At 41.5% G+C, this 51254-nt stretch carries 40 protein-coding genes, 2 tRNA genes and 3 pseudogenes; 15 read left to right on the top strand and 30 right to left on the bottom strand.

Going from position 1 to position 51254, the window contains the following annotated elements; translation table 11 throughout:
* Window positions 1-58 precede the first annotated feature (58 nt).
* The 3 genes from AB4180_RS05860 to orn all read right to left on the bottom strand — a co-directional run bounded on the left by AB4180_RS05860 (window position 59) and on the right by orn (window position 1015).
* Window positions 59-135: transfer RNA gene (locus AB4180_RS05860), tRNA-Met, on the bottom strand.
* A gap of 78 nt (window positions 136-213) precedes the next feature.
* Window positions 214-289: transfer RNA gene (locus tag AB4180_RS05865), tRNA-Gly, on the bottom strand.
* A 180-nt stretch (window positions 290-469) separates the two neighbouring features.
* Entirely contained in the window at window positions 470-1015 is a 546-nt protein-coding gene (gene orn / locus AB4180_RS05870; RefSeq protein WP_012603103.1) for an oligoribonuclease, read from the bottom strand.
* Window positions 1016-1165: 150 nt separating this feature from the next.
* Here orn and rsgA point away from each other — a divergent pair, with 150 nt between their 5' ends.
* The 5 genes and pseudogenes from rsgA (at window position 1166) to AB4180_RS05895 (ending at window position 8203) form a co-directional block, all read left to right on the top strand.
* Window positions 1166-2221, top strand: a complete 1056-nt coding sequence (rsgA, locus tag AB4180_RS05875; RefSeq protein ID WP_012603102.1) for a small ribosomal subunit biogenesis GTPase RsgA — start codon at window positions 1166-1168, stop codon at window positions 2219-2221.
* 125 nt (window positions 2222-2346) lie between these two features.
* Window positions 2347-3258 carry an archaetidylserine decarboxylase gene (asd, locus tag AB4180_RS05880; protein WP_017103362.1) on the top strand — a complete coding sequence of 304 codons (912 nt, stop codon included), beginning with the start codon at window positions 2347-2349 and terminating at the stop codon, window positions 3256-3258.
* A gap of 319 nt (window positions 3259-3577) precedes the next feature.
* Window positions 3578-4983, top strand: a pseudogene (locus AB4180_RS05885) (SLC13 family permease).
* A gap of 291 nt (window positions 4984-5274) precedes the next feature.
* Window positions 5275-7155: a methyl-accepting chemotaxis protein gene (locus AB4180_RS05890; RefSeq protein WP_102248957.1), complete on the top strand. Its 1881-nt coding sequence runs from the start codon at window positions 5275-5277 to the stop codon at window positions 7153-7155.
* A 160-nt stretch (window positions 7156-7315) separates the two neighbouring features.
* Entirely contained in the window at window positions 7316-8203 is an 888-nt protein-coding gene (locus tag AB4180_RS05895; protein WP_102248958.1) for a DMT family transporter, read from the top strand.
* Window positions 8204-8236: 33 nt separating this feature from the next.
* On the opposite strand, the gene epmA is transcribed toward AB4180_RS05895, so the two are convergent.
* Window positions 8237-9208 carry an elongation factor P--(R)-beta-lysine ligase gene (gene epmA / locus AB4180_RS05900; protein WP_102248959.1) on the bottom strand — a complete coding sequence of 324 codons (972 nt, stop codon included), beginning with the start codon at window positions 9206-9208 and terminating at the stop codon, window positions 8237-8239.
* Window positions 9209-9659: 451 nt separating this feature from the next.
* Between epmA and frdA the strand changes: the two genes are divergently transcribed.
* The 4 genes from frdA to frdD are packed head-to-tail and all read left to right on the top strand — an operon-like array spanning window position 9660 to window position 13021.
* Entirely contained in the window at window positions 9660-11483 is a 1824-nt protein-coding gene (gene frdA / locus AB4180_RS05905; RefSeq protein WP_009847916.1) for a fumarate reductase (quinol) flavoprotein subunit, read from the top strand.
* Window positions 11483-12247, top strand: coding sequence for a succinate dehydrogenase/fumarate reductase iron-sulfur subunit (locus AB4180_RS05910; RefSeq protein ID WP_009847917.1), 765 nt, complete (start codon window positions 11483-11485; stop codon window positions 12245-12247). Before frdA ends, AB4180_RS05910 begins: the two co-directional genes overlap by 1 nt.
* Window position 12248: 1 nt before the next feature.
* Complete coding sequence (gene frdC, locus AB4180_RS05915) at window positions 12249-12632, top strand: fumarate reductase subunit FrdC (protein WP_017108667.1); 384 nt, start codon at window positions 12249-12251, stop codon at window positions 12630-12632.
* Between the two features lie 11 nt (window positions 12633-12643).
* Window positions 12644-13021, top strand: coding sequence for a fumarate reductase subunit FrdD (gene frdD, locus AB4180_RS05920; RefSeq protein WP_102248960.1), 378 nt, complete (start codon window positions 12644-12646; stop codon window positions 13019-13021).
* A gap of 222 nt (window positions 13022-13243) precedes the next feature.
* On the opposite strand, the gene efp is transcribed toward frdD, so the two are convergent.
* Window positions 13244-13810: an elongation factor P gene (efp, locus tag AB4180_RS05925; RefSeq protein WP_009847919.1), complete on the bottom strand. Its 567-nt coding sequence runs from the start codon at window positions 13808-13810 to the stop codon at window positions 13244-13246.
* A 33-nt stretch (window positions 13811-13843) separates the two neighbouring features.
* Between efp and epmB the strand changes: the two genes are divergently transcribed.
* On the top strand, window positions 13844-14866 hold the full coding sequence (gene epmB, locus AB4180_RS05930; protein WP_102248961.1) for an EF-P beta-lysylation protein EpmB: 1023 nt from the start codon (window positions 13844-13846) through the stop codon (window positions 14864-14866).
* Window positions 14867-15009: 143 nt separating this feature from the next.
* On the top strand, window positions 15010-15498 hold the full coding sequence (locus AB4180_RS05935; RefSeq protein ID WP_009847921.1) for an MgtC/SapB family protein: 489 nt from the start codon (window positions 15010-15012) through the stop codon (window positions 15496-15498).
* A gap of 127 nt (window positions 15499-15625) precedes the next feature.
* On the opposite strand, the gene AB4180_RS05940 is transcribed toward AB4180_RS05935, so the two are convergent.
* The 9 genes from AB4180_RS05940 to AB4180_RS05980 form a co-directional block, all read right to left on the bottom strand.
* Window positions 15626-17059, bottom strand: coding sequence for a sensor domain-containing diguanylate cyclase (locus AB4180_RS05940; protein ID WP_102249042.1), 1434 nt, complete (start codon window positions 17057-17059; stop codon window positions 15626-15628).
* 244 nt (window positions 17060-17303) lie between these two features.
* Entirely contained in the window at window positions 17304-18713 is a 1410-nt protein-coding gene (gene cysN / locus AB4180_RS05945; protein WP_102248962.1) for a sulfate adenylyltransferase subunit CysN, read from the bottom strand.
* Between the two features lie 55 nt (window positions 18714-18768).
* Window positions 18769-19731: a DHH family phosphoesterase gene (locus AB4180_RS05950; protein ID WP_102248963.1), complete on the bottom strand. Its 963-nt coding sequence runs from the start codon at window positions 19729-19731 to the stop codon at window positions 18769-18771.
* Between the two features lie 2 nt (window positions 19732-19733).
* Entirely contained in the window at window positions 19734-20363 is a 630-nt protein-coding gene (cysC, locus tag AB4180_RS05955; protein WP_102248964.1) for an adenylyl-sulfate kinase, read from the bottom strand.
* A 19-nt stretch (window positions 20364-20382) separates the two neighbouring features.
* The gene (locus tag AB4180_RS05960) at window positions 20383-22113 is read right to left on the bottom strand and encodes an SLC13 family permease (protein WP_241909243.1); all 1731 of its coding nucleotides are present in this window, start codon (window positions 22111-22113) and stop codon (window positions 20383-20385) included.
* Between the two features lie 39 nt (window positions 22114-22152).
* Window positions 22153-23073 (bottom strand): sulfate adenylyltransferase subunit CysD, encoded by a 921-nt coding sequence (cysD, locus tag AB4180_RS05965; protein ID WP_102248966.1) that lies wholly within the window; start codon window positions 23071-23073, stop codon window positions 22153-22155.
* Window positions 23074-23457: 384 nt separating this feature from the next.
* On the bottom strand, window positions 23458-24015 hold the full coding sequence (locus AB4180_RS05970) for a VC2662 family protein (RefSeq protein WP_102248967.1): 558 nt from the start codon (window positions 24013-24015) through the stop codon (window positions 23458-23460).
* Window positions 24016-24355: 340 nt separating this feature from the next.
* Entirely contained in the window at window positions 24356-26002 is a 1647-nt protein-coding gene (gene groL, locus AB4180_RS05975) for a chaperonin GroEL (protein ID WP_065113252.1), read from the bottom strand.
* Window positions 26003-26054: 52 nt separating this feature from the next.
* Window positions 26055-26345: a co-chaperone GroES gene (locus AB4180_RS05980; protein WP_017097235.1), complete on the bottom strand. Its 291-nt coding sequence runs from the start codon at window positions 26343-26345 to the stop codon at window positions 26055-26057.
* A gap of 215 nt (window positions 26346-26560) precedes the next feature.
* Between AB4180_RS05980 and AB4180_RS05985 the strand changes: the two genes are divergently transcribed.
* Together AB4180_RS05985 and AB4180_RS05990 are read left to right on the top strand one after the other, a co-directional pair.
* On the top strand, window positions 26561-27904 hold the full coding sequence (locus tag AB4180_RS05985; protein WP_102248968.1) for an MATE family efflux transporter: 1344 nt from the start codon (window positions 26561-26563) through the stop codon (window positions 27902-27904).
* Window positions 27905-27999: 95 nt separating this feature from the next.
* Window positions 28000-28467: pseudogene (locus AB4180_RS05990) on the top strand (methylated-DNA--[protein]-cysteine S-methyltransferase); the annotation flags it as partial.
* 385 nt (window positions 28468-28852) lie between these two features.
* On the opposite strand, the gene gpmM reads toward AB4180_RS05990, so the two are convergent.
* The gene (gene gpmM / locus AB4180_RS05995; protein ID WP_102248970.1) at window positions 28853-30385 is read right to left on the bottom strand and encodes a 2,3-bisphosphoglycerate-independent phosphoglycerate mutase; all 1533 of its coding nucleotides are present in this window, start codon (window positions 30383-30385) and stop codon (window positions 28853-28855) included.
* A gap of 298 nt (window positions 30386-30683) precedes the next feature.
* Between gpmM and wecA the strand changes: the two genes are divergently transcribed.
* A complete protein-coding gene (wecA, locus tag AB4180_RS06000) occupies window positions 30684-31724 on the top strand; it encodes a UDP-N-acetylglucosamine--undecaprenyl-phosphate N-acetylglucosaminephosphotransferase (protein WP_017097098.1) in 1041 nt (346 codons plus the stop codon).
* 163 nt (window positions 31725-31887) lie between these two features.
* Window positions 31888-33009 carry a glycosyltransferase gene (locus AB4180_RS06005; RefSeq protein WP_102248971.1) on the top strand — a complete coding sequence of 374 codons (1122 nt, stop codon included), beginning with the start codon at window positions 31888-31890 and terminating at the stop codon, window positions 33007-33009.
* A gap of 1 nt (window position 33010) precedes the next feature.
* Here AB4180_RS06005 and AB4180_RS06010 read toward each other — a convergent pair whose 3' ends face one another.
* The 15 genes and pseudogenes from AB4180_RS06010 to AB4180_RS06080 all read right to left on the bottom strand — a co-directional run.
* The gene (locus tag AB4180_RS06010; protein ID WP_102248972.1) at window positions 33011-34201 is read right to left on the bottom strand and encodes a glycosyltransferase family 1 protein; all 1191 of its coding nucleotides are present in this window, start codon (window positions 34199-34201) and stop codon (window positions 33011-33013) included.
* Window positions 34191-35075, bottom strand: a complete 885-nt coding sequence (locus AB4180_RS06015) for a GDP-mannose 4,6-dehydratase (RefSeq protein WP_017097101.1) — start codon at window positions 35073-35075, stop codon at window positions 34191-34193. The genes AB4180_RS06010 and AB4180_RS06015 overlap by 11 nt, the downstream gene beginning before the upstream one ends.
* 62 nt (window positions 35076-35137) lie before the next feature.
* Complete coding sequence (gmd, locus tag AB4180_RS06020) at window positions 35138-36172, bottom strand: GDP-mannose 4,6-dehydratase (protein WP_017097102.1); 1035 nt, start codon at window positions 36170-36172, stop codon at window positions 35138-35140.
* A gap of 495 nt (window positions 36173-36667) precedes the next feature.
* The gene (locus AB4180_RS06025; protein ID WP_017097103.1) at window positions 36668-37060 is read right to left on the bottom strand and encodes a GtrA family protein; all 393 of its coding nucleotides are present in this window, start codon (window positions 37058-37060) and stop codon (window positions 36668-36670) included.
* A gap of 1 nt (window position 37061) precedes the next feature.
* Window positions 37062-37997, bottom strand: coding sequence for a glycosyltransferase family 2 protein (locus AB4180_RS06030; RefSeq protein WP_241820730.1), 936 nt, complete (start codon window positions 37995-37997; stop codon window positions 37062-37064).
* 79 nt (window positions 37998-38076) lie between these two features.
* The gene (locus AB4180_RS06035; protein ID WP_133151475.1) at window positions 38077-39750 is read right to left on the bottom strand and encodes a DUF6311 domain-containing protein; all 1674 of its coding nucleotides are present in this window, start codon (window positions 39748-39750) and stop codon (window positions 38077-38079) included.
* A gap of 151 nt (window positions 39751-39901) precedes the next feature.
* Window positions 39902-41035: a dTDP-4-amino-4,6-dideoxygalactose transaminase gene (gene rffA / locus AB4180_RS06040; RefSeq protein ID WP_102248974.1), complete on the bottom strand. Its 1134-nt coding sequence runs from the start codon at window positions 41033-41035 to the stop codon at window positions 39902-39904.
* A 616-nt stretch (window positions 41036-41651) separates the two neighbouring features.
* Window positions 41652-41834: pseudogene (locus tag AB4180_RS06045) on the bottom strand (DapH/DapD/GlmU-related protein); the annotation flags it as partial.
* 366 nt (window positions 41835-42200) lie between these two features.
* Window positions 42201-42512, bottom strand: a complete 312-nt coding sequence (locus tag AB4180_RS06050) for an EamA family transporter (protein ID WP_017097586.1) — start codon at window positions 42510-42512, stop codon at window positions 42201-42203.
* On the bottom strand, window positions 42506-42844 hold the full coding sequence (locus AB4180_RS06055; RefSeq protein WP_102248976.1) for a hypothetical protein: 339 nt from the start codon (window positions 42842-42844) through the stop codon (window positions 42506-42508). Before AB4180_RS06055 ends, AB4180_RS06050 begins: the two co-directional genes overlap by 7 nt.
* A 9-nt stretch (window positions 42845-42853) precedes the next feature.
* On the bottom strand, window positions 42854-43576 hold the full coding sequence (locus AB4180_RS06060; RefSeq protein ID WP_017097584.1) for a sulfotransferase: 723 nt from the start codon (window positions 43574-43576) through the stop codon (window positions 42854-42856).
* A complete protein-coding gene (locus tag AB4180_RS06065) occupies window positions 43573-44490 on the bottom strand; it encodes a glycosyltransferase family 2 protein (protein ID WP_157936314.1) in 918 nt (305 codons plus the stop codon). Before AB4180_RS06065 ends, AB4180_RS06060 begins: the two co-directional genes overlap by 4 nt.
* 39 nt (window positions 44491-44529) lie before the next feature.
* Complete coding sequence (locus tag AB4180_RS06070; protein WP_102248978.1) at window positions 44530-46791, bottom strand: hypothetical protein; 2262 nt, start codon at window positions 46789-46791, stop codon at window positions 44530-44532.
* Between the two features lie 301 nt (window positions 46792-47092).
* Window positions 47093-50833 (bottom strand): glycosyltransferase family 1 protein, encoded by a 3741-nt coding sequence (locus tag AB4180_RS06075; RefSeq protein ID WP_102248979.1) that lies wholly within the window; start codon window positions 50831-50833, stop codon window positions 47093-47095.
* The coding region (locus tag AB4180_RS06080; protein WP_198595929.1) for a hypothetical protein at window positions 50830-51254 on the bottom strand (425 nt) is incomplete at its 5' end. The genes AB4180_RS06075 and AB4180_RS06080, both read right to left, overlap by 4 nt.

Below are 51254 nucleotides of genomic sequence, written 5' to 3' on the forward strand. Positions count from 1 at the left end.
TAAGCTAACCGTTCATCTTTTCTGCTACAAAGCATCAAATCAACGTTCAACTGTAATGTGGTTGCGGGAGCCGGATTTGAACCGACGACCTTCGGGTTATGAGCCCGACGAGCTACCAAACTGCTCCATCCCGCGTCCGGATGCATTGTTTAAGTCAATGAGTCTTTGTCTCTAAGAGACCCTCTAGGAATTTATTTCCTAAAAGTATAAAGCTGGAGCGATACATCGGGTTCGAACCGATGACCTCAACCTTGGCAAGGTTGCGCTCTACCAACTGAGCTAGTATCGCAAACTGAAAACGTCTTTCGCCGTTCAGGGCTGCGAATTATAAGAGCATTTTTTTGTGATGCAAGTCCTTAATGCAAAAATCAGCAAGTTTTTACTCAACTGCTGTAAAAGCACACATATTTGCAAAAAAAATAGCTCTTATGTCCCTGAAAAGTTAGATAAACGTGAACATTTGATCTGATTAGATGTTAATAATCGTTTTTCGATAGTACTGCAGCTCAGCAATAGACTCTCGAATATCGTCTAATGCAAGGTGGCTTCCCGACTTAGAAAAACCATCTAACACTTCAGGCTTCCAACGGCGAGTCAGCTCTTTCAGGGTGCTAACATCAACATAGCGGTAGTGGAAGTACTCTTCCAGCTCTGGCATGTGCTTGTATAAGAATCGGCGATCTTGACCAATGCTGTTGCCACAAATTGGTGACTTACCTTTTGGTACCCATTTTTCCAGAAACTCAATCGTTTGTTGAATGGCATCTTGCTCTGAAACTGTACTGTCTTGAATTCGTTTCACTAGGCCACTGCCGGTGTGAGTCGTTGTGCACCACTCGTCCATCTTGTCCAATTCACTCTGAGGTTGGTGAATAGCCAAAACAGGTCCTTCAGCCAGGATATTAAGCTCACTATCAGTAACGATAGTAGCAATTTCAATGATTTTATGAGTTTCAGGATCAAGTCCTGTCATCTCGAGATCAACCCAAATAAGGTTCTGATCGCTAAAGGACATAAGGCGTCGCCTATTTGTTTATGTATAAAAGAGGTACTATACCCAAATAACTATACTCAAACTAGCTTTAGAGCCATCGAAATCATATGGCAGTAGCAACATCCTGTTTGAGTTCCCAATCATCAAGTTAGATGTGTTAAGTGAAAAATTGTGGCTAAAAAAAAGAAGTTAACCAAAGGTCAGGTACGTCGCGTACGTAGCAACCAGAACAAGCGACTCAAGAAAGAAGATTCTATCCAATGGGACGAGAACATGCTTGGCGGAACAAAAAGCGGACTCGTGATTACGCGCTTTGGTCAACATGCCGATATCGAAGATCTTGAAACCAACGAAGTTCACCGTTGTAACTTACGCCGTAGTATTGAGACTTTAGTTTCTGGTGACCGAGTAACTTGGCGCGCAGGGCTTGAGTCAATGGCTGGCATCTCAGGTGTTGTCGAAGCCGTTGAGCCAAGAACATCAATGCTAACTCGCCCTGACTACTATGACGGCCTCAAACCGGTTGCCGCAAACGTAGACCAAATGGTTATCGTTTCAGCTGTACTACCAGAGCTATCACTTAATATCATCGACCGCTACTTGATCGCCTCTGAAACGGTGAATATCGCCCCTTTAGTTGTACTCAATAAAGTCGACTTGCTGACAGAACAACAAATTAGCGAATACCGCGAAACACTGAAGATATACGAGAAAATCGGCTATAAAGTCATGTTCGTGAGTAAAGAGTCGGGTTACGGCATCAAAGAGTTGGAAGCTGAACTGAAAGATCGTATCAACATTTTCGTTGGTCAATCTGGCGTAGGTAAATCCAGCGTAGTGAATGCACTGATGCCAACATTGGACATTGAAGAAGGTGCAGTTTCTGAAAACTCAGGACTGGGTCAACACACCACCACAGCAGCGCGTTTGTATCACTTCCCTTCTGGTGGTGATCTTATCGATTCCCCTGGGGTACGTGAATTCGGCCTATGGCATTTAGAACCTGATGAAGTCACAGATGCTTTCATTGAATTCAAGCCATACCTAGGTGGCTGTAAGTTTCGCGACTGTAAACACAATGACGACCCAGGATGTCTTCTGCGTGAAGCCGTTGAAGACGGAAAAATTAGCCGCTTACGCTTTGCTAGCTACCACCGCATTATTGAAACAATGGCTGACAACAAAGATAACCGTCAGTACTCACGAAGCAAGAAAGCCGATCTCTAATCGCGTTTTTGTGAACAAATGTGTGCATTTACTGACAATTGGCGCGAACTTAAGTAACATCTCGCGCCCTAAACCGTCATCGACAGATTTAATTGAAAAACAATTAGCATTGGAAAATTAATACAATGGATAAGATTAAAGTTGGATTGCAGTACTGGATCCCACAACATGGCCTGACTCGTTTAGTTGGTAAACTGGCGTCTGCTAAAGCGGGTGGTTTAACGACAGCGATCATTAACTGGTTCATCAAGCAATACAAAGTGAACATGGATGAAGCTCTGCATAGCGATCCAAAACACTTTAAGACATTCAATGAATTCTTCGTACGTGAATTGAAAGAAGGCATGCGCCCTATCGCAGAAGGCGAGTCTGTGATTGTTCACCCTGCTGATGCACGTGTAAGTCAGTTTGGCCCAATTACTGATGGTCAACTGATTCAAGCTAAAAACCATAACTACTCAGCACGTGAGTTGCTTGGTGGTGATGCAGACCTAGCCGATGAGTTTAAAGACGGTGAATTCGCAACGCTTTACTTGTCGCCAAGTGATTATCACCGTGTGCACATGCCATGCGACGGCACACTGCGTCAGATGATCTACGTTCCCGGTGATCTTTTCTCAGTAAACCCGCTAACGGCAGAGAACGTTCCAAACCTATTCGCACGTAACGAACGTGTGGTTTGTATCTTTGATACTGAGTTTGGCCCAATGGCACAAGTGCTGGTTGGTGCAACTATCGTAGGTAGCATCGAGCAAGTATGGGCTGGCACCATCACGCCACCTCGCGGTAACTCGGTTTACAAGTGGGATTACCCAGCACAAGGTGATAAATCTATTATCTTGAAGAAAGGCGAAGAGATGGGTCGCTTCAAGCTTGGTTCAACGGTTATCAACCTGTTTGCTAAAGATGCAATCAAGTTTGACGACACTATGCAGAATGGTGAGAAAACCGTTCTAGGCACTCCTTTCGCGCACATTGCGGGTAAAGACGTTGAGACTGAAGCTGTTGATTCAGCAGAGAACACTGACCAAGCTTAACGATCTGAGTTAACTCATTTAGTTTAAAGGCGCGTTACTTTTTCTATATCAGAGAAGAACGCGCCTTTTTCTGAACTCTACCAATTCGTTTCCTACTCAAGCTCTAACAACCCAAGCTTTCAAACCTCAATCCTCCCCCCTGCCCAGCCACCTGCTGCTTCTCACTCTTGCCTCTAATTGCCCAGATGAAATATTGACCAAAAGCAAAACAACTGTCGAAACCTTAAACAACTTTTCGATTTTACAACCCGTCTCCAAGTACCAAAAATCCAGATAACTTACTCTATTTGAAGATATTTTATTCATGGGGTCTTTGTACATGCCTAAACTCAATATTGGCGTTCTGGTCAAGCTGTTGATTTGTTTTGCGATTCCCTTAGGCGTGTTATTCATGCCAATAGATTCCATACCTATCGATGACCTCACGCTGATTCAACACCGCTTGTTGGCGATATTCTTACTAGCAGCTCTACTGTGGGTGCTTGAACCCGTTCCAGTATTCGCCACGTCAATTCTGATCATTGCGCTTGAACTGGTGATGATTTCCGACAAGGGTTTACATCTATTTAGAAACCCACCAGCAGGACACGATCTCGGTGAATTAATCAAATATACCGACATCTTCGGTGCATTTTCGTCACCAATCATCATCCTTTTCATGGGTGGCTTTGCTCTTGCGATATCCGCATCCAAATACGAACTCGACAACAATTTAGCTCGCGTGCTGCTCAAACCATTTGGCACAGAACCGCGCTTTATTATGCTGGGTTTAATGCTTATCACCGCCGTGTTCTCAATGTTCATGTCAAATACCGCAACAACGGTAATGATGCTCGCATTGCTAGGTCCTATCGTAGCCTCTGCACCAAAAGGCGACATGGGGATTAAAGCGCTCGTGTTGTGTATTCCAATCGCCGCCAATACCGGTGGTATCGCGACACCCATAGGTACACCACCCAATGCGATCGCACTGCAATACCTAACTGGCGAGAACAGTATCGACTTTCTTAGCTGGATGATGATGGGCTTACCCTTTGTGATCATCCAACTCACCATCGCTTGGTTTCTCCTACAAAAACTCTTCCCTTCTAAAGAAAGAAATATGGTTCTCAAGCTTGATGGACAATTTAGAAAGAGCTGGCGAGCGATTGTGGTTTACGTCACCTTCGCTGCGACAATCTTATTGTGGATGACCACCAAACTGCATGGCATGAACACTTATGTGGTCTCTATCATTCCACTGGCTGTTTTTACTCTCACTGGCATCATGGGTAAAGAAGAACTCAAGCTGATTAACTGGGATGTGTTGCGGGTGGTATTGCGATTGGGATTGGCTTGGATAAAACAGGCTTAGCCGCTGCACTCGCACACGCGATTGATTATGAATCGCTCTCGCCGACTGCTGTGGTACTAACGCTGTCTATCGTGTGTTGGCTAATGGCTAATTTCATGTCGAACACAGCTACCGCAAACTTGCTGATGCCGATAGCAGCTGCGATTGGCGCTTCTATGGAAAGCCTAGTAGCAATTGGAGGCTTACAAGGCTTGCTGGTTGTGGTCGCCTTCTCGGCATCGCTCGGGATGATTCTTCCAGTATCGACGCCACCAAACTCGCTGGCTTACTCAACTGGGCTTATCGAAAGCAAAGATATGGCGAAGATGGGTATCATCTTAGGGATTGTCGGCTTACTGATGGTCTACCTCGCGCTGTTTATTATCACTTAGCACGTCAATGCCTCCCTTCCGTCCAGCTAGTAATCGTGATCTCGCTAGCTGGCGGGCTACCAGATTTTAACCAATACGATAAATCCTGATAACAATTAACACCTTAGCAGTAACCAATTGTGATTCCACTTCACTGTTTATTAAAAATAATCATATATATATTTAAATTATGATTTTCAACACGTTTCGAACTTTAAATATAACGACACTAGACACCTAGCAGAGACACATCCGTTCGCAATCCAACGCGTCGCTGTCATTAGCCTTTTATCCAAGAAGGAGGGATAAACCTTGAGACATACTATTAAGTTCAAAATTCAGATCGCTATCGCGGTTATTATTGCCGTCGTAAGTGGCGCTCAAGCTTGGATATCTGTTAATCAGCTTACTCAAGAAACTGAAGTCGCGATCAACCAACAGGTGAAAAACGTGAGTGTTGGTACGACGAACTACATTGCCGATTGGTTATCAACCCGCAGTGATATGATGCTTGCCAATGAATCGACCATTTCAAGCAATAGCAACTCTGATCGCGAGTTATTGATCACCAAGCAAGCGGGGCAATTCTTGTCTGTTTATGCAGGATTCAGCGATGGCAGTATAGCTTATGGCGACAAGGCTGAGGATTGGCCAGCAGACTACGACCCACGCTCTCGCCCTTGGTATAAAGATGCAAACGCGACATCCGAACTCATCATTACCGAACCTTATCAAGATTTTGACGGCAGCATTGTCATCAGTTTCGCTAAAGCATTTAATGGTGAAAGACAGGGTGTTATCGCGGCAGACTTAACCGTAACCAGCATTATTGATACCGTACTCAATGTAAAACTCGATAATGACGGTTTTGCTTTTTTAGTCGACGGTAATAACAACATTGTGGCCTACAGTGATGAAGAACTGAGTCAAAAACCACTGACCAGTTTGAATCCAGAACTCACGACCAACAAGGTGTCACAACTGCTCCAAGACCAAATGATCACCACTCTCACTTGGCCTGGTCAAGGCGATAAGCTGGTCTATATTGCCAATGTCCCGAACACCGATTGGTCGCTAGGTATCGTTATCGATAAAGAAATGGCGTTTTCTGCAGTATCCGATGCCATTCAATTCATCACGCTGACCTCTTTGGTGTTGTACATCATCATTTCAATTGCGAGTACCGTGGTCATCAACCGCCTACTTTCTCCATTACAAACCTTGTCTGAAGCCTTAACTCAGCTCGCTCAAGGCAGAGGCGATCTCACTCAGCGCATTGATATCACACGTATGGATGAGATTGGCAAACTTGCCGAGCTCGTGAACCAGTTCTTAAGCCAGATGCAAAGCATGTTGAAGGGCGTAATAGAGCACAGCCACGATTTAAACAACCATGCAGAGAAAGCCAATCAACTGGCGACCCAATCTTCGATTAGCGTTGAGAATCAACAAAACGATATCAACCAAATTGCGACCGCGATTCATGAGATGTCCGCCACCGCAGCCGAAGTGGCTAGCCATGCCGAATTAACGGCATCCGCTTCTCAGGCATCCGCCACCGCTTGTAACGAAGGCCAAGAGGTAATCCAACAAAACCGCGATGCGATTACAGGCCTTGCGACTCAGGTTGAAGATGCAGCCAATGTTATTCGTGAATTAGAGAGTAATGCTCAAAGCATCAACCAGATCCTATCCACCATTCAAGGCATTGCCGAACAGACCAACCTGTTGGCATTGAATGCTGCGATTGAAGCCGCTCGAGCGGGTGAACAAGGTCGTGGGTTTGCCGTTGTCGCCGATGAAGTCCGAGTGCTCAGCCAAAGAACGCATGGCTCGACGGAAGAGATCCGCGTGATGATTGATACACTGCAGAAAAATACCGAACATGCCGTTGAAAGCATGACCACCAGCACTCAGTTAGCAGAGAACAGTGTTGGCTTCGCAGAACAAGCTCATGGCAGCCTGACTAAGATCACTCAGGCAATCACTGAAATCAACGATATGGCGCTGCAAATAGCGAGTGCTGCGGAAGAGCAACGCGCGGTCAGCGAAGACATCAGCCGTAATACGCAAGGAATCAAGGATGCCTCTGATGACCTTGCACAGCAAGCTGAAAGCAGTCGCAATAGCTCAAATGAAATGAGTAGCGCTGCCGAGTCGATGCGCCAAGACGTGGAGCGATTTAAGGTATAGCGCGACTCAAGCAAAGTAAGTGAACCACACCACCGAGCGACAGCTGACATAAACCAATCACTGAAACAAAGTAGTTCTTTCATAAGAATCACTTTGTTCTCAGTTCGGTTTGATGCATATTGATGAGCTAATTTATCCCAGACACAAGGATGTTATTCAGATGGGATTTGAATGGTTAGCTCTAGCTGCCGCTTTTCTTTGGGCCATTGCGAGCCTAATGTCAGTAAAGCCTGCTCAACACTTAGGTTCTTTCGCCTATAGCCGTTGGAGAATGGGTTGTACCGCGATCATCTTATCGAGCATGGCATGGTTTACCGGAGGTTGGTCAACTGTCGAAGCCAATCTAATCACGCCGATGATGCTATCTGGCCTGATTGGTATATTCATTGGTGATACCGCCCTATTTGCCTGTTTGAACCGAATGGGACCGCGCCAAGCGGGTTTGCTGTTCTCTTGTCACGCCGTGTTCTCGGCGATTCTCGGTTACTTCTTGTTTAGCGAAAGCATGACCTCTATTGAGCTGATTGGCTCGGCTTTGGTGTTTAGTGGTGTATTAACTGCGATATTTTTTGGTCGTCGAGGACAAGCCAACAACCAGCTTGAAACCATCAAGGGCACCGTGTGGATTGGTGTCGCACTGGGAATCACCGCAGCGATCTGCCAAGCATTGGGTGGTATCATTGCCAAACCCGTGATGCAAACCAGTATCGACCCTGTTGCCGCTTCTGCCATTCGAATGATCACCGCTTTTGTTGCTCACTCCGCATTTCGTTTAACAGGCGCCAAACTTTCACGCGCACTTAACCCAATGAATAAGCAGATATTCGCGATTACCGCGGTTAATGGTTTTCTAGCGATGGCAGTAGGAATGACGTTGATTTTGTATGCGTTGCAGGAAGGCAATGTCGGTATGGTCGCTCTGTTATCTTCAACCACACCAATCATGTTGTTACCGATACTCTGGCTATACACCAAGCAGAGACCGAACGTCTACGCTTGGATAGGTGCCATTGTTGCCGTAGTGGGTACTGCTATTTTGGTCAGTTAGCCAAACGGTAAGTAGGACTAACTGAATAGAAAGCTAAGAGCGCGGGAACGGGAAAGCCGTCACATCATCGATATGGTCGTAGCCCAGCGCCAGCATGATCAGACGATCAATACCCAAAGCAACACCGGCACAGTCTGGTAAGCCCGCTTTTAATGCCTCAATCAAGTGATGGTCAATCGGTTGAGGCGATAAGCCCATCTCAATGCGTTTGGTATTATCATCTTCAAAGCGCTTAAGTTGTTCTTGCGGTTTATCTAACTCGTGGAAGCCGTTTGCTAACTCAATTCCTTTGAAATACACCTCAAAGCGATCGGCGACTCGTGAATCGTTTGGATTGATCTTAGCTAACGCTGCTTGTGATGCAGGGAAGTCATAAACAAACACTGGCACTTGTTGCCCTATCTTTGCTTCAACCCCAATACTAAACAGCAGTTGTAGTAAGGTATCGCGGTCTTGTTCTGGATCCGCAATATCACTTAATCCAAGTGGTACAGCCGCTTGCTTTAGCGTATCCATCGAATCTTCCAGTGGACACACACCTAACACATCAATAAAGGCTTGTTGGTAAGTCATTCGCTCTGCTGAGCCCGACTTAAGGACCTGCTGTAACAGCAAATCCATTTCATCCATCAGGTCATGATGATCAAAACCAACGCGATACCACTCCAACATAGTGAACTCAGGGTTGTGATAACGGCCATTTTCTTCATTGCGAAAAGATTTACAAATTTGGTAAATACAACCGCTTCCTGCAGCCAACAAGCGTTTCATATGAAACTCAGGGCTAGTCATAAAGAACAGTGACTGACCGTGCGCATAACCCGGCCCTACGAATTCAGTTTTGAAAGTATGTAAATGCACGTCCGTCACCGTGGCGTGGCTCATCGCAGGCGTATCCACTTCCATCACGTTTCGCTCAGCAAAGAACTGACGAATTTGATTAAGGATATCAGCACGTTGCTTTAACTGTTTAATGGTTGCGGCCGGTTGCCATGTAGAGTGCATTATTGAGTTCCATATTACTGAATTCTAGGCGACGAAAATTACCACCTTTCATCGCTTTTGTAAGCTTCTATCTTTCTATTCGTGAAAGCAAAATGTTGTTTTAATGAAGCCAGAAAATTACGTTCTACAATACAATTATCAATACAGATTTCACATCAACATTGATAACAAAAATCATACTCAACAAGCCGTTAACACCCGTCCTGTGGGTTAATCGTTATCAACAATTCATTGCCGTGATTGCAGTCACATAACCTATAATTTCTATGCCTCCATATGCATTACCGACCTAAAAACCCAAATGCATCAACTTTTCGAATACCTTCCTCTCTTACACTGAACCTACCACTTAAGGCTTAGGGGTGCTAAATGGTTCCTACGATTTAGAACCTCCTAAATAGGCTTTTTATAATAACAAGCGGAATACTCCGCATCACACTGGAGAATAACTGTGAAGACAATTACCACAGATATCGCAGTCATCGGCGCAGGCGGCGCTGGTCTTCGTACAGCTATTGCTGCGGCTGAAGCTAATCCTGAACTGGAAGTAGCACTGATTTCTAAAGTTTACCCAATGCGTTCGCACACGGTAGCGGCAGAAGGCGGTTCAGCAGCAGTAATTAAAGACGAAGATAGCTTAGATAACCACTTCAACGATACTGTTGGCGGTGGCGACTGGCTATGTGAACAGGATGTTGTTGAATACTTTGTTGAAAACTCGACTCGCGAAATGATCCAAATGGAACAATGGGGCTGCCCATGGAGTCGTAAAGAAAACGGTGAAGTAAACGTACGCCGATTCGGCGGTATGAAGGTAGAGAGAACGTGGTTCGCAGCGGATAAAACCGGCTTCCACATGCTTCATACTCTGTTCCAGACTTCGATGAAGTACGACACAATCAAACGATTTGATGAGTACTTTGTGGTGGATTTGCTCGTTGAAGATGGCGAAGTACAAGGCCTAATCGCGATTCACATGTCTGAAGGTGAGCTTGTTACCATCAAAGCGAAATCTGTTGTTCTTGCAACCGGTGGCGCAGGTCGTGTTTACCACTGTAATACCAACGGCGGCATCGTAACGGGCGACGGTATGGCAATGGCTTATCGACACGGTGTACCACTGCGTGATATGGAGTTCGTTCAATACCACCCAACAGGCCTACCGGGCACTGGCATCTTGATGACCGAAGGTTGTCGTGGTGAAGGCGGTATCATCGTTAACAAGAACGGCTACCGTTACCTGCAAGATTACGGCATGGGCCCTGAAACTCCAGTGGGCGAGCCGAAAAACAAATACATGGAACTGGGTCCACGTGACAAAGTTTCTCAAGCATTCTGGCACGAGCAGCAGAAAGGCAACACCATCAAGCACCCTCTTGGTGATGTCGTACACCTTGACCTTCGCCACCTTGGTGAAGAGTACCTGCAAGAGCGTCTTCCGTTCATCTGTGAGCTAGCAAAAGCGTACGTAAACGTAGACCCAGCAAAAGAGCCAATCCCAATTCGCCCGACCGTTCACTACACCATGGGTGGTATTGAAACTAACGGTACCTGTGAAACTCGCATTAAAGGCCTATTCGCCGTTGGTGAATGTGCTTCAGTTGGCCTACACGGTGCAAACCGCCTAGGTTCTAACTCACTGGCTGAGTTCGTAGTTTTCGGCCGCGTAGCCGGTGAACAAGCCGTGAAACGCGCAGCTGAATTCAAAGGCTGGAACGAAGAGTCTATTGCTAAGCAAGTGAAAGCGGTTGAAGATCGCATCGCTGGCATCTTGGCTCAAGAAGGCGATGAGAACTGGGCTGATATCCGTACTGAAATGGGTCACACCATGGAAGCGGGTTGTGGTATCTACCGTCAAGAAGACTTGATGCAAGAAACCATCGACAAAATCACTGAACTGAAAGCTCGCTACAAGAAGATCAGCATTAAAGACAAAGGCAAAGTGTTCAACACTGACCTACTTTACGCTATCGAAGTGGGTTACGGCCTTGAAGTTGCCGAAGCGATGGTTCACTCAGCGATCCTTCGTAAAGAGTCTCGCGGAGCACACCAACGTCTAGACGACAACTGCACAGAACGTGATGACGTGAACTTCCTGAAACATTCTCTATCTTTCTACAACGAAGATGCAGCACCAACTATCGACTACAGCGGCGTTAAGATTACTAAATCTCAACCTAAAGCTCGTCTATACGGTGAAGCAGCCGAGAAAGCCGCTGCTGCTGAAAAAGCGGCAGAAGAGAATGCGAAGAAGAGCGAAGAGGAGCAAGCATAATGTCAGCGAATCGAATCCAAAAAATTGAAATCCTGCGTTATGACCCTGAGCACGATGCAGAACCTCACTTTCAAACCTTTGAAGTTCCATTTGATGAAACCATGTCGGTACTTGATGCGATTGGTTACATCAAAGATAACCTAGATAAAGACCTGTCTTACCGTTGGTCTTGTCGTATGGCGATTTGTGGTTCTTGCGGCATCATGGTTGATGGCGTGCCAAAACTGGCATGTAAGAGCTTCTTACGTGACTACCCGAACGGCTTCAAGATCGAGCCTTTAGCTAACTTCCCAATCGAGAAAGATTTGATCGTCGACATGACGCCGTTTATCGAGCGCCTGGAAGCAATCAAACCTTACATCATTGGTAACGACCGTAAGCCAGAAGACGGCACTAACATCCAAACTCCAGAGCAAATGGCGAAGTACAAACAGTTCGCTGGCTGCATCAACTGTGGTTTGTGTTACGCAGCATGTCCTCAATTTGGTCTAAACCCCGAGTTCATTGGCCCTGCGGCACTTGCTCTTGCTCACCGCTACAACCTAGATAGCCGTGACAATGGTAAAGCTGAGCGTATGAAGCTTATCAATGGCGACAATGGCGCTTGGGGCTGTACGTTTGTAGGTTACTGTTCTGACGTATGTCCGAAGAAAGTAGACCCAGCAGCGGCAGTGAACCAAGGTAAAGTTGAGTCTTCAATGGACTTCGTTATCTCGATGTTCAAGCCTGATGGATCGCAAGTAAAAACAGCAGAGGAGGCATAATATGAGCAATCGTAAGCCTTATGTTCGCGAGATGAAGAGAACGTGGTGGAGCAACCATCCGTTCTACCGCTTCTACATGCTACGTGAAGCGACTGTACTGCCTTTGATTCTATTCACTCTGTTCCTAACCTTCGGTTTGGGTTCGCTAGTGAAAGGCCCTGAAGCGTGGCAAGGTTGGTTGAGCTTTATGGCTAACCCTATCGTTGTTGGTATCAACATCGTGGCACTGCTTGGCAGCTTACTGCACGCTCAGACCTTCTTCAGCATGATGCCTCAAGTAATGCCAATCCGTCTTAAAGGCAAATTGGTAGATAAAAGAATCATCGTACTGACCCAGTGGGCAGCGGTGGCATTTATTTCTTTAATCGTTCTGATGGTGGTGTAAGGAGCTTCGTTATGAACACAAATTACAATGTTAACCACAATCCGCAACGTTCTGATGAGCCAATCTGGTGGGGCCTATTCGGCGCTGGCGGTACTTGGTTCGCGATGATTACACCAATCACGATTCTAGTGCTGGGTATCTTGGTGCCAATGGGCATTATCGATGCGGATGCAATGAGCTACGAGCGTGTCTCTGAGTTTGCCACCAGCATTATCGGTGCGCTATTCATCATCGGTACGCTAGCACTGCCAATGTGGCATGCAATGCACCGTCTTCACCACGGCATGCACGACCTTAAGTTCCACGTCGGCGTTGCTGGTAAAGTGGGTTGCTACTTCGTTGCAGGCCTAATCAGCGCGCTATCTGTTATCTTCATTTTTATGATTTAACAGTTAAGAGCAGATTCTAGATTCGGGTAACTGAGATTCGAAGAGTTTAAGAACGAAAATACTAGAAGCAGAACAGGATTATCTTGTTCTGCTTTTTTGTTACTTGTCGAATCTCGTTTACTCGAATCTGCTCTTCTCCGATCGCCAGATACAAAAAAGGCCGCTCATAAGCGACCTTTTCTATTTCACTGAGCCACCTTAAACAAGATGGACACAATCAAATTACTTCACACGACCAACGTATTCGCCAGTACGAGTATCAACTTTAACAACTTCACCGATAGCGATGAATAGAGGAACACGAACTACCGCGCCTGTTGCTAGAGTTGCAGGTTTACCACCCGTACCCTGTGTATCGCCTTTAAGGCCAGGATCAGTTTCAGTTACTTCGATCTCAACAAAGTTTGGCGGAGTAACAGTGATAGGGTTATCATTCCACAACGTTAGAGTACAAACGTCATTTTCAACTAACCATTTTGCTGAATCAGCGACTGCTTTTACGTCTGCTGCGATTTGCTCAAATGTTTCGTTGTTCATGAAGTGGTAGAATTCGCCATCGTTGTATAGGTAGCCTAGTTCAACGTCAACAACATCTGCAAGCTCGAAGCTTTCGCCTGACTTGAATGTTTTCTCTAACACTTTGCCTGACAGCAGTTTACGAAGTTTTACACGGTTAAACGCTTGGCCTTTACCTGGCTTAACGTATTCATTGTCGATAATTGCGCAAGGCTCGTTATCTAACATGAATTTTAAACCGCCTTTGAATTCATTGGTGCTTACTGACGCCATGATTTTCTCTTCCACATCTTTGAGTTAATTTCAATGCCGCATATCATAACCCGAAAAGTCGAATCTGTTGAGCAAAACTGGCTCAAACAACTATCGAATGCGATCTCTGACCCGACAAAACTGCTTGAAGCATTGGAAATAGACCCAACACCGTGGCAAAAAGGATTCGCAGCACGTGAGCTGTTTTCACTTCGAGTTCCTCTTAGCTTTGTTGAGCGAATGGAAAAAGGCAATCCACACGACCCTTTGCTAAGACAAGTTTTACCGCTAAGTGAAGAGTTTGATGTGCACCAAGGCTATTCTGCTGATCCACTGGAAGAACAAGACAACGCGATTCCGGGACTACTACACAAATACAAAAGCCGCGCGCTAATGATCGTGAAAGGTGGCTGCGCGATTAACTGCCGTTACTGCTTTCGCCGTCATTTCCCTTATCAAGATAACAAAGGATCTAAGTCTGTTTGGCAAACTAGCCTCGATTATGTGGCTCAACATCCAGAGATCAACGAGGTTATCTTATCGGGTGGCGATCCTCTTATGGCCAAAGACAGCGAACTAGAGTGGCTGATTAATGCTATCGAACAAATTCCACATGTGAAAACCGTTCGAATTCACAGCCGATTACCTGTCGTGATTCCAGCGCGAGTGACTGATGAACTATGCCAAACATTAACTAACACTCGTCTTAATGTAGTCATGGTTAGCCATATTAATCATGCCAATGAAATCAACTTAGAGCTCAAGCAAGCCTTCCATAAGCTGAAGCAAACTGGTGCGACTCTGCTCAACCAAGGCGTAATGCTAAAAGGCGTAAATAACTGCGCTAACTCATTGAAAAAATTAAGTGAAAAGCTATTCGACGCCGGTATTTTACCTTACTACATGCATGTACTTGATAAAGTTCAGGGCGCTGCTCATTTCTATATCTCCGATGAAGAAGCGAAACACCACTTTAAGGGATTAATCTCTGAGGTTTCTGGCTATCTAGTACCTAAGTTAACCCGTGAAATTGGCGGACGCAGTAGCAAAACACCACTCGACCTAAACATTGAATAGCGAGCGAGCTTCAAAAAGCGACTAAGCTTATCTGTAACGACAACACGTTGCTAAATGCACCTTCACGACAAAAATTTTTTGTTCGATCGTCCGGTCTATTATTAGCATACTCGGCTCTATTCTAAATTCTTAGGAGGGGTGATATGTCACAATTTATAGAACAAGCTCTCAACCTTGCCCCCTTTAGCTGGGCAGGCCTCGCAGCATGCATGTTGTGTGGTTCTTTAATCGGAATCGAAAGGCAAACACGCGGTAAACCCGTCGGAATACGGACATCGATCCTTATCATCAGCGGTACTTACTTCTTCCTCACCATGGCGATTAGCCTATCCCCCAACACACTCGATCAAGCTCGTGTACTTGGTCAGATAATTACGGGGGTTGGATTCCTTGGTGCTGGGGTAATGATGACATTGGATGGAAAGATTCATGGTGTCACGTCAGCGGCGATTATCTGGGTACTCGCTGCATTAGGTATGATGATCGCACTTGGCCACCTTTCGCAGTCGGTTATTATCACGCTAATGGCGCTAGTGATTCTGCTTGGTGTCGACAAAGTAGAAAACAGCTTCCAGAGCTTACGCCGTGGTGTTCATCAGAAGTGGATGAGAAAAGTCCGCGTGAAGAAGTAACACCTCGTCGGAAGACATTTGGCCTTAGCTGCATTTTGTTCTTAGCGACTGTTTCATCTTAAGGGTCTTTTTCCTTAAATAAAAAAGAGCCTAGCAAACGACTAGGCTCTAAACTGCAGTTCACAGATTAATGTACGTGAATAGACACTTGATTCTTACCTGCGGCCTTCGCCTTATAAAGCTGCTCATCTGATGAACGAATACTCTGGTTTTCCCACAAGTGTCCAATGCTGTCGAACTTGTACAGAGAGTAAAGCGTCGCTCCCCCAGAGACTGATATATTAATCTTGTCACCAGTCGCGCATCGATAACTTTGTAAACTAATGTCATTTTGAATTCGTTCAAAGATCGATGAAAGTAATTCGGATGATTCGCCCGCAATCGCGACAACAAACTCTTCACCACCAAATCTCGCCACGATATCTTTCTGCCTAACGCTGTTCAGCATTAACTGAGCAACATGGCAAATCACCTCATCTCCCACCTTATGACCATACTGATCATTCACCACTTTGAAATCATCGATATCAAATACGCCAACACCAATAATTGGCTCCTCATTTTGGTTCAGCAACCGAGCTTCAAAACCACGCCGATTATATAAACCAGTCAATGGGTCGAGCATCGCTAAATTCTTCAATCGCTTGTGCTCTTGCTTGGTATAAAACCGCCACAACCATAGTGCTGAGATAAAGTACAAAGCTAACAAAATCAGTAATTGAACCCGCTCCAGTTCCAGCAAATGTAAGAAGTGCTCACTCTTTCCTTCTTCAATAGTCAGGTATAACTCAGTATTGACTCCATCGACATACAAAGGTCGTGAATAGGTAAAGTCCAACAGTCCATATTTGTTTACTCCTCTTGCGCTCGTCACCTTGTACCCATGAACGGGATTCGAGACGAGATTAGAGACGTAACCATCAACACCGAGTACTCCTTTAAACTCACCATCAACATAGATACCTTTGGTTAAGGTCACTACCTTCTTCCCTGTTAGGTAGTCATCGTATTGGCCGGTATACACAACTTGATCTTGACCCTGAGCTAAGCCAAAACGAATCGTATTCACCCAATAAGGGCGACTATTGACGACTGAATCAAAGGTGTCACCTTTAATGTAACGGGCGAAATCGGAAGGCGACGATATAATAAATTTATCTTTGGAGATAAAGTAAATCGCAGAGATGGTATCAATGGTATTCGCAAAGTAAGCCATGGTGGGTGCGATAAACATGCGCCTACCTGCTTCTAAATGAAGATCCGACTTTAGATCGCACATCTCACTTGGGCCAGAGAACATAAAATCAAATCGAGGGGCAGCTTGCTCTTCACTAATGAAGTAACACGTATCACCTTCGACCTTTTGCTCATGTGAGAATACGTAGGTATCTCCATGCAGCGGATAAAGTGCGGTAATATTATATTCAAGCGCATTAATAATCTGTGTAAGCTCCGCTAAAGAGCGTGTCACGCCTTGGTTTTCAATTCCATATTGCTTTTCTGACTCTTCCGCTGAATCAACAAGTAACAAGCTAAAAACCACTAAAAAGCTGACGGTCAGACTTAAGAAAGCCTTTTTAAAATCGACGGTATGGGGATTAATCAAAGCATATAAGTCATCATTGAAAATTTAGCGCACATTGTACCCACAAGTGAGAGCATCGCAACAAGAGTATAAAACAACATGCTTACAGTAACGTTTAAGGAGTGAGATAGCAGATGTAAAATAACGCCTAAACATAGAAGTAAAGGCGTTGATAGGTTCAATAAGCATTAACTAAATAGGAAATGTAGAACTTAATTTATCAAACTTCTGAGCATCCCCATTCAGGGAAATGCTTTCTTATATAAATGTTTAATTCTTTTTCAGCTTGCGAGTAAATGCGCTTATTAACTCCCTCTTCAGAATGCAGACGCTGCACAACACCAGCCCCTACTGTCACATTCGTATGCCTATCGATCACCACAAAGGCACCAGTCTGAGGCAGATCTTTGTATAAATCTATAGCAACTTGATCGGTTAAATTGATAGAAGTTAACGCGATTTCATTAAGCTCTACTGTTTCAGAATTTTCAGCGTGTTGTTCAAGAGTATTCACATCAACTTTATGTTGAATACCTGACAACTTACCTGCGCAAGATTTCGTTGCAAACTTGAAACTATATTCTTTATGGCAACGCAATGGGTTTTCATCCATCCACACTAAGTATGCATCAAACTTATTAACAAGTTGCAGCTTTGAGCCTTTATGAATCAACATATCCCCGCGAGATACATCAATTTCATCGTCAAGCGTTATCGTAATCGCTTGACCAGGCAGTGCAGACTCCAACTCACCATCATAAGTGAATATGGACTTAATTTTTGATGATTTTCCTGAAGGTAACGCTGTTATTTCATCACCAACACTGACTTGGCCAGAAGCCAACGTGCCACAAAAACCGCGAAAATCTAAATTCGGACGATTAACGTACTGAACAGGAAAGCGCATATGCTCTAAATCTTTATCTTGATCGACTTTTACTGTCTCAAGCAGTTTCATTAAAGTCGAGCCTGGGTACCACTCCATGTTTTCACTTGGAGTTACCACATTGTCACCTTTCAACGCTGAAATGGGTACAAAGCGAATGTCGTCAATATTGAAGCTCTTAGCCATCTCACGATAATCAGCTTTGATTTGTTGATACACATCTTGACTATAATCCATCAGGTCCATCTTATTTATAGCAACTATGATGTGCTTAATACCCAATAGTGAACAAATATAACTGTGACGACGCGTTTGAGTTTGAATACCATAGCGGGCATCCACCATCACAATCGCTAAATCACATGTTGACGCCCCAGTTACCATATTACGTGTGTATTGCTCATGCCCAGGAGTGTCAGCAATAATGAATTTACGTTTATCTGTCGAAAAATAACGGTATGCCACATCAATAGTAATACCCTGCTCACGCTCAGATTGCAGGCCATCGACCAACAATGCTAGATCAAATGATTCATCGGTTGTATTGAACTTTTGAGAGTCTTTCTCAATCGCAGCCATCTGGTCTTCGTATATCAGTTTACTATCAAACAGCAAACGACCAATCAGTGTTGATTTACCATCATCCACGTTACCGCAAGTTAAAAAGCGCAGCAGATCTTTGTTCTCGTGTACTTTTAAGTATGCTTCAATATCTTGAGCAATTAGCTCTGAACTATGTGACATGGTCTTTCCTTAATGGTCCCGGTTTAAATACTCAACTCTTCAAACCGACTTTGATTTATTGATAAAATTTATTTAAAACTTTAATGAATTCGTTTTTATTTTCAATAGGTAAGGCGTTAATACCCGCCGCAGCTTTACGGCCACCACCAGTAACAAACTGACAGCAAACTTCATCTGCACCAGTACGATTATTTAAAGGTGCACGAACACTCACGGTGTAATCTTTCTTATTGTCATTCAATGTGAGTACTGCATGAGCCTTGTCTGGTGATTGATTTGCAAGCACGTTTCCAAACACACCACTGACACGCTTTGCCCATGCTTCACATGGCAGTAGATAGATTTCAGACACGTCAGTGCACACTATCGGCGTTAGCAGTTCAACATGTTGATAATCGGCCTGATACCCTTGTTTTAGAGCATAATAAGGAGATATTAAATCTCGCTTGAGGTCAAAAGGTGAAGAATAGCACATAAGCTGTTGAAACAATTCGGCTGGATCAATGTGCAAATCGTCAATCGAAGTTCCATAACTGTTGTAGTTGATTAAGGTACCCAACTCTTTTAAAAATGTTCTTTCATTGCAACTTAATCCGATAACATCGGCTAACTGATCAGCATTAACGTACATATTGTCACCGTAAGCACCAACTATAGCCCAATCAGCATACCGCCCCGCTAACTGCTGGTTGATCAACAAACTGGTACAAGTATTCGCCTCCAAATCAATGAGGGCTGTAAAATTGTCAGCTTGTGGCACTTCTCCCGTACGATGGTGGTCACAATAGAACAGAGGTATATCCAGATCTATCAATTCATAGAGTGAATCGATATTTTTTTCCATCGATATATCTAAGATGGTGCAGCCACTGATATCATTTTGTTTAACCACTCGCTGTAAAAGAGCAATGTCACGCTTTACACCAGTGACAAGCTTCGAGCATTTTGGGGCGGCCTTACGTAACTGAAGTAAAGCAATTATTCCATCAGCATCACCATTGAATACATCGTAATACATGATTAAATGTACCCTAACTTAGTAAGTTGATTAACTACAATATCTGCACATGCCTCAATAGATTGACCTTCAGTCTCGACATGAATATCTGGAGTTAATGGGGCTTCATACATTGAATCAATACCAGTAAAATTCTTAATCTCGCCCGCTCGTGCTTTCTTGTATAACCCTTTAGGGTCTCGTTGCTCGCACACCGATAATGGTGTGTCAATAAACACTTCCAGAAATTGCTTTGAAGATAAAAGCTCACGGACTTGTGCGCGGTCAGCAATAAATGGCGAAATAAATGCAGTTAATACTATCGTTCCCGAATCCACAAACAGTTTTGCTACCTCACCAATACGACGAATGTTTTCAACACGGTCCATGTCGCTAAATCCAAGATCTTTATTGAGGCCATGTCGGACGTTGTCACCATCGAGCAAATAGCTATGTTTACCTAAACTTAGAAGCTTACTTTCGACTGCATTGGCAACAGTGGACTTCCCTGAGCCACTTAATCCTGTAAACCAAAGCACCGTTGGCACTTGTTGCTTTTGCACGGAGCGTTGCTCATGCGTCACCGTGGAGCTATGCCAAACTACATCATCGCTAACAGACTCATTATCTTTTACTACATAGGGAGAGGTCATTCTTACAACTCATATAAAACTAAAATGGGAACACCATCGGAATAGCAATGGCGGCAACTACAATGTAAGTGACGGTAACTATCCAACCGACTTTAAAAAAGTCTATAAAAGTATAGCCACCAGCGCTCATCACCATAAGGTTAGTTTGATAACCAAAAGGACTGATAAAGGATGCACTCGCACCATAGGCCACCGCCATCACTAACGGTAAATACTCGATCTGGAATGTCGACGCTAATGCCAGGGAAATAGGCAACATAATCGCTGCAGCTGCTGTGTTGGTCATAATCTCCGTTAAGATAACGGTTAACACCAATATGCCAACTAGCACCCAAATGGGAGGGAGTTGCCCAGCTACAGATTCAAAGACTTGAGTTAATGCCAATGCCAGACCACTGCTAGAAAACGCACTGGCGACACACAAAGCTGATACTAGAATAATCAACAACTCAAACGGGAAACGTCGCCTTAATTGAGTTCCATCAATGATTTTACTCGTCAAAGATAAGAGCAAGAACCCAGACAATGTATCAACAAGGTCTAAACTGGTACACGCAGCTAAGACAATGGATAAAATAAAACCGACAATACCCAATAGGTTTTGAGTGAATGATAAGGGACTTTTAAGCGATTTATCACTTAATAGAAAAAAGTTTCTAGTTAGATTTGGGCGTTTTTTAAAGTCATCCCCGACAGCAAGAATCAGTTTATCACCACTTTGAATAACACACTCCCCAAGCTTGCCAGAAAGCCGCTTTCCTTGCCTAGCGATCGCTACCACTGCCGCATCAAAACGAGAACGAAACTCAACCTCTTTTAAAGTTTTATCTATCAATACAGATTCAGGGCTCACTAAGACTTCAACTAAGTTTTTACCTAACTCGAATTCATCTTCAACGTACAGCTTAAGGCCATCAAAAGAGGCCAGTTGTTTAACTTCTGAAACATCACCACTGAATACCAGTTTATCTCCTGCAAATACCAATTCACTCGGTGATACAGGGGTTATCAACTGTTTATCTCGAATAATTTCAGTTAAGAAAAGACCATCGAGTGATCGTAATCCATTTTCTAATATACTTCGACCTACGAGCTTACTTGTGCTCTCGACTTCAGCATCAAGGAAGTATCCCCCTAACGACTCAACTTTCACAAGGTCATCAGGAAGCCACCTGGAAACTATTATGACTACGAAACCACAACCGAGTAGTAAACTTACCCCCACAGGGAAAAAAGCAAAGATTGTCAGCGCAGGATAGCCTTGGTCTTCAAGTAAACCACTAACTACAAGGTTGGTCGCAGTTCCTATTAAGGTTAGAGTCCCCCCTAAAATAGAGAAGTACGATAAAGGAATCAGAAGTTTCTTAGGAGCATGGAATGGATTTTTGAGAACCCCCCCCATCAAAGTAGCGACCACTGCGGTATTGTTAAGTACGCTAGAGCTTAGTGCTCCCAGAGCTCCCAAACGCAATAGCGATTGCCCATAATGACGATGAGATAACATTTTTGCCACCCAACTAAGCAAAGCTGTCCTTTCTAGAGCGAGAGAAGAAAGTAGTAACAATAATAAGATAATCACAGAACGGTTAGTGACGTTCGAGAAAATAACGGCTTGTGAAAGCTCACCAGAAACGTACAGCACTGTCACTGAAAAAATAAACACATAGCTAGCTCTAAAGCGGTTACTGACCAGACCAATAATCAATCCAATAAGGACACACGCAGTGACAATCATGCTCAAACAACTCATTTTATATTCAAAATTAACGATATAATATCGTCAATGCTATTAGAAGTAGCCTTCACGCTTTTTCTTCTCCATTGAACCTGAACTATCGTGGTCAATGGCGCGCCCTTGACGCTCTGAGGTGGTTGTTAGCAACATCTCTTGAATAATTTCAGGTAGCGTCGTAGCTTTCGATTCTACAGCGCCAGTTAGTGGGTAACAACCGAGTGTACGAAAACGCACCATTTTTTCTTCTGCCACTTCCCCTTTGTTAAGCTTCATTCGCTCATCATCGACCATAATCAACATGCCATCACGCTGAACGACAGGGCGAGGTTTTGATAAATACAAACCCGGAATTTCAATATTTTCAAGATAGATATACTGCCAAATATCTAGCTCTGTCCAGTTAGATAGTGGGAACACACGGATACTCTCACCTTGGTTAACCTTGCCGTTGTAAATATTCCATAGTTCTGGTCGTTGATTTTTAGGATCCCAACGATGATGTTCGTCGCGAAACGAGTACACTCGCTCTTTCGCTCGAGATTTTTCCTCATCGCGTCGCGCACCACCGAAAGCAGCATCAAAACCATGCATATCTAGAGCCTGTTTTAAGCCTTGGGTCTTCATTATATCAGTATGTTTTGAACTACCGTGCACAAAAGGATTGATCCCCATAGCCACACCTTCAGGGTTCTGGTGAACAATAAGTTTCATTCCAACCTTATCAGCCATGTAATCGCGGAACTCGATCATTTCTTTAAATTTCCATGTAGTATCGACATGCATCAGAGGGAAAGGAGGAGTACCAGGAGCGAAAGCTTTCTGAGCAAGGTGTAGCATTACTGAAGAGTCTTTACCAACTGAATACAGCATCACCGGGTTATCAAACTCAGCCGCGACTTCACGCATAATATGGATCGATTCAGCTTCCAATTGCTTTAGATGCGTCATTTTTTCCGGCGTTATTTTCGTTGTCATGTTACGTTTCCCACATCCATTGAATGTTTCTACCTCAGTTAAAGCACTGAAGAGTATTTATTCGACTAAAAGTTCGATTAGATATTAAATCTGTTTGCCAACAGTATACCAACATAAGCGAAAACAATAAAACGAGACAAGCGAAGATCCCCTTTAGGATTCAAAACCTAGAATCAAAATCAGAGAGCTTAATGAACCTTTTCAGTAGTAAGTTGATTAAGTTACTTAGAAGCTACTAACTGTAAAGCAATTGAAATGATTAAAACCGTTTAACTGTAGAGTTTGATAGAAGGGGATGAGTCTAATTCTATCTATAATAGATGCTAGAGAAAAATCACCTACTAGTTAGTAGGTGATTTGGAGTAGATAATTAAAACGATAACTCTACTTAGCAAAATTCACAATTGGAAAGCACGGGAAGAAGCCATTGTCAGCACAGTTGATCAGACCAATCTGTACGCCTTCGATTTTGTTGGTTTTGTTGAAGATACCAACCTGAACCGTAGACACTTCTGAAAGGTTAGCTGCGCCAACATCAACCATAGTGTTACCTTCTGAGTAGTTCACAAAGCTCACGTTTGCACCTTTCACATCATTAGTGATGTTCACCGCACCTAGGTTAAGACCCGTCGTTTGGCCTGTGTTCCAGTTAAAAAAACCCAGTGATGCCCCTGTCATTTCTTGGTTCACTTTAGATGCACCAAAAATACCAAGGTTCACACCTGTTGTGGTTTGCGTCTCAGACATACCAACAACCGCAAGGTCGACACCTTTAAGGTCATTGACTTGTCCGTGAAGCAGAGCCAGACGTACACCGCCAACCGCATCAGAATCCGGAGCGTTGAAGCCATTAATTGTTGAAAACATAACAGGCGAAGAAGCAAATGCTGCCGGTGCCATTACCGCTGCAGATACAGCAAGTACTGAAAGTAATTTTTTCATTGGGGAGTCTCCACTGACTTATTGTTGACTTGATTAATCTATATTAAATCAAGTATTTATTGTCCTTCACTCAACAGCTATCCATGTTAAATCAATGTCATAACTGTACCATTGAATATAAGACCCTAAATCATAAAGAGCAATATTGAGCAGAGGATATCATGAGAGGCAAGAGTAAACATCGGCAGTCAGGTTTCTATAACTAGACGATAAAGATTCCCTATCACGCTCGTGCCTCGCTGTCGGGAGTGACGATTTCAAAGCATAAAAAAACGGAGACCGAAGTCTCCGTTTTCTAAAGCTTATGTATGACTTTCTCTGTTACGAGAAAGGGGGATGATTACATCATGCCGCCCATGCCACCCATACCGCCCATGCCACCCATATCAGGCATTGCAGGGCCAGAATCTTGAGGCTTGTCAGTGATCATCGCTTCTGTTGTGATCATAAGACCAGCAACGGATGCTGCGAACTGAAGTGCAGAACGAGTTACCTTAGTTGGATCTAGGATACCCATTGCAATCATGTCGCCGTATTCGCCAGTAGCCGCGTTGTAACCGTAGTTACCTTCGCCAGCACGAACATTGTTAGCAACAACAGACTCTTCATCACCTGCGTTCTTAGTGATTTGACGAATAGGCGCTTCCATTGCACGTAGTGCAACACGGATACCTACGTTTTGCTCTTCGTTGTCGCCTTCAAGGCCAGCAACTTTAGATGCAGCGCGGATAAGTGCAACACCACCACCAGCAACCACACCTTCTTCAACAGCAGCGCGAGTTGCGTGAAGTGCATCTTCTACGCGGTCTTTCTTCTCTTTCATCTCAACTTCAGTTGCAGCGCCTACTTTGATTACTGCAACACCGCCAGCTAGCTTAGCTACGCGCTCTTGAAGTTTTTCTTTATCGTAGTCAGACGTTGCATCTTCGATTTGTTGACGAATTTGAGAAACGCGACCTTTGATCATCACTTCATCGCCCGCACCATCAATGATGGTTGAGTTTTCTTTAGTGATCGTAATGCGCTTAGCTTGACCTAGGTCTTCTAGCGTTACTTTTTCAAGGTCTAGGCCGATCTCTTCAGAGATAACCGTGCCGCCCGTTAGGATAGCGATGTCTTGCAGCATAGATTTACGACGGTCGCCGAAACCAGGTGCTTTAACCGCAGCCACTTTAACGATGCCACGCATGTTGTTCACAACAAGAGTTGCTAACGCTTCGCCTTCGACATCTTCAGCTATGATAAGAAGTGGACGAGATGCCTTAGCAACTGCTTCTAGAGTCGGAAGAAGTTCACGGATGTTCGAAACTTTCTTGTCGATTAGAAGAATAAATGGGCTTTCTAGATCAACTGAACCGGCTTCTTGGTTATTGATGAAGTAAGGAGATAGGTAACCGCGGTCGAACTGCATACCTTCAACTACGTCTAGCTCGTCTTGCAGAGCCTGACCTTCTTCAACCGTGATTACGCCATCACGACCTACTTTTTCCATCGCTTCAGCAATGATGTTACCTACTGTCGAATCAGAGTTCGCAGAGATAGTACCTACTTGAGCGATAGCTTTCGTGTCTGAACAAGGAACAGAAAGGTTCTTCAGCTCTTCAACAGCCGCGATAACCGCTTTGTCGATACCGCGCTTAAGATCCATTGGGTTCATGCCAGCAGCAACGGCTTTTAGGCCTTCAGCGATAATAGACTGAGCCAATACTGTTGCTGTCGTTGTTCCGTCGCCCGCCGCGTCATTCGCTTGCGAAGCCACTTCTTTAACCATTTGTGCGCCCATGTTTTGGAACTTGTCTTCAAGTTCGATTTCACGTGCAACTGAAACACCATCTTTAGTGATAGTCGGTGCGCCAAATGATTTGTCTAGAACAACGTTACGGCCTTTAGGACCTAGCGTTACTTTTACTGCGTCAGCCAGAACGTTTACACCTTCTAGCATTTTAATACGTGCGTCGTTACCAAATTTAACGTCTTTAGCAGCCATCTTAATTTCCTTTAAAATTCTTTATTCAGTCAGTTCAGTTTTATGGGTCGGATTACTCAACGATCGCCATGATATTGAACTCAGACATTATCAGTACTTCTTTGCCATCGATCTTTTCCGCTCTAGTACCGCGGTCTTCTGCAAAGATAACTGTGTCGCCAACTTTAACGTCCAATGGTTGTAGTGAGCCGTTTTCTAGAATGCGGCCTTTGCCAACAGCTAGAATTGTACCGCGCGTTGATTTTTCAGCGGCAGAACCAGTTAGAACGATGCCACCAGCAGATTTAGATTCAACTTCTTGGCGCTCAACGATAACTCGGTCGTGTAGAGGACGGATATTCATCGGTCGTATCTCCTGATAATTTCCATTTAATATGATAATTGCCACGATTGGCATGGGGTTAAAGAGTATGTTGGGGCGATGTGGAAGAACCCAAGGGGGGAAAGAAAAAATTGTGATCGAAAGAGCAGATTCTCACCCCTCATCTTTCCTTGCTTTTCGTTTACTCGTATCCCACATCTGTTTATCCTACGGTTTTAGTTCCAACGGCGTTTTACATGCAAGATAAGCATGGGCTTCTCACGGCCCCGATAGCACAGACTCTACGCACCATGACCATACCGACTATCTTCGGCATGGTGGCGATCTTGATGTTTAACCTTGTCGATACTTTCTTTATCTCATTGCTCGGCACACAAGCACTCGCAGCGGTGAGCTTTACCTTCCCAGTCACCTTCGCCATAAACTGCATTACCATGGGCATAGGCATTGGCTTGTCGACATGTATTGGAAGATTACTTGGCCAAGGTTGCGCGCAAAATGCAGCTTGTTTTACCTGCCACAGTTTATTGCTTGCTGTGCTGCTTGTTGGTTTTGCATCAACACTAGGGCTTTTCACGCTAGAGCCTATGTTTACTCTGTTAGGTGCTGAACCTGAGTTACTGCCACTGATATCCGAATACATGTCGATCTGGTATTTAGCGATACCGCTGCTTGTTATTCCTATGGCAGGCAACAGCGCAATACGAGCCAGTGGCGACACCAAAACACCCGCCAAGATTATGATGCTGGCCGGCCTTATTAACGGCATTCTCGACCCGCTGCTGATCTTCGGTTACGGTCCTTTCCCAGAGCTAGGGATTCAGGGCGCAGCCATTGCCAGTGGCTTCAGTTGGTTTGGTGCGTTATGTGGTTCACTGTATGTGTTAACCATACGAGCAAAACTGCTTGCTCCGCCCAAACTAAAAAGCATCATCGATGACTGGAAACAGATCTTAACCATCGGCACACCCGCTGCTCTTTCTAATGCTCTGAACCCACTTGCTGGCGCCATAATCATGATGATGTTAGCCAAACAAGGAACAGAAGCAGTGGCAGCTTACGGAGCTGCCCAGCGTATTGAATCAATTTTGATCATCGTGTTGATGTCTTTAACTTCTGCCCTTACGCCTTTCATGGCGCAAAACTTTGGCGCAAACAACCCTCAACGCAGCTTTAAGGCACTGTTCCTCAGTATGCGTTTTGCTGTGATGTTCCAAGGTTTGATTTTCTTAATGATGGTGCCATTGAGCATCCCTTTAGCCGCCCTATTTTCTCAAGAAGAATCCGTACGAAGCATCTTGTGGCATTACCTGTTAGTTGTCCCATTTAGCTATGGCTTCCAAGGTATTGTAATGATGCTGATTAGTGCCATGAATGCGATGCACCAACCGCTCAAAGCCTTTCAATGGAGCTTCATGCGCCTGTTTGTATTCACCTTGCCCTTTGCTTGGATAGGCAGCCAAATCAATGGTGTCGAAGGACTGTTTATTGGTTTAGCTTTAGGGAACATTGTCGGCGGTGTTTCAGGGTATTGCTTTGCGCTTCGTGTTAGATCTAAAGCAGATGCGGGATGCGAGTAATCGAGATGCGAAAAGATATAAGAGCAGATACGAGATTCGGGTATCGAGATTCGAAGAACTTGAGAACAGAAAGAGACTAGAAGAAGGAAGATGACATGGAAGACACCATTTACAAAATGCTCTATAACGCACCGATTGGTAAGATGATCATTGTGAGTAATGGAGTGTCGATTATTGAAATTGACCATATAAATCATGAAGAGCTAATGATTAGCAATCCAGATGACCTTTGCCAACTGGCAGCGAAACAGTTAGGTGAATACTTCGCAGGTCACCGAACAGAATTCGATTTGCCATTAAGAGCGATAAAAGGCACTGACTTTCAAAGTAAAGCTTGGGTAGCTTTAACAACCATTCCTTACGGCGAAACCATCAGCTATGGCGAACAAGCAAAGAGAATGGACAACCCAAAAGCCGTAAGAGCGGTGGGTGGTGCGAACGGCAAGAATCCATTTAGTATTGTTGTCCCCTGCCATAGAGTCATCGGTGCGAATGGAACATTAACCGGCTACACGGGCGGCATGAACCGCAAAGAATGGTTACTGGATTTTGAGCGTTCGGTTCGACTCAAGCTAACAAATAACTCTCTGTCATTCCCTACAGCGAGGGACGAGCGTGATAGGGAATCTCTCTTTATGTTGAACACCAAGTATGACAAGCAATACTAGGCGTAAGATTCCAGATATTTCGTTCCTCAATTCTGGAATGACAGGATAAGAAGGTAACGAGTAAACGAGAACCGGAATGCGAAATGCAAAGAAGGAATGGTCTCTCTGCTTTCGGCTTTATCGCTACTCGGTTACCCGTATCTGCCCTTAAGCTCTTCGCATCCCGATTACTCGTACCTCACATCTATTCCTCAAACTCCAGATACAAAAAAACGGCCACACTTGCGTGCAACCGTTCTAGTATTCGATGAAAGTTAAAACTATTTATCTAAAACAGTAACTACTTAACGATCACGTCACCTGACATTTCAGCTGGGATATCAATACCAGACAGAGAAAGCATCGTTGGTGCAAGGTCAGACAGTTTACCGCCTTCTTTGAACTCAACGTCTTTACTACCTACATAGATAAGTGGCACTGGTAGGTTAGTGTGCGCTGTGTGGATGCCGCCTGTTTCTGGGTTTACCATCATTTCCGCGTTACCGTGGTCAGCGGTGATAAGCAGTTGGCCATCGGCTTCTTTGATTGCTTCAACCACTTTGCCAAGACATTCGTCTAGCGACTCTACCGCTTTAACCGCTGCATCGTAAACGCCAGTGTGGCCAACCATGTCACAGTTAGGGAAGTTACAAACGATAGCGTCGTATTTGCCACCTTTGATTGCCGCAACAAGCTTTTCAGTCAGCTCTGGTGCGCTCATTTCTGGTTGCAGGTCGTAAGTCGCAACTTTTGGAGAAGCAACAAGTTGACGCTCTTCGCCTTCAAACTCGTCTTCTTTACCGCCGTTGAAGAAGAACGTCACGTGCGCGTATTTCTCTGTTTCAGAAATACGTAGCTGTGTTTTGCCTTCTTTCGATAGCCATTCACCGTAAGTGTTCTCTAGAGAAGCCGGGGGGAATGCACATAGCAGTGGGATGTCTGCTGCGTATTGAGTCAGCATCACGAAATCGATCGCTGGGAATACGTTACGAGCAAAACCGTCGAAGCTAGGCACGAATGCACGTGTGATTTCACGCGCACGGTCAGCACGGTAGTTCATGAAGATAACCGCATCGCCATCAACGATAGCGGCAGACTCTTCGCCTTCCGCTTTAATTTCAGTCGCTTTCACGAACTCATCGTTTTCGTCACGAGCGTAAGCCGCTTCTAGGCCAGCTACTGCAGTGTCGAATGTGAACTCTGCTTTTGCTTGAGTCAGCAGGTCGTAAGATTCTTGAACGCGATCCCAGTTGTTATCACGGTCCATTGCGTAGTAACGACCAATAAGCGAAGCTACACGACCTTTACCTAGCTTAGCGAATAGCTCTTGGAAACGTGCAAGTGTATTTTCTGCGCTACGTGGCGGTGTATCACGACCGTCTAGGAATGCGTGTAGGTAAATTTTCTCTGCGCCACGCTCTGCTGCCATTTCAACAGCTGCATAGATGTGATCTTCATGAGAGTGAACGCCACCTGGAGACATAAGGCCCATGATGTGCACTGCTTTCTCAGCTTTCACTGCTTTATCAACCGCATTCACTAGCGCTTCAGTTTGAGCGAATTCGCCGTCTGCGATTGATTTAGTAATGCGCGTTAGATCTTGGTATACCACGCGACCCGCACCAATGTTGGTGTGACCCACTTCAGAGTTACCCATTTGGCCATCAGGTAGGCCTACATCTAAGCCAGAAGCCGAGATTAGCGTGTTAGGTTGGTTAGCAATAAGACCGTCTAATACAGGTGTATTAGCGTTCGCGATAGCGTTGTCTTGGTTGTCTTCACGGTAACCGTAACCGTCAAGGATCACTAGAGCCATTGGCTTCTTAGCTGACATAGGACTGACCTCGTTCAATTCAAAATAAATCGGTATAAAAACAAATTAGCGTAATTTTACTACAGTTTACAGTCAAAACTGTAGTGGAAGATCAAGAAACGTCGCAGGTAAGGTGATCGGATATGAAAAAAAATGTCGTTTACATTTTTATTCTTCCAATCAAGAACGCTCAATCAGTGATAAAGCGCTCATAAGGTCTCATGTACGACCGAGAAAGATCACGTAGATTCTACCTTACTCTTTTCTATCGAATCCAAATACACTAAAATTCACGAAACATACTTAATTAGGCTTAGTCGTGCTCCTTCCTTTACTTGATCTCGCGTTCTTATTCTTCTTTTCTCTTGCGACTATCTTTATTTTACGTAAATTTGCTAAGAAAATCGGTCTCGTAGATGAACCCGACTCTCGTAAGTTTCATAGTGGAGCAATACCACTCGTTGGCGGCATTTCAATTTGCATTTCACTTCTCTACTTTCTACTAAACAACCCAAACATTCTACCGAACACACCTCTCTATGCTGCGTGTATTCTCATCTTAGTTGGGGTAGGTTCTTTAGATGATAAGTTTGATTTAAGCTTCAAGTTGCGCTTCATGATCCAAGCAGGGTTATCTGTGGCCATGATGATGATTGGTAACATTGAGCTAAAAACGATAGGGGATGTACTCGGCAGTGGAGAGATCATTACGTTAGGTTGGTTTGGCTACTTAGTTACTATTTTTGCGGTAGTTGGAGCAATAAACGCATTTAATATGGTAGATGGGATTGATGGCCTACTAGGAGGGTTATCCGTGGTCACCTTTGGAGGTTTGGGGCTAATGCTCGCGTATGATGGACAGTACAACCTCTCATATATATGCCTAGTGTTAATAGTCGTTATCATCCCTTACATACTACTCAACTTAGGTGCATTTGGACGAAAAAGAAAAGTATTTATGGGGGATGCTGGAAGCATGCTGATCGGATTTACAGTTATCTGGCTTCTGCTTTTATCAAGCCAAAATGGAACATCTCCCCCCCTACGTCCCGTAACAGCTCTGTGGTTAATTGCTGTCCCACTAATGGATATGACTGCGATAATGATACGAAGGGTACGCCGTGGTGATTCCCCATTCAAACCGGATCGAGAGCACCTACATCATATCTTTCAAAGGTTAGGACTCAGCCCAAATCAAACACTAGTTTCGATATGCTCCATAGCAACTTTATTCGCAGCTGTCGGAATTGGTGCCGAAATAAACGGTGTTCCCGAATACATTATGCTTTATTTATTTTTAGCATGCTTCCTGCTATACGTAAAACTACTAAGTAAGAAGCGACACCAGGCACATAAATAAACTAATACTTCGAGTACTTGCAGATAAAGTGTATCGCCTCTTTTTCAATGGTATATTTCGATAACGTTTTAGGCTCGCCAGAAGCAATGGGTAACCACCATAACGCCCTATCGGATACACCGACTGGCTATAAACAATTTTTAATTGATGGATTGATAACCACATGAAAGTGCTACATATTTACCGTACTTGCTACCCTGAAACAAAAGGGGGATTAGAACAAGCTATTCGTTATATTTGTAAGGGCAGTAGTGAACAAGGTATCGAAAATACCATTCTAACATTGGGTATTGAGGATAAAGAATATCATTTTGAAGGCACACGAATCATCGTCGTCAAGAAAGACTTCGAGATATCATCTAATGGATTTTCATTTCGTCTAATTCGTCGGTTTAGAGAACTCAGTAAGAAAAACGATATTATTCACTACCAATACCCTTGGCCTACCGGTGATTTACTCAGCATTTTTTCCGACAAAAAACCATCACTGGTCAGCTATCAATCTGATATTGTTAAACAAAAATGGCTAAAAAAAATATACTTCCCTCTTGAGCAGTATTTTTTGTCTAATGTTAATCGTATCATTGCGAGTTCCCCTCAATATGCGCAAACAAGTAAAAATCTAATCAAGTATGCGAATAAAGTCGATACTATCCCTCTTGCGATCGATGAATCTACTTATCCAAAAATCAGTGAAGACGATATCCAAAAGTGGGAAGACTACGTTGGCAGAGACTTTTATCTATTTGTAGGTGTGCTTCGATACTACAAAGGGCTGCAATACCTTCTTGAAGCAGCAAAGTTAAATGGGTTACCTATTGTAATCGCTGGTGATGGTCCAGAAAGAGCCAATCTAGAAATGTATATAGAAAAGCACTCTCTTACCAATGTAACACTCGTGGGATTTATTTCTGAAGAAGACAAAGTCGCACTTCACACACTTTCAAAAGCATTTGTTTTTCCATCGCATTTACGCTCTGAAGCGTTTGGGATTTCATTAGTAGAAGCACAAATGTTTGGCAAGCCAATTGTAAGTGCAGATATTGGAACCGGTTCCTCTTATGTCAATATCGATGGAGTAACAGGGCTAACCGTACCACCGGCAGACGGCTCACAGTTTTCAGAGGCTATGCAAAAATTGGAAAACGATTTATCACTGTGCCAAAAATTAGGAAGTAGTGCTCGTCAACGTTTTGATAAAGAGTTCACAGCTGAGCGCTATGCTGATAGCTATATTTCGCTGTATCACGAACTAATCTCATCACATAATCATACAACAGAGTAAATCATGAACTTCTCGAGGTAGCAGACGCTATCTTGAGGAGTTGATCAACTGTATGTGACCACTTAAAGCCTGAAGCCCTTTTTATACCACACTCTACCAACTTAGCTTTACGTTCAGGGTCCCTAATAAGCTCTAAGATCGCATTTGAAATGGAGACTTCGCTGCTAGGATCGACTAAAAGAGCTCCGTTTGCTGCAACCTCTGCTGTTGCGCCCACATTAGAGGTAATAACAGGAGCACCCGAAGCCATGGCTTCAATAACAGGCAAACCAAAACCCTCATATAGTGACGGATAAATAAAAGCACCAGCCGATGCATACAAACGCTTTAAGTCATCATCCGCTACGTACCCAGTAAATATTATTTGCCCACGCTCAACTAAGTCTTTCGCATTATCCATCAATTCTGCATTTTTCCAGCCTTGGTCTCCAACCAAAACTAAAGGGTGCAACTTACGAACTGAATCAGGTAAAAGCTTAAAAGCGTCAATTAGCTTGTTTAAGTTCTTTCTTGGCTCCAAGGTTGCAACACTAAGAAGAAATTTATCATGCTCTATTTCGAGCGATTTAAGTAAAATATCGCACTCCTTTTTGGAATGAGCCTTAAAACCGCCAGAGACTCCCAAGTACAATGTCGAACTTTTGCTTTTACTGCTAGGAAAGAAGTCATGAAGTTCATCTAAAATAAAATCAGAATCGACAACTATATGATCAGACCTAGCAATGGTTCCCTGCATTTTATCCTTTAAATATGAAACCCTAGTGGCCGGATGAAAGCTAGGGTGAGATAGGAAAGATAAATCATGAACCGTTGTAATGGTTGTTCCCGAATAATTAAATGGGACAAAACTTGGTTCAAAATACACATAACCTTGATTCGCAAGTGTTTTTAATTGTTGTTGCGCTCGAAAAGAAAGCAAATAGCTTTTTAACTGATAAATGCCAGGAACAGATCTCAATAGCTCCACCAAAAGTCGCTTTTTAGGGCTTGGTGCGCTCTGGTCGGAACTTGGAAAGTGAAAGCAATAAGCGAGATCCGATAGCGCATCTCGAGTTAATAACTTACCGTTTCTAATACCAACAACATCTATATCGTGAGAGAGCAATTCACTGAGAATATTAAGGGTATAGTATCCTATACCCGTTAATGGCATTCGTATTGGCGATACATTGATCAACAATTTATTTGGCATGGTACATATCGGTCAAGGTTTTCTCTATATTGATCAAGGGTGCCTGACCAGTTAGTGATGCTAGTTTTGCATTATCCCCACCCAATACTTTAATCTCATTGTCACGAACAAAGTCTGGGTTGACTCTAACCTGGATACTGTATCCAGCAATATTTTCCATCATCGTAATTATCGATTGCAAGGAAATCACCTGACCAGAGCACAAATTCACAATCTCTGACTCAACATCAGATTCTAAAAGGTTAGCATAAGCTAGCGCTATATCGCGAACATCACTAAAGTCGCGAGATACATCTGTATTACCTAATTCTATCTCTAAAGCATTTTTCTTAAAGTGAGATACTATTTTAGGGATTAAGAAATTTTCAGCTTGACCAGGACCAGTATAGTTAAATGGTCGGGTGATAATCATTGGGATTTCGTTAAACCAGAGCTTTGCCATATGCTCCATTGCAAGTTTGCTCATCGCATAATGATTAACAGGCGAAGGCAAAACTGATTCTGAGATGCGTTGTACATCTTCGGGGTTACCATAAATGTTCGCACTACTCGCAAAAATAACTTTATCTAATTCTAGCTTAAGCTCTTTCGCTGCTTCTAGTAAGTTCAGCGCACCAAAAACATTGACGTCATAAAACGCTTTCTGGTCAGAATGCCCAACAAATGATAACGCAGCAAGGTGAATAATATAATCTGGTCTAACTTCATTCAGACATTCTACTACCGCATTGCGATCTGTCAGATCGCAAGCAACTTGGCCAGGTTTGGCTTCACGGTATACTAACCCAATGACAGAGTAGCCCCTAGAGAGTAACTCTTTTTCTACATATTTACCGGTGAAGCCATCAACACCTGTTAACAATACTTTTTTCATAATTTCATCTCAAAAAAAATGGCAACAGAAAACTGCTGCCATTTAGCAAAAAACGTTAAAGATTAGAACGAGAAGCCTTGCTCGTTACGACGAAGATCTGCTTCAACCATCATTGCACATAGCTCTTCTAGTGTTGTTGTTGGTTCCCAGCCAAGTTCTTTCTTCGCCTTTTCTGGGTTACCGATCAACAACTCTACTTCCGCAGGGCGATAGAATTTAGGGTTAATTCTCATAACGACTTTACCAGTAGCTTTATCTGTCGCGGTTTCGTTCTCTTCAGAGCCATTCCACTCTAGTTCAATGTCAGCAGCTTTGAATGCCATCGTAACAAAATCACGGACTGTTTCAGTACGATTAGTAGCAAGAACATAAGTATCAGGCTTATCTACTTGTAGCATACGCCACATACCTTCAACATAATCTTTAGCAAAGCCCCAGTCGCGCTTCGCATCCATGTTACCAAGCTCAAGCACATCTAGCTTACCTAACTTGATTTTCGCTACAGAGTCAGTGATTTTACGTGTAACGAATTCTTGACCACGCAACGGTGATTCATGGTTAAACAAAATACCACTAGTAGCAAAAATGTCGTATGACTCACGGTAGTTAATCACCATCCAGTGCGCATACAGTTTTGCAACACCGTATGGGCTACGTGGATAGAATGGCGTAGATTCACGTTGAGGAATTTCTTGTACCTTACCAAACATCTCAGAAGTCGATGCTTGATAAAAACGAATTTTAGGGTTAACGATGCGAATTGCTTCTAAAAGATTAACCGGACCAATACCCGTAATTTCAGCAGTAGTAAGAGGTTGGTCGAATGACACGCCCACGAAGCTTAGCGCTGCAAGGTTGTAAACTTCATCAGCACCCGTGTTTTGTAATAGACGAATACTGCTAGACAAGTCTGTTAGATCGTATTCCACAAGCTCCAAATTAGGATGGTTCTCAATTCCTAACTCTTCGATACGCCAGAAGTTCACAGAACTTGTACGACGGTATGTACCGTATACTTTATAGCCTTTATCCAAAAGTAGTTCTGCTAGATAAGCCGCATCTTGGCCTGTAATCCCTGTTATTACTGCTGTTTTCATCAAGTTATACCTTTTACCAATTCACTTTAAGTGTTTATATCTCAATTAGATAATCAATTATATATTGAAGACGTCTGAACAACCAGATTATATAAAGTTTTCAAAATCACCAAGTAACTTTAGCCAACAACATTATCTTAAGTTGACGCTTAGCCGATCACTCTACGAGTGAGTTGTTCTTTATTGTTGCCTTGTACTAATTTCATCCCTGGGTGCTACTAAATGATGTCATCAAAATGCATTTTGGAGCAAGTGGATTCAAACAAGTCTTGAGTCCAATTAGACTTTATATCGTAACGTATCCCAAGACTTTCCTCTACCTCCAATTCGAGCTTTAGCTAACGAACTTGCCCAATGAATGAACCAGCGAAGGAGTTATAACAAATCGATTTCGGCTCAGGTTGCCAACCTACAGCGACCTTGCGCGTTTAACCGTTCAATCATAAGATAACCTGCTACTGTGAAAGATATTGTCAACGATTCTCGCAGAAAAAATCAACGAGAGAAAACCCAAAATTTATACACAAAATAAGTAATCAGGGGAAGAACCGTACTGATTAAGACGATTCCAATCAAATAATGCCAGTTCATAACCTCAGCCAAAGATGAGAACAACACCGTACCAATAAGAGCGGTAGCTGACGCGAAAAGGAATTTTAAATACTTTGATACACTGGCGTTGGAAGAAAATACCCAATAAGCATTCATAAAATACGAAAGGATGTTCGTAATAAAAAAAGCTATTATATTAGAAAGCACTGGATTTAATCGCACTATTTCTACAGCTAGAATGACTAATGTCGTATGCACCAACGTATTGACAACGCCAATCGTCCCAAACTTAATCAAGCTTTTATATCTAAAAAAATACCGAGCTAAGATACTCATACTATTTAATTATTTTCCTAGCTATATAAACTGGTCTATTTTTAACCTCTGAATAAGTCCGACCTAAATACTCTCCCAGGACACCAATACCGATCAATTGTATCCCTCCAATAAATAGGATAGTTACCATTATTGACGCAAAACCTGGAGTATCAACACCAAAAACTAACGTTTTAAAAACCAAAAACAAAGCGTACATTATAGAAAGTAAAGAAATAGTGAGCCCCAAATATGACCATGCTCTTAATGGAATGGTACTATAGCTAGTGATACCTTCCAAAGCAAAGTTCCATAACTTCCATGTGTTAAAGCTTGTTTCCCCTGAAGCACGGTTTTCTACATTATACTCTATAGTAACGGACCTAAATCCGACCCAGGCAAATACGCCTTTCATAAAGCGGTGAGACTCTTTCAACTTATTGACTTCAGCCACAACAATGGCATCCATTAATCTAAAGTCCCCAACACCGGATGGTACTTCAATGTCTGATATAAGATTATGAAACTTATAAAAAGCATTTGCTGTGATTTTTTGGATTCGAGTATCCGTATCTCTGTTTGCTCTCTTAGCTAAAACAACTTCATGACCTTCTTCCCATAAACGCACCATTTCGGGAATCTTTTCGGGAGGGTGCTGTAAATCAGAATCAATTACAACAACAAGATCACCGTTCGCATTATCTAAGCCGGCTGAAAGAGCAGCCTCTTTACCAAAATTTCTGGACAAATCAACTACGCAAACCCCTTTATAGCGAGCCTGCATATCAACTAACCTGTCATAGGTTTGATCTGTACTGCCATCATTTATCGCGATAATTTCTAAATTGTAGTTATCCAAATCCTTGTCGAATATAGTAACAATCCGAGAAAAAAAAGCTTCCACCCCATCCTCCTCATTATAAAAAGGAGAAACCACACTCACCAACTTATTTTCCACGTCTATACCTTTTGGTTTTAGGTCAAATGCCAATACACTATGTGAAAACATAGTTATATATTATACTCATAGCTAAGTGCTACTTATTCACGCGACAAATGTACATCCCAGGCTCCAACTTACAGATGATTTTTACATCTTTAGGGAATAACCCCTGGATACTTGTAACATTAGGATAATCATCTGAAGCAAAAACAAAAGCTGAAGATTCATTTATCGCTAAAGATATTTCTTCTTCAACATCCGAACAAGACGCTTGGTATCTAGCTATATACCCCGTGTTCAGCTTGATATCACGTTCAGATGCATATTTCATGAGAGGTAATAATGTATTATGAGGAGAAGACTTTGTCGGGCATCGGAATTTAGGGTAAAAATAAATCATACTAACCCCCTCTCCCGTCGCTAACTCTACTTTTGAAGGCGTAAGAATAGAGGTGCTATTTTGAGACACCACACTAGAAAACACATTAAGCCGACCTTTCAAATCTACAATATGAATAGCAGTAAAAATTAGGATTATACCAAGCCCAAAATATCTTTTTCTTGTGCTTGTGCTTGTGCAGTATCTTGAAATCACGACAATAGAATAAATAGCGATGGCGTATCCTACAGGCCAAAAAAATCGACCCGACGCCCTAAATTGAGACGTAATACTATCCATAAAACTTGGGTATGGAACATTTATTATATTATATGTACCAAAATACACCTTATTAGACAGAGCATATGCAGTAAACAAAAAAACCAAAAAAAACATAAACTTATGCTTGCGTAAACATCCAAAATTATTGCCCATATCCAGGGTGATAGCTAATGGAAGCAAAGCCAAAAGACCAGCTCCTAAATAATTAAAACCTTCCCCTTGCCCTGGCATGGTAACAGCATTAATTCTAAATAAATCCCCCCCTAAAAAAGGCGAAAGAATATTCATGGAATATAAACCAAAACCTCCATCACCAACTACACCAGATGAAGAAAAAGGTAGTAATGTAATTAACATAGAAGAAAGCACCATTAATACAGGTGAAACTACAAAAATGATATTTTGTTTGAGGTTATAGGACTTCCAAAGATGAGAAACTGCCGCTATATAAATACAAAAGCTCATTACAAACAAGTAAACATTAATATAAAAAGCACACAGTAAAAGCAACATGGCCGATTTAAACTGAAGCTCCCCTAACTTAGTCGAGCGAACATACAAACAGAAAGAAAATAAAAGCAGCCAATGTGACATCAAAGATATATGCCCCATGCGAGCCATTAAGGCAGGGCTAAACACAAAAAACACGGTCAATGCTACTAAAGCGATCAAAGAGTTTATTTTTAGCTCTCTTAGAATCCACCAAGCACCAACACCTTGCATCAAGTAACAAAAAAACACCCAGTAACCAAAAGGATTAAACGGGAAATAACTTTCTGGAACTAAGACCTTAAGAATAACTGAATAAATAGGAATTATATCAACAAACGTAGCTCTTGTTCCGTAAGGGTAGTTAAATGTATCGAATGATAACAGTGGCCACGACCATGGTGCATCAAAATAAGCATTAAAGCCTGCTACATACTGAGTAATATCAGAGTTTTCTGACAACCAATAACTAGAATCACCTGAAACAAAGCCATCAGGAAACATAATAACTAAAGATAAAGAAATACAGATCAGACTAAAAAATAGTGCAACAAAAGAATCAGAACGAAAAACTAACACACCACTACTTATTCCATTTGAATTATTAAAAACACTCACCTTATTATTATCCTCCGCAATAATAAAAATTACATAAAAAACGTTACAATTCAAAAAAAAATATTAAAGTAACTATTTACCAAATAAAACAAATGAAGGCTAGAGGTGTTTACACTCTCTAGCCTGGAAATATTAAACTGTCGTCTAGTAATTATAGAGCGTAAAAGTCTTTAATATACTTTGAAACCAATTCGACATCACCCCTTTCCATCCCAAAATAGAGAGGGAGTCTGATTAGCTTTTCACTTTCATTAGTTGTATATGTGTCGTCACCACAGAACTCTCCAAACTCTAATCCTGCAGATGCCGTGTGCAATGGTACATAATGAAAAACGGCTGAAACTTCCCGCTCTTTCAAATAATTTAGCAGTTCTGTTCTAACATCTAGTGCCTGGCATTTAAAGTAGAACATATGAGCATTATTAGTCGCAAATTCAGGAATTGAAGGCAACTCAATAAGCCCTTTATTTTCAAGTTCTTCCAAGTAATTTTGATAATAGTTCCAAGTTACAAGACGGTCGGTATTTATACGCTCTAACTCTAGGAGTTGCCCGTAGAGATATGCAGCTTGAATCTCGGAAGGTAGAAAACTAGAGCCAATATCAACCCATGAATACTTATCCACATTTCCCCGAAAGAACTTACTACGGTTGGTGCCTTTTTCTCGAATAATTTCGGATCTTTCAACAAACCTTTTATCGTTGACAATGAGAGCTCCTCCCTCACCGCCACTGGTTACGTTCTTCGTTTCGTGGAAACTAAATGCACCAAAGTGCCCAATGCTGCCTAACTGCTTGCCTTTGTAAGCACTACCAATAGCTTGCGCTGCATCTTCTACAACAAATAAGTTGTGCTCATTTGCAATCGACATGATCGCATCCATATCGCAGGCAACCCCGGCGTAGTGAACAGGGACTATAACCTTGGTTCTTTCGGTGACTGCAGCTGCAATACAAACAGGGTCAATGTTCATCGTATCTTTTTGCACATCGACAAAAATTATCTTTGCGCCTCTGAGCACAAACGCATTAGCCGTTGAAACAAAAGTATAACTAGGTACGATGACCTCATCACCTTCTTTTAGATCAATTAATAACGCAGCCAGCTCTAACGCAGCAGTGCAAGAGGGAGTGAGTAACGCTTTTTCGCATCCCGTCAAATCTTCAAGTAACTTCTCAGACTTCTTACAAAAAACGCCATCCCCACAAAGCTTTTGGGACGAGATCGCGTCTGAAATATATTGTAACTCCGTACCTAAAACAGGCGCTTTATTAAATCGAATCATAACCTACTTCCTAATAACTCTCTGATAACTACTGTCTGTAAATGTTGGCACCATTGCTTATTTTCCAGATAAAAAAGAAAAGCGTGCGTATACCTGATTCAAACATGTCCTGATCGCTAGCTTAATGCCCCATAAATTTACGCGCATTGATAACGTACCTCAAGCAATGTCTAAGGCGATCCGTTATATATATCATAAAGCTACCAAAACTTTTACATAAACCAACTTAGACTCTGCCATCGCAACTATAGATAAACACCACACCCAAACTAAGTGGAAAAATTTCTTCACCTAGAAGACCCGACAATAAAAGCACATAGCGTTTCTTAATTAAGGGAAAAAATCTACTGTGCCTCTATAGGCTTGATAGCTAGTCTGAATGCAACTGCTAGTTCACATAAAATCTAAATATTCATAAATTGGTGAAATACATAGTTGAAGTATACCGTTTAGGTTCAAAAACAGACAAAAAATTTCAAATAACAGCGTATTTTAACTATAATAGCTAACAGCACCATCACGACCTCATGATCAGATACTCAAAATAAGTGCACAGAAAATGGTATTGGCACACCCTAAAATTCGAGTTTCTGTCATTAAATTTACTAATTTCAATCTAAAAAGAGCTATTACTTAATACTCTATCCTTAATGTAGACGGCAGGTATACCACCAACAACGGTATAAGGTTCAACATTTTTCGTAACAACACTTCCTGCCGCAACAATAGCCCCTTCTCCAATGGTTACCCCTTGCAACACTGTCGCATTACCACCAATCCAAACGTTGTCTTCCACAACAATTGAAGCGGAATTATCAGGTAAACTAATATCTCTACCATCGTGGCCTGCTGCAAAAAACCTGATTGCTGGCCCTAATCGCACATTGTTTGCAATTGTAATCTTGGTGCTAGCCTTATCATGCCACGATGTATAAAACTCACACCCTCGATTAATTGAAACATCCTGCCCCAAATATATTGTCGATGGATAACGAAAGTACACATTGGAGTCAATAAACACGTTGTGGCTATATTGCCCCAATAGACACCGCCAAACCGGCCCCCTGAAAACAGGAGGCAAAAAGAATATGACACTGTGTATTATATTGATTCCGTATGAATAGTGTAAAAATGCGAATCGAAGAATGTTTTTTTTCATGAAATATTACACCATATAAACTGATACACCAATGAACACTAAAACAGCTCCCATAAATTGATTACAAGTCACATTTTCTTTTAAGAAAAAACGTGTCATGAAAAGCACTACTAGGCCATTCAAACTTGTCGCCATATACACAACATCCACAGATAAATACTGTAAAGCGTTAAAACTGATAATTGGCGCTAACATCAATAGCGCGACTGTAAAAAACAAAGTGATTTTGCTTTTATTCCTACTGTACTCTTTATAAGTTACAACTCCTATTGAGGTTGCCAAAATAGCAGCAAAAACAAATAAGTAACCAATTAGCATTTTCTTTTTGAAACCTCCATCAAATAAAGCCCGGAAAGTATAATCCCCAGACCTACGACTTTCTGAAGACTCAGTTCAGCCTCCCCTGTAGCAACCGCATAAATGAAAATCAAAGGAAAAAACATGGCTGTTAATGGGTATGTTTTTGATAGATCATAACGACGGTTCAACCAGCCCCATGCAATAAACTTGATAACATTCAAAAAAACTACGGTAGCAATAACTGCGATACCTACCCAGCTAAACAACTCAACTTGAGATGCTGATTCACTCAAAATAACCGATGTTAGAAAGGTTAAAAACACCGTAAATAAGACAGAGACAATTCGCATAATCAATTTCTAACGTTCAAAGTCAGGATACTGGCCTAAATATAAAAAAGTATCTCTATAATAATCGTAGAGGTACTCCATCACTTCCTCTGGTGGCTTTTCTTTATTTGAGCTAGTATTTTCAGCCCTAAAGAAGCTTTTCGGTTCATATTTATGATCAACACCTAAAAACTTGTAGGTTCTTGACAAGCTTAATAGATGCTTAGTTAAATTTTCTGTCGAAAGAATGAGTAAGCTATCTTTAGGGAAATACTTCTCATACAAGTCAATATAATTTTTATACAAGCCCCTGCCTAAATAATCGAACGGGTCTGTGGACAATACGGACGTTAGCGAAGGAGCCTGTTCTCTATTTAGGATAGCATCACAAATCCCTCTACTTTCCAGGCCATTACTAACTGAAAAGTGATAGTTTGACAATGCTCTTTCAACGGGGTTTCGTAAGACCATAATAATCTTGGCTTCAGGAAACATAGTGGATATTCTTTGAGCAGCTAATTCTGACTCAATATAAGTTGTGCTTTTTTCACCGCACGCAAGGATGTCACTTTCAACATTTGAAAAATATTTTGATAAGTAGCTGTGCTTGTTATCGTCAAATTCATCACCTAAAAAGTGTTTAGGCTCAGGTCTAACGGGCTCGGCCATCGCTATCTGAGGGTGTTGCTGTAACATTTTATAGAGCCATGTTGTACTGCTTCGTTGAGCCCCTACAATAAAAAACTGGTTCATTCGACTTCCTCTGATACGTGATAAGCGCAATCATGGGACAAAGTTTTTGAAATTCGTATAACATATTCACCCAGTACCCCAAGCAATAAGATAACAAACCCATTCAAAAATGATAGTAATGCAACTAATGTTGTCCAACCTTGTACACTACTTCCAAAAAGCAATTGATTAACTATCATAAAAAGTCCCCAAATAAAACTAACAATAGATATACCCCCACCGAGTATTGATAGCGCTTTAAGTGGATAAGATGAATAATTAAAAAGTAACCGGCTGACAAGTATAAGTATTTTCCCTAAAGAATAATTGGACTCACCATCATCCCTTTTAGCGTGTTTAGTCATAGTATTGCCTATTTTACTGGCGTGCATTAGTAATAGACCAGGGATGTAAGGTTCGTTTACACGATATTTGATAATGCGCTGAGCCAAAGCTTGCGTAAATATTCTAAAATTAGTAAGTACAATATCATCAGGTTTATTGAATATTTTGTTATTTAAAACATCAATTAGTTTCGTTCCTAAGCGTCTATAAGGTGCATGTTTTTTTTCTTCAAACTCAGCAAAAACCAGATCATAACCTTCATTTATTTTTTCTACTAACTTACAAATTTCGCTTGGCGGATTCTGTAAGTCATCGTCCATGGTAACAATATAGTCACCCGTCGCTTTCTCAATTCCACACATTACGGCCGTATGTTGGCCATAATTCTTTACGAGATTAATAGCCTTAACCTGAACTATATCAGTTGCTAATTTCGAGATAACTCTCCAGCTTTCATCAGGGCTTCCATCATTGACCAGAATGATTTCATAGTCATGTGTGATTTGAGATACATAAGGAATGATTTCATTCACTGTCTTCTCGACGAATAGCTGGCTTTTGTAAACTGGGATAACTATTGATAACTTCACTAAGAATACCTTTAAAACTAAAATTCATCATAATCCTCCTCAATTGTACTCTATTAACAAGTCTCTGAACATAAAGCCAAGCTCTCTTGGGTCTGTTCCCCCAGGCTTAAAAGAAAGAACTTTAAAGTCCAATGTCTGAATTGTTTCATTAAGTTCAAGGAAAGAAAACTTGATTTGATTATCATTTATATAGTTGACATCACTAGGCTGAATGTTTTCATTTAAAGTTAATGTCGGTAAGTTTCCTGAATGAAAACCACCATGGAGCGTTATTGATAACTTGTTGTAAACAGGGCGGCAACCTTTCAAGTGAATAGACGCATGACCGCTACTCCACCTATAACTACCTTCATCATTATAAAACCCGGAAAAGTCATACCCTTCAAGGTCAAAGTTTATTTTCTCTTTAGACTTAAGCTCCAAAAATGATGAATTAATATCAACCTTAAAACTGACATTCATCGGGCCAAAATCCGTTTTATCAGGAAGGCCTTTTTCAAGTTTGGATAAACCACTGTGCATTTTTACCGGATGTGCCTTTTTCCCTTCAGGAAAAAAAACACATAGTTCAGTCGCTATATTTTTTTTCATAGGTAATATTGTATTCGAGTATCCGTTATTGACACTCAACTCACCATCAAAAAGAGAAGTAATAGAGGAGTATAAGTACATGTTCGTATCTATTGGTGTGTTTCTAGGGGACATTTTGAAGTCACCGTCAGACCAAAAATAACGACTCCCTTCTTCTGATGAGACATGGTGATATCTGGATTTGTACTCTATATTATTTTCTAAATGATCATAAAGAGAAAAATTTTCAACCTTATTTCCATTTGTTACATATTTAACAGTAGTTTCATATTTATTTCGTAATGATTGGTTATCCATACTTCTCCGATAGTATTTATCAAACCACGGGGTAAAACCAATTTTCATCTCTTGCTTGGTATCAAACCTTAGAAGCCATTTTTTATCTAAACGAAATTTTATTTCCGATACTGTTAAGTACTCTTCTCTCCCTACATAATGCTGTGTGATTCCAACTTTATATTTAACAACACCATTAATCTTTATATAATCATTAGATATTATGTAATATGTTTTGTTATTACTCGATTTCCAAGAGTTTATTGAAAGATCAAAATTACCAAGAGGTAAATGCCTATACCTAAAATCCTCAAAAAGTAAGATGGTAATATTATATTCATTACTAAAAGTCTGATCCTCTATCGCCTTAAAGTCCTTCTTAAAATCTTTAGTTTGGTTAGCGAGAAAGACTCTACTGCTCTTATATTCCTTAGCCTCAAAGTATTGGAACGATAATAATGTAGAAAAAACTATGATTCCTAGGATTAATTTACGTTTCCAGACGTTGATACACAACGATAACAATAAAATCAACCCTGCGTACGGTACATATAAGAAGTATGGGTTAGGAAAGTCATTTCGAGAGCTAATTGAATAGATGAAAATATAACTAGCGCACAGACCTAAAGTTGCGATTACAGAAAGTAATGGTAGCTTTCTCTTGTAAACTCCATAAGAAATAGATAATAACAAAAAAATTGACAAGTTTAACTTTACATAATAATTATTTGGCAGCAACTCCAAAAATAGTTTCTCCAAGTTATTATACACATGTTGAATGCTAAAATTTGGAATTGTTCCGGTATAATTACTTTCCGGAGAAAAGGATATAATGAAAAGATTTATGACTATCGGTAAAATTAAAAATAACGCATGATAAGCAGAGAATTTTATATCTTTACTTATCATGTAAATGTATAAAACTAACGTTGGAATAACAACAACAAACGAATAGTTCCCGATAGCTAAAATAAAATAAAATAAATAAACAAAGGTGAATGCAACTTTGTTTTCTTTATACCTATCTGAAACTAGCACTATCAATAAAAATAAAGACAAATAGTTAACAGCAGATGAGCCTATATATAGGCCTAGATTGTAATAAACAGAATCGAGTGCAAAACAAGCAGCAAATGTAACTGCACTAATTATAGTTAAACGTTTTTCTATTTTTAGCACCTTATTCATAACTAAAAAAAGCAAAAAGGCATTAAGTCCGTTAAAAATCAAGTTTAGAATATAATGCCAAGTAGCATTACCGATTAAAACCCCTTCCAAAGCTCTCACAACAGGAATAACACCTATAAACCGCCCTTGTTTTGTCCACTGCTTTTCGTAACCTTCATATATATTGGATATAAATACATCAAACCCTTCAGGTGTAAATATACTATCGCGTAAATAATTTTCACTACTTATCCAAGCATCGTCCATGAAATACTCATAGCTCAACAATTCACGTCCCGAAACTAAAGATATAACAATTAGTAAGAATAAAAACAAACTATAATTAAATTTCATAGAGATTATATTAACCGCAAAAAACAAAAAACATACTAAATAAGAACTTTGTTTTATTAAAAATAACTAATGAACAAGTAACATATAATATAGACAAAAATGCCTAGCTACCTCTAGGCTAGGCATTTCCTATAATAAACATAATTACCATTATTTCATCATACTGAATTATAGAACCATCACTTAAATAATTAGACAAAAATTCTCAGTGAATCTATTTTACATTTAGACATTTCAAAAGCTGCTTAGAGCTTTCTTTCCATGTCAAATATGGCATATTATCAGACTTAGGGTGCTCATCTCTTTCATACAAGCTCAGCCAACTTTTTATCGCCAATTCTAAATGAATTGGGTTATCGTCTTCTGAGAAGTAATAAGCATGCTCACCAGCCACCTCACGAAACACTTGAATATCGCGTGCTATAATAGGCGTTTTATGCATAGCAGATTCAATTAGGGGTAAACCAAAACCCTCACCTTCACTGGCAGCGATAAGACAGCTCGCATCTTGATAAAGCATGTCTAAATATTCATCACTTATACCTTCCAACCAAAAAAGGCGTTTATTGAGTTGCTTATGCCCCTTGAGCCTTTGGAGAGTTACGTCATTGCACCAGCCCGCTTTACCTACAATAATTAAAGCAATGTCTGAGCCCGATTCCCAAAGTTTCTCAAATGCATCTAACACCAACCCATGCGCTTTTCTTGGCTCAACAGTCCCAACCATCAAAAACGTTTCCATGGTATCGCAAAGAGATTCAATATAGCTTGCGTAACTAGGTATACCTACACTAGGTACGGTATCATCCAGATTAGCTCCTAAATGGAAATGCTTATTATCAAAATAGGCAGGGGTAAGTTTGTTATTTCTATCGATCCATTCTGACAATTTTTTCGATACGTCTTCCGATATACACAGTGCACCATCAGAACTAATCACAGCCTCTAACCATTGATTAAAACTAGAAACAAGCTCGAGTACAAAGTAGTTAGGGTGTGATATAGGAAGCAAATCATAAACAACAAAGTATGACTTTACATTTTGTTGCTTCAATTGTTGTATTAAGTTCTTTTTCGAAAATCCATTATCGGGATGAAGATCTAGGAAAACTAAAATATCACCATCTTTAAATTCTATAACATTGCTATTTTGCGTATTTATATCTGGAACTGAAAAGTTTCCATTAGCTATATTCGGATAGTAGTAATTATTGTCACCAGGATATGAAAATGCGACTTGGCAATCGTAACTTTCAAGGTTTTCTTTTAGTAAAACATCACATATTGCTCTAACCACACGTTGTATTCCCGTCGCATGGTCAAAATGCACTAAGGAGCTAATATCTAAAAATAGAGTGTTCTTTGATTTTATATTAGGCATGATTTCAGTTAACAATTCCATATTTAATTGAGGCGCTTCGTTTTCACTATCTACATCTACATCTACATCAGGCAAACTATAAGTTATTGGACTAGTTCTCATTAGTTTCGACTGAAATTGTAACGCACTCTCTTCCCATGTTAACCAAGGCATACCGACTGATACAGGGTGTTTGTCCGCATCGTATAAGTTCGACCAGTTGACAACTGCATCTTTAACCACTTCAAAATCGATACTATCTTCAAAAAAGTATGCATGTTGTCCTGCTACCTCACGAAATACAGGAATATCACGAGCAATGATAGGAATTCCGTATTGAGCAGCTTCTATCAGAGGTAAACCAAACCCCTCACCATAAGAAGCGGCAATTAAAGCTCGAGCATTTTTGTATAGGTACTGTAACGTTTCGTCTGCGCAGTCACTCAACCATTTGATGTTTGATGCTTGTAAATTAGCTAACTCTAATTTTTTAATTAGACTCTCAGTATTCCAACCAACCCGACCGACTATAAGTAAGGTATAATCCTCGAATGAGCCACTCAATCTTTCAAATGCATCAACAACTTGCTGGTGTCCTTTACGTGGTTCAATTGTCCCAACCATTAAAAAGGTTTTAGATAAATCTATTCCTTTTAGGCCTTCCTCTTCAACCTCTAATTGAGTATCTTCTGAAGGTGAAGCCGAAAAGTCAGCTCCTAAATGGAAATGTTCAATGGTATAAGGTAACTCTCGAACGACTGACGAGGATAGAATGAACTCTTCGAGCTCATGAGCAACCGATTCTGATATACAAAGAAGTAGATCCGATCTTTCAGAAATCATTTTTCCCCACAATGGAAAAGCGTCTCTAATTCCAGAGTGAAAGAAAGTAGGCATTGTTATTGGCAAAATATCGTAAACAACAATGCATATATAAACACCAATTTCACGCCACTTCTTGTATATTTGTCCAGTCCGTTCTGCCGCGTGAGCGACTAAGTCTAGCCCTACGAAAACATCACTTGAATGTGGTTGAACATAACCTTGGTTCACACTTTTTATGTGCTCGTATTTATTCTCATAATCACGCGCATAATAATAGTTACCATCAGATGCAAGGTAGATCAGTCTCATTTGATGTGAAAGCTTGAGCCCACACATTTGTCCGATAATAGACTTGACGACTCGTTGAATTCCTGTCTTTGCATCACTTTCCGCTAATGCCGTTATATCGATTAGCAATTCAGGCTGACTTTTGGGTGCTGATTGATCAATAGCACTAGCGATATTACAAAGATCAGTGTCTGATAGAACAGCAGGTGTAGATACACCCTCAATACACTGCTGATACAACTCTTCCTTTGATATATATGCTTTATCCGGAAGGGTAAATGACTCAATTTCTTGAAGAAACCTTTCAGCAGTCGTAGTCCACGAAAATTCTTTCACCCTTTTTTTAGAATTATTAAGCAATAACTGATTAAACTCCGAATCAGTTATTGCTTTTGTAATCACCTTTGCCATATCAAGAGAGTTAAGAGGATCAAACAACGCACTCTCTAGCCCAATGACCTCAGGAATGCTTGTTACATTAGAACCAATTACAGGAGCACCACATACCATAGCTTCTAGACATGGCAGACCAAACCCCTCATGTAAAGATGGAAAGACAAATAAGCTACATCGGTTATATAAAACAGCTAGTTCTTCGTCTTTTACATGCCCTGTAACCGTCCATTCATCTTGTAAAATACCAAGCTTATTCGCCTTTTTGTTTAGAGTCGCCTTTCGTTCCTCATCAATATACGAAACAATAACCAATTTAAAAGAACTTCTGATCTCTTTATCAAGCAGTGAGTAGGCTTCAAGTAAACCAGCAATATTTTTCCTTTTATCAAGGTTCGCTGTATATAAAAGATAGTTACCGCAAATGTTAAATTTATCTAAAACTTCATCAGAGCTAGTCTCTGAAAGCTTAGCATTTAAGAAAGTATGAGATACCGAAGATGATATGTTCGACAACTTTTCGTTGCCTAGTTTTAGATACTCAGAACACTCTCTCTTGGTGCTATCAGAAATTGCAAATAAAAGGTCAGCACGCTTCAGTTGTTCAACTTTTTCATAGTACCATGCTTTATGCAGCGGGATTTTCAGGTACTCTTTTTCATTAACTAGCGGGATTAAATCGTATACAGTAACAGCGGTAGGGATTGAATTTATCTCAGGTATACTAACGACTGAATTATTGTCAAAACCTTCAAACAAACTGCTAACATGAACAAAATCCGGATTAATTAAATTAATCTCATATTCTCTTATTTTTTCTGTCGCACGTATAAGCTCAATATTATTTTCAAGACCAGATGTTCTTGGTAAACCGGAAAAAGTATGGATATTCTCACAACCTATAATAGGCTCGAATACCGTTCTCAACGGTAATATTGATTCAGATAAGTTAGAATTAAGTAATATATGAAAGTCATGCTTATCACTACCAATTGAAATCAATTCTAAAGCTAAGTCTAATGAATAACGTCCAATCCCTCTCAAGCGACTAGGACTTTGACAAGATTGTAAGTCAATTAAAATTTTCATAATTTTTTATTTCTTTTAATTGTATTTAATATTTCATTCCCTCTATCTGTTAAGACCTCAGTATCAACAGGCATTATGGAAGATTCATTGTTATTTATGTACATAATTCTAGTAAATCGCTCTAATTTACTGCTTTTTCTGATCAATTTTAATATTTGTTCTTTTAGCGTCGGGTTTCTAATAATTACGTAAATTGGGTACCTAATTAACCGACGGGCAACCTTTAAAAAGAGTCTTTTCAATTTTCTTGCTATACGAAACGGTAAGCGCACTAAAAATCGTATCGGTTTTGTAATACGCCAAGAGTTTGAGTTTAGAATTGCATTAATCATTCCCTCAGCTTCACTCAATTTAGCTTCGACTGCATGAACACTAGCGAGCGCTACACTTGCCTCAGCTATTGCTTCATTCGCTCTAGCTT

The sequence above is a fragment of the Vibrio sp. 10N.286.49.C3 genome (genome assembly GCF_041469545.1).
GTDB classification, from domain to species: Bacteria; Pseudomonadota; Gammaproteobacteria; order Enterobacterales; family Vibrionaceae; genus Vibrio; species Vibrio tasmaniensis_A.

Coding starts and splice junctions, on each gene's coding strand:
- orn (WP_012603103.1), bottom strand. CDS start 1,015: ATGTCCTTTAGCGATCAGAACCTTATTTGGGTTGATCTCGAGATGACA.
- asd (WP_017103362.1), top strand. CDS start 2,347: ATGGATAAGATTAAAGTTGGATTGCAGTACTGGATCCCACAACATGGC.
- AB4180_RS05895 (WP_102248958.1), top strand. CDS start 7,316: ATGGGATTTGAATGGTTAGCTCTAGCTGCCGCTTTTCTTTGGGCCATT.
- epmA (WP_102248959.1), bottom strand. CDS start 9,208: ATGCACTCTACATGGCAACCGGCCGCAACCATTAAACAGTTAAAGCAA.
- AB4180_RS05910 (WP_009847917.1), top strand. CDS start 11,483: ATGTCAGCGAATCGAATCCAAAAAATTGAAATCCTGCGTTATGACCCT.
- frdC (WP_017108667.1), top strand. CDS start 12,249: ATGAGCAATCGTAAGCCTTATGTTCGCGAGATGAAGAGAACGTGGTGG.
- frdD (WP_102248960.1), top strand. CDS start 12,644: ATGAACACAAATTACAATGTTAACCACAATCCGCAACGTTCTGATGAG.
- efp (WP_009847919.1), bottom strand. CDS start 13,810: ATGGCGTCAGTAAGCACCAATGAATTCAAAGGCGGTTTAAAATTCATG.
- epmB (WP_102248961.1), top strand. CDS start 13,844: ATGCCGCATATCATAACCCGAAAAGTCGAATCTGTTGAGCAAAACTGG.
- AB4180_RS05935 (WP_009847921.1), top strand. CDS start 15,010: ATGTCACAATTTATAGAACAAGCTCTCAACCTTGCCCCCTTTAGCTGG.
- cysN (WP_102248962.1), bottom strand. CDS start 18,713: ATGTCACATAGTTCAGAGCTAATTGCTCAAGATATTGAAGCATACTTA.
- AB4180_RS05950 (WP_102248963.1), bottom strand. CDS start 19,731: ATGTATTACGATGTATTCAATGGTGATGCTGATGGAATAATTGCTTTA.
- cysC (WP_102248964.1), bottom strand. CDS start 20,363: ATGACCTCTCCCTATGTAGTAAAAGATAATGAGTCTGTTAGCGATGAT.
- AB4180_RS05960 (WP_241909243.1), bottom strand. CDS start 22,113: ATGAGTTGTTTGAGCATGATTGTCACTGCGTGTGTCCTTATTGGATTG.
- cysD (WP_102248966.1), bottom strand. CDS start 23,073: ATGACAACGAAAATAACGCCGGAAAAAATGACGCATCTAAAGCAATTG.
- AB4180_RS05970 (WP_102248967.1), bottom strand. CDS start 24,015: ATGAAAAAATTACTTTCAGTACTTGCTGTATCTGCAGCGGTAATGGCA.
- groL (WP_065113252.1), bottom strand. CDS start 26,002: ATGGCTGCTAAAGACGTTAAATTTGGTAACGACGCACGTATTAAAATG.
- AB4180_RS05980 (WP_017097235.1), bottom strand. CDS start 26,345: ATGAATATCCGTCCTCTACACGACCGAGTTATCGTTGAGCGCCAAGAA.
- AB4180_RS05985 (WP_102248968.1), top strand. CDS start 26,561: ATGCAAGATAAGCATGGGCTTCTCACGGCCCCGATAGCACAGACTCTA.
- gpmM (WP_102248970.1), bottom strand. CDS start 30,385: ATGTCAGCTAAGAAGCCAATGGCTCTAGTGATCCTTGACGGTTACGGT.
- AB4180_RS06005 (WP_102248971.1), top strand. CDS start 31,888: ATGAAAGTGCTACATATTTACCGTACTTGCTACCCTGAAACAAAAGGG.
- AB4180_RS06010 (WP_102248972.1), bottom strand. CDS start 34,201: ATGCCAAATAAATTGTTGATCAATGTATCGCCAATACGAATGCCATTA.
- AB4180_RS06015 (WP_017097101.1), bottom strand. CDS start 35,075: ATGAAAAAAGTATTGTTAACAGGTGTTGATGGCTTCACCGGTAAATAT.
- gmd (WP_017097102.1), bottom strand. CDS start 36,172: ATGAAAACAGCAGTAATAACAGGGATTACAGGCCAAGATGCGGCTTAT.
- AB4180_RS06025 (WP_017097103.1), bottom strand. CDS start 37,060: ATGAGTATCTTAGCTCGGTATTTTTTTAGATATAAAAGCTTGATTAAG.
- rffA (WP_102248974.1), bottom strand. CDS start 41,035: ATGATTCGATTTAATAAAGCGCCTGTTTTAGGTACGGAGTTACAATAT.
- AB4180_RS06050 (WP_017097586.1), bottom strand. CDS start 42,512: ATGCTAATTGGTTACTTATTTGTTTTTGCTGCTATTTTGGCAACCTCA.
- AB4180_RS06055 (WP_102248976.1), bottom strand. CDS start 42,844: ATGCGAATTGTCTCTGTCTTATTTACGGTGTTTTTAACCTTTCTAACA.
- AB4180_RS06060 (WP_017097584.1), bottom strand. CDS start 43,576: ATGAACCAGTTTTTTATTGTAGGGGCTCAACGAAGCAGTACAACATGG.
- AB4180_RS06070 (WP_102248978.1), bottom strand. CDS start 46,791: ATGGACGATGCTTGGATAAGTAGTGAAAATTATTTACGCGATAGTATA.
- AB4180_RS06075 (WP_102248979.1), bottom strand. CDS start 50,833: ATGAAAATTTTAATTGACTTACAATCTTGTCAAAGTCCTAGTCGCTTG.